The organism is Aeromonas sp. R3-1 (assembly GCF_040908345.1).
Taxonomy (GTDB): Bacteria; Pseudomonadota; Gammaproteobacteria; order Enterobacterales; family Aeromonadaceae; genus Aeromonas; species Aeromonas veronii.
This window is the reverse complement of sequence record NZ_JBFODN010000104.1, coordinates 1-54,239: the sequence shown is the minus strand read 5'-3', so window position 1 is coordinate 54,239 and position 54,239 is coordinate 1. Positions and strand designations below refer to the sequence as shown.

The following is a 54,239-nucleotide window of genomic DNA, read 5'->3' as shown; positions in this document are numbered from 1 at the left end:
GGGGCGACCCTCTGTTGTTTGCGGTGCTGTTTGCGGTTGCCGTCAGGCAGGGATTACAGTCGGCCCTGCTCCCGCAGCCCGGCGAGCCCTTGCATGCCGCCAGTGTGGATAAAGACGATTCTGCTGCCGGGGGCGATACGGCCCGCCGCCAGTTCGCGAAACAGACCCCACATCGCCTTGCCGCTGTAGATAGGCTCAAGGGGCAGATCGGTCGTGGCGCTGAAATTCTGCACCCACTGCCAGAGGTCCGGGCTGAACTTGGCATAGCCACCATCGTGGTGATCGAGCGCGATGCGCCAGCCGGGGATATTGGCAGCCGCAGGATGGAGGCGACACACCTCGTCAGCGATAAAGCCGCCACCTTTCAGTACCGCAATGGCGAGGATCTGCTCCCGATCCCGTTTGCCGGCGATCAGGCCCGCCAGAGTGCCGCCGCTGGCGCAGGGCAGTACCCAGAGATCCGGCGAGAAGAGCACTTCGCCGACCAGTTCCGCCACCCCGGGGATGGCCAGCGGGCTGCTACCCCCTTCCGGCACGATCAGGGTATCGGGGGCATCGAATTGGGCCAGCCAGCCGGGATCCTGCCGTCGCCGGTAACTCTGGCGGTCGACAAAAACGAGATCCATGCCCCAGTGCCGGGCATCCCGCAGGGTAGAGTTACTGACTGCGTCATATTCGCCCCGTATGATACCGGTAGTACGAAGACCAGATTGGCACCCCGCTGCCGCCAGCGCGTGGATATGATTGGAGTAGGCGCCGCCAAACGAGAGCAGATGCCGTTTGCCGTGCTCTTTGGCATGCAGCAGGTGGTACTTGAGCTTGCGCCACTTGTTGCCGGAGATGGCCGGATGGATCAGGTCATCCCGCTTGCACCACAGCTCGACGCCATAGCGGGTCAGCAACGGATGGTGGAGGCGTTGCAGGGGGGAAGGGAGGATGGCTTGACCCTCTGACTCGGCGGAAAGGTTGGCTTGCAATGGTGAGTCCGTCTTTTAATCTGGAGGCTAATCTGCTGTTTATGTTAATATTTCATACATTTAATCACTATTGATGGGCGGGCTTACATGAAACAACTGTTCAGACGGTCGACGCCAAGCCGCCAGGTCGGGCTCTTGCTGGCCAATGACAGGATCATGCTGGCTGCGGTGGGGAATCCCCCCGTCTTCGCGACGCGCACCATCAACGGCCCACAGGAGTGGGCAGTGGCCATGAACGAGCTGTTCAGCCGTCATGGGCTGGCCAAGTCTACGGTGCGGGTGGCCCTCGCCGCCAGCCTTTATCAACAGATCCAGATCGACAAGCCTGCCGTGCCTGACGCCGAGATGGCGGGGGCGCTCCCCTGGGCCATCAAGGATTATGTCAGCGAACCCGTGCTGCAACTGGCGATGGATTATGTGGACTTGCCCACCCCGCCTGCCGGTCGCCCTCGCATCAATGTGATTTGCTTGCCCAAGAGCCGGGTTCAACAGCTGGCCGATGCCATCAATGGCATCGCTACCCTGCAATCCATCATCAGCGACGAATTGGCGCTCACCTCTCTCTATGACGCGGATGACACGGTGCGCATGCTGCTGTGGCAGCCCAAGGGGCAGGATCTGCAACTGCTGGTCTTCCATCAGGGCGGGCTCTGCTTTTCTCGCCAGCTGCGCGGTTTTACCAGCCTGACTGGCGAACATGAACCGGACAGTATGTTGCTCGATTCGCTGGCGCTGGAGATCCAGCGCTCCCTCGACTATCTGGCGGGCCAGCTGAAGTTGCCCGAGCTGGGGCAGATGCAGTTTGCCGTCGCCTCGCCCTTTATCGGTACCCTGGTGCGCCACATGGAGCAGACCTTCGGCTTTGCCGTCTCGGCCATGGCCAACAAGGGGGTGCTGGCTGGCGTCGAATACCTCTCGGCCTATGCCGCCGCCATCGGGGAGGATGCGTGATGAAACGTCAGATAAACCTCTATGGCGCCGAGTTTCGTCCCAAACGGCAGTGGGCCAGCCTCAATCAGATGGCGCTGGTATGGGGCTTTGCGCTGCTGCTGATCCTGTTGACGGGGGTCGGTTACAGCTGGCAGCAGCAGCAGGTCAGCCGGGCGCTGGCGCAGCGCTCTGCCGAGCTGGAACTCAAACGCAGTGAGGCGCAGCGGCTCGATGCCGAGCTGGCGCGCCATCAGGCTGATCCCCGGTTGCAACAGCAACTGGTCAACAAGCAGGATGAGCTGACGGCCAAGCAGGGGCTGATGCGCCAATTGGGCAGCCTGACCCTGCAAAAATCCCAGGGCTACGCCAGCGTGATGGCGGATCTCTCCCGCATTCGCAACAGCAACCTCTCGTTGCAGCGCATCGAGATCAACGAAGGGCGGATCAACCTCTCCGGCTTTGCCGGACGCAGTCAGGATGTGCCGGCTTGGGTCAACCGCTTCAAGCAGACCCCGAGTCTGGTAGGCAAGGAGTTTGGTGAACTGACCCTCGGCCGTGACAAGGAGGGTCGCCTGACCTTCCAGTTGAGCGGCATTGCGCGGGAGAAACCCTGATGAACCTGAAAACACAATGGCAGGCATGGGGCCAGCGTATCGCCGTGTTGAGCCAGCGAGAGCGGGTGTTGATCCTGCTGACTGGTCTGGTGCTGCTGGGCGCGGCCGGACTCTACGGCTGGCTCGATGGCGCCGATACTCGCCTGCAGCAGGATCGCATGGCCCTGAGCGCCGCCGAGCGCGACCTCGAGATCATGGAGCTGGAAAACCTCGGCAAACAGGCCCGGCTCAAGCGGGATCCCAATCAGGGAGTTCGCGACCAGCTGGTGCAGGTCGAGGCGGATCTGGCCCGGATCGACGATGAGCTCAAGGCCCAGACCGTCGATCTGATCCCGGCGCACGAGATGCCGCTGGTGCTGGAGGCGCTGCTCTCCCGCTCCGCCAACCTTCACATGCTGGCCCTCAGTTCGCTGGAGCCGACCCCGCTGATGGCGGGGGAGCAGAAGGTCAATCTCTACAAGCATGGTATCCGGCTTCAGCTTGAAGGCGGCTATTTCGATGTGTATCAATATCTTAAAGCGCTGGAAGCCTTGCCGCGTCACTTCTACTGGAAGCAGTTCGACTATCAGGTCAAAGCCTATCCCGGCGCGGTGGTGGAGATGGAGATCTACACCCTGAGTACCAGCAAGGAGTTTATCCGTGGCTAGAGTGTTTGCGTTGTGCTGTTGCCTGTTCAGCTTGCTGGTACAGGCGGAGCAGGTCGAAGTATTGCAGGATCCCACCGCGCCGCTGGTGGATGTGGCGGTTGGCGCCCGTGCGACCGGCGAGAGCAGCGCCGGTTTGCCGAAGCTGCAGAGTGTGGTGCTGGGCAATGGCCCGGCACTGGCGGTACTCAATGGCAAGAGTTATCGGGTCGGACAACAGGTGGACGGCTATACGCTGGTGGCCATCAATGCCGATGCCGTGGTGCTGGAAAAGGCGGGAAAACGCCATGCGGTAACACTGTTTGCCAGCAAGATCCGGGTTTGAGTCGTGCTTGCCTCTCGAGAGGTGAATCGGCTTTATCGAGTTTAATTGCAAGTCAGGGTGCCCTAATTACATGAAAAAACACCGTCTCTGTCTGATCACCGTGGCCATGATGGCTGCAGGCTGTACCACGTATCAGCACCCCGAGCCGACCCAGGCGAAGGATGCTCTCAAACAGGCCATGAACGAACAGCAGAAACAGGCTGCCCCTCTGACCGCGTTGCCCAAATCGGTGCAAAGTGAATTGCTGCAGCTGAACCGGCCGCAGATGCCGGTCGGCATGCCGGAGAAGCGGCTGCGTATCGCGGCTCACGATGTGGAGGCGGTGGAGTTTTTCGGTTCCCTGTTCAAGGGCTCCCGCTACAGCGTGGCGGTTCACCCCGGGGTGGCCGGGCTGGTCTCCGTCGAGCTCAAGGATGTGACTCTGCCAGAGGTGCTGGCGGTGGTGGGCGACATGTACGGCTTCGACGTGCAGCGCAAGGGCAATGTCTTCCATATCTATCCGGCGGGTCTGCGTACCGAAACCATCCCGGTCAACTACCTGATGATGTCCCGTCGTGGCCTCTCCCGCACCTCGGTCAGCACCGGCGGGGTGACGGCCAATGACAGCAATAACAGCAGCGACAGCAGTTTTGACAGTGCATCGAACAACAACAGCACCAATAACTCCTCCGGCAACAACTCGAACGGCGACAGCAGCAATGGCACCCGTATCGAGACCGATACCAACAGCGACTACTGGACCGATCTGCGCGACTCCCTGCAGACCCTGATTGGCACGGGTGATGGTCGTGCGGTGATCACCAGCCCGCAGGCGGGTCTGGTCACCATTCGCGCCTACCCGAAAGAGCTCAAGGCTGTGCGTGAATTCCTGAATCAATCCGATAGTCACCTCAAGCGGCAGGTGGTGCTGGAGGCGCGGATCATTGAAGTTGCCCTCAACGAAGGGTATGAGCAAGGAGTGGACTGGAGCGGTCTCTCCGCCAGCTGGGATGGCAACAAGGGGATTACCGGTGGCGGTTCACTGGCCAATACCCAGTTACCCACCACCCCTAATCAGATCTTCACTGCACTGGGTGGCGGCGCCGGTTTCAAGGTCTCTGACGGCAACTTCAATGTAGCGGTCAACCTGCTCAAGACTCAGGGCGATGTGAATACCCTCTCCAGCCCCCGTGTCACCGCGACCAACAACCAGAAGGCGGTGATCAAGGTGGGGACGGACGAATATTTCGTCACCAATGCATCGACAACAACCGTGAGCACGACGAGCGGTGATCGAACAACTCCCAATGTAGAGTTGACCCCTTTCTTCTCAGGTATTTCTTTGGATGTAACACCACAGATCGATGAAGAGGGGAAGGTGCTGCTGCATATCCATCCCTCCGTTATCGATACTGAAGAGCAAACCAAGACCATAAAGGTGACAGACAGCGATACGCTGGTGTTGCCGTTGGCGAAAAGCTCCATTCGAGAGTCCGATACCGTGGTGCAGGCCAATAACGGTGACATTATCGTTATCGGCGGCCTGATGAAGACCGACAAGCAGGAGATCGTCAGCAAGGTGCCGCTGCTGGGGGATATTCCCTGGGTGGGTGAAGCCTTTACCAACCGCCGCGAGAGCACCAAGAAGGTGGAGCTGGTGATCATGCTCAAACCGACCGTGGTGGAGAAAGATACCTGGCAAAACGAGCTGCAACGCTCCTCCGAGCTGCTCGACAAGTGGTATCCGGCCAAGGGCTGACCCATGACACCAGATACGGTCACCCTTATCCCGAACGGCCTGTGCTGCCTTGCCAGCACAGGCTGCTTGCTCGCTGTGGCAGGCGAGGTCTCATGTACCTGACCCACTTCGGCCTGCAGGAGGCACCGTTCAGCCTCACTCCCAATACCGGCTTCTACTACGGCCTGCCGCCTCACGAAGAGGCGCTGCAGGTGCTGAACTGGGCGCTGGCGCAGGGGGAGGGCTTTATCAAGGTGACCGGCGAGGTGGGTACCGGCAAAACACTGCTCTGCCGCAAGTTGCTCAGCGAGCTGGGTTCGGAAGCGCGTCCGGTGCGGCTTGCCTGGTTGCCCAATCCCCACCTCACTCCGGCCGAACTGCGCATCGCACTGGCGCTGGAGCTGGGGTTGGCGGTACGGGATCAGAGCGAGCTGGATCTGACCGATCGCATCCATCGTCACCTGATCAGTCTGCACCAGCAGGGCAGTCGGGTGGTGGTGCTGATCGACGAGGCGCAAGCGCTGCCGGACGAGACCCTGGAGGCGATCCGCCTGTTCGGCAATCTCGAGACCGAATCGAGCAAGCTACTTCAGATCGTGCTGTTCGGCCAGCCGGAGCTGGATGCCAGACTGGCCAAGCCGCATCTGCGCCAACTGCGCCAGCGGATTGGCTTCTCCTACTGCCTGCGGCCGCTGCGTTTTGACGAGACCCGCGCCTATCTGGAGCACAGATTGCAGGTCTCCGGGTATCGCGGGGCACCGCTGTTCGCAGGTCGAGCCATGCGTCTGTTGTGGCGAGCATCGCGAGGGATCCCGAGACTTATCAATATCCTGGCGCAGAAGTGTCTGATGCTGGCCTATGGTCAGGGTGGGCGCCAGATCGATAGCCGTCTGGTCCGGCTCGCCATTCGCGATACCGATGATGCCAGCCGCTTTGCACCACGGCGCTGGTGGCCCCTGTTACTGTTGCTGGGGTGCGCCCTGGCTTATGGAGTCTGGCCATGAGTGTTATCAACCAGATGCTGAAAGATCTGGATCGGCGCCAGCAAGGATCCGAAGGTGCTGCCGTCTATATTGCCCCTGCGCGCCAGCAGGGATGGTGGATGTTGCTGCTGACCCTGATCTGCGGTCTGGCACTGGGGATCCTCGGCTGGCGAACCTGGATCTACTGGCAGCAGACCCATACCGTGACGGCTGCCAGTGAAGTGATCGCCCCCGATGCGGTGACTCCCGATGTGGTGGCAAGGGCCGCCGCGCCAGTCAGCCCGCCCGAGCCGGTCGAGGTGGCGGCCGCGCTGCCGTTGCCAAGTCAGGATGAGGTGAATGATGAGGCAGGCGAGAGTGACTCGAATAGCATAGCCGACGGTGCGCCCTTTGATGCCTCCAGCGATGTTGACGAGACGGAGCCGACCGATGAAGAGCTGCAGCCCGAGCTTTACGCCGAACTGGCGGCAGAGCAGCAGGCAGTCGCCAGCGCGCCGCGCAAACCGAGCGTATTGAAGATCGAGACGGTGGAGCTGTCGGCCAAGGAGCTGGCGGCACTGGCGGAGCGCAAGGCGACTACCGCCATGGCCAAGGGAAGCCTGCGGGATGCGCAGGACAACTACTATCAGGTGCTGGCCCACGATCCCTACAATCAGGGGGCGCGCGAGCAGCTGGCGGGGCTGCTCTACGGCGAGGGCCGTCTGACCGAGGCGCGTCAGCTGCTGGAAGAGGGGATCCGGCTCGATCCCCAACAGGCCGATTTTCGTCTGCTGTTGGCCCGCCTTGCCATCAGCGAGGGGCAACAGCAGCAGGCGCTTGGCTGGCTGTCCGGCTATCAGCCGGATCTCGCCAGCAACATGGACTATTACGCGACCTGGGCCGGGCTGACTCAGGAGCTGGGCCAGAATGCCGATGCGGCGGCGCTCTATGTGAAGCTGCTGCGTCAGCAGCCGGATCAGGGCCGCTGGTGGCTTGGTCTCGGCGTGGCCGAGGATGGTCAGGGTCACAGCCAGCGGGCGCTCGATGCCTATCGCAACGCTTTGTTGCACGGCAACCTCGGCGAGGCGTCGACCAACTGGCTGGAACAACGAATTGGCCAACTAACCCCCTGATAAACAGCAGGTTCGATTAGCAAAGCCTAATCGGATGCGGCAACGGGTGTGAAGTAACAGAGATCGGAGCAAACATGGCACAACCCAGACTGAAAATGCGCCTCGGCGACCTGCTGGTACAAGAGCAGATCATCTCTGATGATCAGCTGCAGCTTGCCCTGCAGCAGCAGCGTCAGACCGGCCGCAAGCTGGGCACCACTCTCATCGACCTCGGCTTTATCAGCGAGGTGCAGCTGTTGCAGTTTCTCGCCCGCCAGCTGGATGTGCCCTTCTTCGATCTCAACAACCTCACCATCGACGCCGCCGCGGTGCCGCTGCTGCCCGAAGTGCAGGCGCGCCGTTATCGGGCGCTGGCGGTCAACCTTACCGACGACAAGGTGACGGTGGCCATGTCGGATCCGGCGGATCTGAGCGCACTGGATGCCATCGCCGCCCTGCTCAGCCCGCGCATCATGGTGCTGGCGGTGGCGAGGGAAGGGCAGCTGCTGGAGTATTTCGACCGCCTCTATCGCCGTACCCGCGAGATTGAGAGTTTCGCCGAACAACTGCAGGAGGAGTATCAGGACTCCGGCTTCGAGCTGGGCTCCAGTAACCTAGGGGCTAACGATGAGGGGGAGGCGACGGTGGCCAAGCTGCTGCGCTCCCTGTTCGAGGATGCGGTGCAGGTGGGGGCGTCGGATATCCACATCGAACCGGACGAGAAGGTGCTGCGCATTCGCCAGCGGATCGACGGCATCCTCCACGAGAACATCCTCAACGAGGTGCGCATCGCCCAGGCGTTGGTGCTACGCCTCAAGCTGGTGGCGGGGCTCGATATCTCCGAGAAGCGCTTGCCGCAGGATGGTCGCTTCAACATGAAGGTGCGCGGCCGCGATGTGGATGTGCGGATGTCCACCATGCCGGTGCAGTATGGTGAATCAGTGGTGATGCGTCTGCTGGATCAATCCTCCGGTATCCTGTCGCTGACCGAGACCGGCATGCCGCCTGAGATCCTGACCCGTTTCCGTCGCCAGCTCAAACGGCCACACGGGATGATCCTGGTGACCGGCCCCACCGGTAGCGGCAAGACCACCACCCTCTATGGCGCGCTCTCCGAGCTCAACCAGTCCAGCAACAAGATCATCACGGTAGAAGACCCGGTGGAGTATCGTCTCTCCCGTGTCAATCAGGTGCAGGTCAACCCCAAGATCGGCCTCACCTTCTCCAACGTGCTGCGCTCCACCCTGCGTCAGGATCCTGACATCCTGCTGGTGGGGGAGATGCGGGACAACGAGACGGTAGAGATCGGTCTGCGTGGCGCAATCACAGGTCACCTGGTGCTGACCACCCTGCACACCAACGATGCGGTGACCAGTGCCTTGCGCCTTATCGACATGGGGGCGCCCGGCTATCTGGTGGCGAGCGCCCTGCGGGCGGTGGTCGCCCAGCGGCTGGTTCGGCGGGTATGTGAGCACTGCGTTGAGGAGAAGGCGCCCGACGAAGGGCAGGCCACCTGGCTCACTGTACTCTCCGGCGAGGCGCTTGGCCAATACACCTATCACAAGGGCCGGGGTTGCCAGAGCTGCAACTTTACCGGTTATTCCGGCCGGATCGGGGTCTACGAGCTGCTGGAGCTGGATCAGCCGATGATGGATGCCCTGCGCCGCAACGATGCGGAAGGGTTCGCCAAGGCGGCCCGTCAACACGAACACTATCGGCCGCTGGCCCTCACAGCCCTCGATTATGCCCGTCAGGGGATCACCTCGGTGGACGAGGTGCTGCGACTGGCCGAGGATTTGGGGTAAGCGATGGCTAACTTTGCCTACAAGGGGCGTGACAGCCAGGGCAACGCCACCAGTGGCGTGGTAGAAGCGGCCAACGAGATGGCGGCCGCCGAGCAGCTGATGCGCCGTGGCGTGATGCCCACCGAGCTCAAACCGGGCAAGGCCAAGTCCGCCGCCATCGACTGGTCACTGTTGCTGGAAGGGGGCGTCAAGCTGGACGAGCTGGTGATCTTCAGCCGCCAGATGTATGCCCTGACCCGGGCCGGGATCCCGATCCTGCGTGCCATTGCCGGGCTGGAGGAGAGCACTCACAGCAAGCCGCTCAAGCGGGCGCTGCACTCGCTGGGGGAAGATCTTGGCAACGGTCGCCCGCTCTCCAGCTCGATGCAAGCGCACCCCAAGGTATTCAGCAGCCTGTTTGTAGCCATCATCCATGTGGGTGAGAACACAGGTCAGCTGGAAGAGGCCTTCTTGCAGCTCGCCAACTATTTCGAGCTGGAGCTGGAGACCCGCAAGCGGATCAAGACCGCCATGCGCTACCCCAGCTTCGTGATGATCGCCATCGGTATCGCCATGGTGATCCTCAATATCATGGTGATCCCGGTGTTTGCCGGCATGTTCGCCAAGTTCGGGGTGGAGTTGCCGCTGGCGACCCGCATTCTGCTCGCCACCTCGCACTTTTTTGTCAACTACTGGTGGCTGCTGCTCGCCATTCTGGCGGGGATGGTGTTCGGTTGGCGCCGCTGGGTTGCCACCACCAAGGGCAAGCTGACCTGGCACCGTTGGCAGCTCAAGTTGCCGATCGTCGGCACCATCATAGAGCGCTCCCTGCTGGCCCGTTTTGCCCGCAGTTTTTCCATGATGCTCAAGGCAGGGGTGCCGCTGAACACCGCGCTGACCCTGGTGGCCGATGCGGTGGATAACGCCTATATGGCGGGGCGAGTGCGGGATATGCGCGCCGGTATCGAGCGGGGCGAGAGCCTGCTGCGCACCGCCAGCAGCAGCGGCCTGTTCACCCCGCTGGTGATGCAGATGATCGCCGTGGGTGAGGAGACAGGTCAGGTCGATGACCTGCTGCACGAAGCGGCCGAGTATTACGAGCGGGAGGTGGATTATGACCTCAAGAGTCTCACCGCTCGGATCGAGCCGATCCTGATCGGGATCGTGGCGGTGATGGTGCTGATCCTGGCGCTGGGTATCTTCACTCCGATGTGGGACATGATGCGCGCTGTTCGTGGCAAGTAATCTTGCTGGAACTTGATATCTTCACGCCTAGGTGGTGGGACATGATGCGAGCCGTAAGAGGCAAGTGATCGGTGGAGTCGAGGGCTGGATGAGCAGACAGACGCAGCAGGATGATCGCTGGCTGACCGGATATCGGCGGATCGCCGTGATCATCCTGTTGATGGTGATTGTTGCTACGTTGGTGCGTAGCTATCAGGGGCACCGGGAAGAGGCGCAGCAGCTCACCCTCACCCTGCTGGGGGAGCAATTTGCCGAGCGGGCACAGCGTTTGCACGGCATTTGGCTCGATGAGCGGCGCCCGCAGACACTGCATGTCGCTGGCAAGGGGTGGCAGTTTGATGCCCGAGGGTGGCCCCTGGGGCTGGTGCCGCTGCAATCCCCTTCGGAAAATTGCCGCCAGTTGTGGCTGGCACTGATGGGTGAGACGAAGGGGGGCATGCCTCCCCTTCAGGTTCTGGCCCGCCCCGATGGCAGTGGTTGCGAGATGGGGTGGGATGGTTATTGGCTGGTTTATCAGTTTTCTGACGGGCGGGTGATGAAAAAGCCTTGAATGAAACTAATCATATGACCCAACTACATGATTTTTTTGGGCCTGCATGAAATAATGCGGGGCATTACGGAGGGAGCATGACAATGAAACCAATGGCACCATCAATGCCGGAAAACGGGATGAGGAGACGGTCTGCCGGCTTTTCCCTCATTGAGCTGGTGATCGTTATCGTGATCCTGGGGATCCTGGCGGTGACTGCACTGCCGCGCTTTCTCGATGTGACTGACGAAGCGAAAAAGGCCAGCGTGGAAGGGGTCTCTGGCGGTTTTGCTACCGGCGTTTCACTGGTGCGGGCGCAATGGGAGGCGGAAGGTCGCGCCAAACAGGACAGCCTCAATACTGTGCTCTATGACGGTAGTCGCTTCTATCTGACCACTCCGACCGATACCCAGATCAGCAACGGCGAGCTGTCGCCCGGCTATCCGATGGATACCGTTGCCAGCGGTAATCCCGATGTGGATCCGGCTAATCTGACCGCCGAACGTTGTCTCAATATTTGGGAGGGGTTACTGCAAAACCCGCCCAAGGCTACGGCCAGCTTCAATGAAGTGCGCGGTAGCGGCAATGACCTGAAATACTATGCAACAGTGAGCAGCAATGGACTGGATTCGGTCTGCCGTTACTATTTGGTCAATAGTTTGAGTAAGGGCAGTGATGGCAAGTATCAGGATCCGCAAGGCAAGACTGATGCATTTATGAGTTTCAGTTACCGTCCGGCGTCCGGTCAGGTGACCACAAATATTAATTAACAGAGGAAAGTGAAATGAAAAAACAGGCGGGTTTTACCCTGATCGAACTGGTTATCGTGATCATCATTCTGGGTATTCTGGCGGTCACCGCTGCACCCAAGTTCCTGAATCTGCAGGATGATGCAAAAACGGCAGCGGCAAGCGGAGTACTGGCTGCAGTACAGAGCTCTTCTCAACTGGTATACAGCAAAGCTGCGTTGGAAGGGTTGGAAACTGCGTCTTCTGGTGCTGTATCGAGCTCTGATGGCACAACTATTCAAGTTGTGTATGGTTATCCCAAGGCATCTGCAGACGGTATTGAACAAGCTGTGACTATTGATGGTTCCTGGAAAGGCGTGTCAGCTTCTTCTTCCACATTCCGTTTTGCACCAAACGATGCGAAAGAAAAGTCTGATTGTGTTCTTTACACTCAAGCCACCTCTACTACACCCGCTAAAGCGGAATTGGGTAAATTCGACGCAACCAATGCATGTGTTGTAACCCCATAATCCATAATGTTAAAGCGAGGCTTGGGCCTCGCTTTCTTCTTTCCACCTATGAGAAAAACCATGCCTGCAACCAAGGGCTTTACCCTGATTGAACTGGTACTGGTGATCCTGTTACTCGGGATTCTGGCCGCCTTTGCCGTGCCCAAATGGCTGGGCAAAGGCGGCTTTGAAATTCAAACCGTGCGTGACGAGCTGCTGACCCGCCTACGGTTGGTACAGACCGTCAATATGCATGAGCCAGCCAACCGTTGTACCCAGCTGGTGGTTGCCTCTCCCCGTTTTGCCCACCGTACTTATGCGGCGTGTCCCGCCAGCGATGACCTGGATACCAGTAGTGGCTGGACTCCCCCGTTGGAGACCCGTGGTCGACTGGTTACGCCCTCTGCCGGTATCTCCATCTCCCTTGATAACAACAACCGCTTCGTGCTGCGTTTCGATCAGATGGGCAGACCGCTAGGCAGCTGCGCCACCGGTTGTACCTTGCTGGTGAGTGATGGTCGCGAAACCAGCCGTATCCAGATTGAGTCAGAGGGATATATCCATGAGATCCCTTAAGCGTGGTTTCACCCTGATTGAGCTGATCGTTGGCATAGTGCTCCTGGCGGTGGCTTTGACCGGCATTTTGGGGTTGCTTATCAATCAGGCGCCGCAGGCGGTAGACCCGGTGCAGCAGGTACGCGCCGCCCAGCTGGCCCAGCGCCTCTCCGGCGAGATCTTGCAAAAGTCGTTTGATGAACATTCGGATCATAACGGTGGTCGTTATCGTTGTGGCGAGCAGGTGGCAGGGGTGACCATCTCTTCCTGCTCCACCAGTTATGGCCCGGATGGCGAGCCCGCATCCTATGCCTATAACGATGTGGATGATTTCGATACCGCAGGTAACTGGGTGGATGCCAACACCCTGACCCAGACTGCGGCGGGAGTCAGCAGCGAGGAGTATCGCAACTATCAGGTGAAAATTGCGGTGAGCGGTTCCGATTTCAGCGATGGCACCTTCAGGAGTTGTGCCGCGCCCTGCTCTGTGGGCAAGCGTATTGATCTGCAGATCAAGCTACCGGATCAGAGCGTGCTCGACTTCTCCTTCTACCGGGGGAACTACTGATGGATCGCTCCGCTGTCGAGTGTTGCCTGTCTGCCAGAATATCAGCGCCCCTAGCCAACTCCGGCGCCAGATTACGCCTGGCGGCCAATCGAACCTACCGCAAACCTCGGGGTAACCGTGGCTTTACCCTGGTCGAGCTGGTGATGGTCATCCTGCTGCTCGGGATAATGGCGACCTTTACCAGCCAGTTTATCGGTATCGGTACTCAGATTTATGGCGATGCCAGCAGCCGTGAGCAGCTGATGAGCGATGCCCGCTTCGCCATGGAGCGGCTTAACCGCGAACTGCGCGATGCGGTGCCGGGATCGGAGCGGATCGAGACGACTGGCGGGGCATGGGTCGACTCCGGTGCCTGTCTGCGGTTTTGGCCCATCAGCACCTCCAGCCGCTATCTGGCGCTTAACCGTGCTATGTCGGGGAGCACGGCCACCCTTGAGCTGGTGATGGCGACCCCGGCTTCTGCTGCCAACCCACTGGATGTGGATGCCACCGCCGTCAAAAAAAATGATCAGCTGATCGTCTTCCCTGTGCCGGACAAAAATGCCGGTTCGCTCACGGCTGGCTGCGATTATGGCCGCTGCGTAGCCAGGGTCACGGATGTGCTGACGCCCGTATCCGGAGCGCAAACCATCCGCTATACCAGTGCCGAGAGCCTGGCTGGTCTCTCTCCGGGCAGCCGGGTCTACTTTGCCAACCAGCAGGTACGTTACTGTGTGGAAGGAAACACGCTGATCCGTGCCACTGCCCCCATTGGAGCATCCTTACCTGCACAAGGCGTATTGATGGCCGATTCCCTTCGTATTGGAACCTTCTATCGGGAAACCTCGGCGTTTAACGCCGAAGGGGAGTTTGGCATGCGCTTTGTCTTCGAGCGCAAGGGGGAGTCGGTCACCTTCAACCACAAGATAGAGGTGTTCAATGTGCCCTGATCCACAGGCTTTCGGACGGATGCGAGGCAGTGCCTTGATGATCGCCCTGTTTGTGATTGTGGTGATGGCACTGCTGGCGGCTGCCATGGGCCGTTTTCTGGTCGATAGCGGTGAGAAAAATACCGTGGAGGTGCGCAGCGTGCGGGCCCTGCTGGCCGCCCAGAGCGGGCTGGAAGTGGCGCTTTATCGGTTGTTCCCCAAGCGCACGCTTGCCCAACCGACCCCCCCAGCGGTCTGCCTGGCAAGCAGCCCACTGAGCTTTGCCAGCAATCCAGGGCTGACCAACTGTCAGGCTGTGGTTCGTTGCGCCACGGTGCCGGTGACCTACAACGGATCTGTGACCAATGGCTATCGTCTCGAGAGTGTCGGAACCTGTGGCAGCTCGGACCTTAACAGTGCCAACCCTGATTTTGCCGTGAGCCGAACCCTGATGGTCGAAGCTTATGATGGAGGAACTCCCTGATGCGCAATTTATTTCTGATCATTTGCTTATACATCATGGTTTCACCAGTTTGGGCTGCAATTGATTGCAACAGCATTTTCCCCGGACCAATTCAAAGCTATTCGAATACCGGTGAGCTTTATATGCAAAACAATGCAAAGGTCGAAAATTATAACAGTCTTGATGTGTGCTTTAAATCGGTAAAAGGATATGAGTGGGAAATGAATCCTCAGGCCTGTGGTGCTGGTAAATGTGAAATAACAAAAAAACCAAGTTTATCAAGAACACAGCCGACTTTGCTTGTAAGCTCTGATGCAAAAAATTATAAGATAGCTCCTGAAACTGTGCCTGATGTAGTACTTGGAAATACTGTCGGTTATGGAAAGTCGGCAGGGGCAGGTAGGTGGGATCTAGGTAGTGTCACTCTTAATAAAGGTTCCATGAGTGTTTCAGATACATATTCAACCTATGTTATTAAAGGTATGATTTTATATGAGAACTCAACGGTAACATTAAAAGCTGGAAAGTCATACATTATAGACGGTGACCTCTATATAAATTCTGGCTCGGTTTTTATCGCGGGTGTAGAGGCAACTACGTTATACATTAATGGTCGTTTGACTATTGAAAACGCATCAATGTTGTCTGGGTTAACCTCTCTTGATGTATATGTAAAAGAAAATATTATATTGAAAGGAGATGCCCAAGCACAAGGAAGCTATTATGTCGCAGGAGATGCGGTGTTGCAGGAGCAAGTTGTATTAACTGGGCGTCTTAGTGCAAAAAATGTTACAATGCAAAGTAGTAGTAAAGTTATATATGATGATGGTCAGCCAAAACTGCAATGCTTCAATGATAATTTTGATTCATCATCACTCAAACCAGAATGGGTGGTAAAAACCAGTAAAGGGTCATTTTCCCCCTCAATTAAAGAGGGGCGTTTGCGTTTAACTGAAAATAAGAATGACCAAGCTACCTCATTGACTTACCTTAAGTTATTTCCTGCTGCTAATAACTTGGTGACGGTAGAGTTCGATCATTCCGCTTATGGTGGCACTGGTGCAGATGGTATTGCCATGGTGTTGTCAGACGCCAAGATAACCCCTCAACCGGGGGCATTTGGTGGACCGCTGGGGTATGGCCATAAAGGCAGTGCTGCACCCGGATTCGCAGGTGGCTGGTTGGGTGTCGGCATTGACGAATTTGGTAACTTTTCTGCAGAAGGCGGTAGTAATAATCAACCTCGCCGAAATAATTCAATTGCTATTCGAGGTTCTGGCTCTGCTACAACTGGATATCGCTATCTTTATGGTTCACCGACCTTGAACCCGTCGATCCACAATGGCAATAATTACCCTAATCCCCCCCATCGCTACCGTTTGACTGTAGATTCCCGTTCGGGAAATAAAACCATGGTGTCAATAGATCGAAATACTGGTGCTGGTTATGCAGCAGTGCCTGGGATACCTACATTTGATGCTACCGCTAATGGTTTAGGTCAGTCACCTATACCAGAAAACTTTTACCTTTCGTTCACCGGCTCAACAGGTGGCTCAAACAATATACATGATATTGATAACGTAAAAATATGTGCATTGAAAGTGAATCCGGTTGGGGTTCAAGTACATCATTTCGAATTCGCTCATTCAGGGCAGGCAATCACCTGCCAGCCTGAAGAGATCACAATTAAAGCTTGTGCCAATGAGGATTGTTCACAACTAATGTCGGGTACTGTTACGGCAGCGCTCACTCCTAACCCCTTTACGAATGGTGGTTGGTCGTCAGGTAGTGGTTTAAATAACGTGAGTAATGGTGTTGTCACTATAACTGGCGGCACCACTAAGGTGATGCTAAGTAATTATTCGGCCAGTTCCATCACTATGGGCGTGTCCAGCTCGACTCCGCCACTGCGGCCGCAGAGTGATACCTTATGTCGGTCCGGTTCATTGGGGCCTGCTAAACAATATTGCACGCTCCCGTTTGCCGATGCTGCACTGCGTTTCAATGTCCCCACCTTCTATGCCGGTACCTCGGGAGTCACCTCGATCCGCGCCATCAAATCAAACGATGTGGGGGCGACCAAGGTATGCGTGCCCTTACTGACTGGTGATCAGACTCTCCAATTTACCTCGAGCAAGGTCGTCTCTGAGAGCAGCACTGCCGTGCCGACGGTCAATAGCACCACGCTCGCGCCATCAGGAAACGTTAAGGTCGCGTTTAACAGTGATGGGGTGGGTCAACTGACCGTACAGTACCCGGATGCGGGTGTGTTGCGACTGGATGCTACTTTCCAGAAGAATGATGTCACCGGCACCCTCAAGCTGACCGGTAGTGATACGGTTGCTGTGATTCCTAAAGCGATCGCACTCCAGGCACAAGGACAAAGTGGCTGCTCGGGCAGTAACGACAACACATATGCAGCATGCCCTGTCTATCGTAAAGCGGGCGAGTCCTTTACTCTGCAAGCGCGAGCCCTGAATGAGCAGGATCAGCTAACCCCTGGCTTTGCGACCAGTAATAAGGCGATCTCTTGGGCGCTGTTAGCACCGGCAGCTGGCGGCACCGGAACATTTTCGCCGACAGCGATCACGTTGGCGAGCGGGGTAGCAAACGTGACGGCGAATTGGTCTGAGGTCGGGGTGATCCGGTTAGGCGTCAGCAACTTTGTGCCTTATCCCACTTATCAGGATGAATCTCCCCAACTTGAGACAATGCAACGTTTGAGCTCGCCCATCGGTCGTTTTGTCCCTTGGGATTACAGTTTGAGTAATGGCTTTATCACGCCTGCCTGCAATGCCTTTACATATATGAGCCAGCCCTTTGCCAGCGGTTTTGTCCTCACTGCACGCAATCTGCAGAAAGGGACGACAGAAAACTATAAGGGGGCGTTCGCTAAAGGGGTTGCTGAGATGGTGGCTGCCAATGCTCTGGATGGGGTTGCGCGTGACAAGCGTATTACACTATCTCCCTCGCTCAGCTGGGCAAGTGGTATTGCGAGCGTTAATCAGCAGTCACCTTTGGGGCTGAATACCCGCTTTGATCGTGCAGCGAGTCCAGAAGCACCTTTCGCCACGTTGAGCTTTGGTCTCAAAGTCGATGATAAGGATGGCGGCAATACACTGTTGGCTAATCCAAATATGAATACTGCTGTCGCTGGGACATGTTCCGGATCGGGGTGTAATGCGGTGCTGCTGGGTACTCAAAAGCTGTTGTACGGCCGCCTGCAGGCGGGCACGGCGGCGGGTCTTGCCTCGGCGCCGCTGGCCATTCCACTGCAGATGCAATATTACGAAGCGGGCAACTGGCTGCAAAACAAGGAAGATCAATGTACCCAGCTCTCTTTGGCCAATCAGGGGTTCACTTTCCTCAATCCGAGCCACACCTTTGATGCGGCGACTCGCGAGCTGAATCTGGGGGCGGGTCGCAAGATAAAGTTGGGGTTGGGCAGTTCTGCACCAGGTGGGGATGCTGCACTGGCGAAAGACGGGGAGATCCTGTTCCACTTTGCCAAGCCGGACATCTCGGTGCGCATCCCCTACAAGGTCGAATTGGCAAAACAGCCGTCGCAGCCCCTCTGGTTGTCTGACCCAACGAGTGCCAATGACGGCAACCTGCAAGGTGAGGCCATTTTCGGCTCCAGCCGGGGTAATGACAGAATTATTTATCGGCGCGAAGTATTGCATTGAATGAAGTGAAAGGGGGGTTGGCTCAACAGCATCCCCCTAAATCCTTGTTTATTAGTGTTTGCAAGCGTGTGCGAGTGAGTGATGACTCGCATTTTTGTCGCGCCTGATTGATTGGCGACAGTTTGAGCGCTTGCCCATTGGGGTGGGCATTGGTAAAGTTAGCCGGTTTTCTGCACCTCCAAATTCTTAGGATTTCCCGTAGCCATGTTCAAAAAGCTCAGAGGCGTCTTTTCCAACGATCTGTCGATCGATTTGGGAACTGCCAACACCCTGATCTATGTAAAAGATCAAGGGATCGTCCTTAACGAACCCTCAGTTGTCGCCATTCGCCAAGAGCGCGGGAACGCCAAATCGGTCGCTGCTGTCGGTCATGCCGCCAAGCAGATGCTGGGCCGTACCCCGGGCAACATTTCCGCAATCCGCCCGATGAAAGACGGCGTGATCGCCGATTTCTACGTGACCGAGAAGATGCTGCAGCACTTCATCAAACAGGTTCACGACAACAACTATTTCCGCCCCAGCCCGCGTGTGCTGGTGTGTGTACCGTGCGGTTCAACTCAGGTTGAGCGTCGCGCCATCAAGGAGTCCGCACTGGGCGCCGGTGCCCGCGAGGTCTACCTGATCGACGAGCCTATGGCTGCTGCCATCGGTGCCGGCCTGCCGGTGTCCGAAGCGACCGGTTCCATGGTGGTCGATATCGGTGGTGGTACCACTGAAGTGGCCATCATCTCCCTGAACGGTGTGGTCTACTCCCAGTCCGTCCGTATCGGTGGCGACAAGTTTGACGAGGCGATCATCAGCTACGTCCGTCGCAACTACGGCAGCCTGATCGGTGAAGCGACTGCCGAGCGCATCAAGCACGAGATCGGCTCCGCCTATCCGGGCGAAGAGGTGCGCGAGATTGAAGTCCGTGGTCGCAACCTGGCCGAAGGTGTACCGCGCAGCTTCACCCTCAACTCCAACGAAATCCTGGAAGCGCTGCAAGAGCCGTTGTCCGGTATCGTGGCTGCCGTCATGGTGGCGTTGGAGCAGTCTCCGCCGGAACTGGCTTCCGACATCTCCGAGCGCGGCATGGTGCTGACCGGTGGTGGCGCACTGCTGAAAGATATCGACCGTCTGCTGATGGAAGAGACCGGCATTCCTGTCGTCGTGGCCGAAGATCCCCTCACCTGTGTGGCCCGTGGCGGCGGCAAGGCGCTGGAGTTGATCGATATGCACGGTGGCGATCTGTTCCACTACGAATAAGACCCAAAGCCGGCCAGCGTGCCGGCTCTTTTTTGACGACCCATGAAACCCATTTTTGGTAGAGGCCCTTCGCTTCAGTTACGGTTGTTTCTCGCCGTCATCATCTCCATCGCTGCCATCGTCGCGGATTCCCGCTTCGGTGTGTTTACCCATGTCCGCGTCTACCTCAGTTCGTTAGTCAGTCCCCTGCAATACATGGCCAATGCGCCGGGTACCCTGCTCGACACCATGTCGACCCAGGTGCAGACCCGCGCCGATCTCATCGAGCAGACCAAACAGCAGGAGCAGCAACTGTTCACTCTGCGGGCCCGTCTGCTCAAAATGGATCAGCTGGAACACGAGAACCAGCGGCTGCGTGAGCTGCTGGGTTCGCCGGTGCACAAGGAGTCCCGCAAGATGGTGGCCGAGCTGCTGTCAGTGGATTCCGACCCCTTCAGCCATCAGGTGCTGATCAACAAGGGGGCGCTGGATGGCGTCTACAACGGTCAGGCGGTGATCAACGATCAGGGCGTGATTGGTCAGGTGCTCCATGTGGGCTCCACCACCAGTCGCGTGCTGCTGATCACCGACTCCAGTCATGGTATTCCGGTGCGGGTGCTGCGCAACGACTTGCGCGCCATTGCCTCCGGCAGTGGCGAGCTCGACAAGCTTGAGCTGCGCAACCTGCCGCGCAATACCGATATTCAGGTGGGTGATCTGCTGGTTACCTCGGGTCTGGGTGGCCGCTTCCCGGAAGGTTATCCGGTGGCGACTGTGACCCGCTCCGAGTATGTGGAGGGCAAGCCCTTCGCTCAGGTCGAGGCCAAGCCGCTGGTGGAGCTGGACAGACTGCGCTATCTGCTGTTGCTGTGGACCGACAAGAAGCCTGAAGTACATGATGAGGATGGCGAACGGGCGGCTCCCGCTGCGTCCGCCGCAGGAGCCACCCGCTGATGCTAGAACCCGCCAGCGGCAGGATCTGGATCTGGATCTCGATCCTGCTGGCCTTGAGCCTGTCGATCCTGCCGCTTCCTTTCGAATTTGACCCCTTCCGCCCGGACTGGCTGGCCATGGTGCTCATCTACTGGGCGCTGGCCTTGCCGCACCGGACCAACGTCGGCACCGCCTGGGTGGCGGGCCTGCTGCTGGATGTGCTGCTTGGCAGCACCCTCGGCGTGCGGGCGATGGCGATGGCCATTACCACCTATCTGGCGGCCTTCCAGTTCCAGAAGATCCGCAACTTCTCCCTCTGGCAGCAGGCACTGATCATCGGTGGCCTCTCGCTGGTGGGTAAAATGACGGTATTCTGGGCCGAGCATCTGTTCAGCCAGGCCAGCCTCAACTTCTCCTACTTTTGGTCGACGTTGACGACGATGCTAATATGGCCCTGGGTGTTTCTGGTGCTGCGCAAGGTGCGGCGCCGCTTCAATATCAGGTAAATATGAACAAAAACAACGAACCACAACTCTATCTCGCCTCGGCTTCTCCCCGTCGCCGTGAACTGCTGACCCAGATTGGCTACCGCTTCGAGGTGCTGAAACTGGATGTGCCCGAGCAGCGGGAAGAGGGTGAAAAGGCGCAGGATTATGTCTGCCGCCTCGCCCGTGACAAGGCGATGGCGGGCGTGGCGTGTGCGCCGACGGCGTTGCCGGTGCTGGGTGCCGACACCATAGTGGTGCTGGGCGACCGGGTACTGGAGAAACCGTCCGATCTGCTGGATGCCAAAGATATGCTGGAGTCCCTCTCCGGCAAGGTGCATCAGGTGATGACGGCGGTGGCGCTGGCCAGCAAGGATCGTTGTGACGTGCGTCTGGTCACCACCAACGTGGCGTTTCGCAAGCTGGACGAGGCCGAGATCGAGGCCTACTGGCAGACCGGTGAGCCCTGTGACAAGGCCGGGGCTTATGGCATTCAGGGTATTGCCGGCAAGTTTGTCAGCCGCATAGAAGGGAGCTATAGCGCCGTGGTCGGCCTGCCCCTGCTGGAGACAGACCTGCTGATCAAGCATCATCTGGAACAGCTCAAATAATTTCCCGTCAGCTGTGCTCTGCTGCGTTTCTTCCTTGCGCGCGTTGTACCGGATTGGCTCTATAGAATTCAAAACTGGAACAGGCAAGGTTACTTATGTCGGTAGAACTGCTGGTTAACGTTACCCCCTCCGAAACCCGGGTCGCTCTGGTCGAAAACGGTCTGCTGCAGGAAGTGCATGTAGAGCGTCAGGCCAAGCGCGGCATTGTCGGCAATATCTACAAAGGCAAGATCAGTCGGGTACTCCCGGGTATGCAGGCGGCCTTCGTCGATATCGGCATGGACAAGGCAGCTTTTTTGCACGCCTCTGATATCGTCCCTCACACCGAGTGTGTGGCGGTGAAGGAGAAGGAGCAGTTTCAGGTCGGCAACATCGCCGAGTTGGTGCGTCAGGGGCAGGACATCATGGTGCAGGTGGTGAAAGATCCACTGGGTACCAAGGGTGCCCGTCTCACTACCGATATCACCCTGCCATCCCGCTATCTGGTCTTTATGCCGGGCAGCGCCCACGTCGGTGTCTCCCAACGTATCGAGTCCGAAGCGGAACGGGAGCGCCTCAAGCGCACCGTAGCTGGCTATGTGGACGAGCTGGGTGGCTACATCATCCGCACCGCCGCCGAAGGGGTGGGGGAGCAGGAGCTGGAGCAGGATGCAGCCTTCCTGAAACGCCTGTGGCGCAAGATCCTCGAGCGCAAGCAGAAGTATCCACCCTGCAAGATCCTCTACGAGGATCCCAGTCTGGCATTTCGAGTGGTGCGCGACTTTGTCGGTGCCGAGCTCGACAAGATCCGCGTTGACTCGCGCCAGAGCTTCGATCAGCTCAAGCGCTTCACCGAAGAGTACGTGCCTGAGCTGGCCAGCAAGCTGGAGTATTACCCCGGCGAGTCGCCTATCTTCGATCTCTACGACGTGGAGAACGAGATCCAGCGGGCGCTGGAACGCAAGGTAGAGCTGAAATCCGGCGGCTACCTCATCATCGACCAGACCGAAGCCATGACCACGGTGGATATCAACACCGGCGCCTTTGTCGGCCATCGCAATCTGGAAGAGACCATCTTCAACACCAACGTCGAGGCGACGGCGGCCATTGCCCGTCATCTGCGACTGCGCAATCTCGGCGGCATCATCATCATCGACTTCATCGACATGCAGTCCGAGGATCACCGCCGTCGGGTGCTGCACAGTCTGGAGCAGGCGCTGTCAAAGGATCGCGCCAAGACCAACGTCAACGGCTTCTCCCAGCTCGGTCTGGTGGAGATGACCCGCAAGCGCACCCGCGAGAGCCTGGAGCACGTGCTCTGCTCCGAGTGCCCCGAGTGCAAGGGGCGCGGCCGGGTCAAGACGGTGGAGTCGGTCTGCTTCGAGATCCTGCGGGAGATCATCCGGGTCAATCGCGCCTACGATGCGGATCAGTTCACCGTCTACGCGGCCCCGGCCGTGGCCGACTACCTCCATGGCGAGGAGTCCCACAGTCTGGCGGAGCTGGAAGTGTTCATCGGCAAGCAGGTGCGGGTAGTGAGCGAACCCCTCTGTGGTCAGGAGCAGTTCGACGTGGTGATGATGTAATTGGTCTATCGCTGGCTGAGTCGGGGCTGGTTGGCCCTGGGGGTCCTGTTCGTACTGATGGCCATGCTGGTCACTTTGGTACGGGTCGGGGGCCCTTTGCTGAATCAATACCGGGAGAGTCTGATCCACACTCTGCTGGGTGATTCGCAGCTCAAGGTCAGCGTGGAGCAAGTGGGGCTGGACTGGACACAATCCGGCCCGGCCCTCGAACTGCAGCAACTCGCCATCGCCCCGGATTCGGGGCGTTTTGCCGTACAGCTCGGCAAAGCCTGGGTGCATCTCGACTTCTGGCGCACCATTAACGAGCTCAAGCCGGTGTTTGGCGAGCTGATCCTGAGCGATGGCGATATCACCATCGACTTGCGCCAACCGGCTGACGACAGCCCCTCCGGCGATCCCCAGCAGGGCGCCCTGCTGCGCTTTCTGCTGACCCAGCTCTCTACCTTCGATGTGCACAACACCCGCCTCAGCGTCACCACCTCCCTCGGTGATCTGCGCGCCCTCGACATCGCCCAACTGCGCTGGCAGAACCGTGGCAAGCGCCATCACGGGGTCGGCAAGGCTTACCTCATCAACGGGGTGGGCGAGAGCACCCTCGATCTTATTCTGGATGTGGACGCCCCGACGGCCCAGCTCGATCGCCTCAAGGGGCAACTCTATCTGGGGGCCCGCCAGCTCGATATCACCCCGACCCTGGCCAAAATCCATGCGGGCGAACCCAAGGTTGCCGGTCAGCTCGACTTCCAGCTCTGGAGCGAGTTTGACAGCGGCAAGCTGGGCAATACCCTGCTGGCGTTTGGCAACAACTACCTGATCTGGAAGGATCCCAAGAAAGGGGATATGCACCATTTCGGCCTCGATGGTGGCAAGATCCAGCTGCGCCGTGAGGGTACCGACTGGCAGCTGGCCAGCCACAACGTCACCTTCAAGCTGGATGGCAAACCCTGGTTGCAGAGCCGCTTGCAACTGGAACGGATCGGGGATCGGGTGCAGGGCTATCTGCCCAGTATTGAGTTCGACAAGATCACCCAGATCAGTCAGCTGGTCTCGGCGCTCTACCCCACACTCTGCGAGACCCTGCGCCAGACCAATCCGCAGGGTTCGTTGCAGGATCTGACGCTGCTGGCCAACGCCGACTGGCAGGGTCTCTCCCTCAGTGGCCGCTTCAGCAAGGTGCGCCTCAAGGCGTGGCAGGATATACCCGGGATGCAGGATTTCAACGGCGAGTTCTGGCTTACCCCGACCGGCGGTAGCGCCAGATTGGCGCTGGCGAACGACAAGGTGGATCCCGCCCGTCACTTCAAGATGCCGATCCCGGTCGACAACTTCTCGGCCCGCCTCGACTGGTGGCACGAGGAACAGGGCTGGGTGCTCTACGGGCAGGATATCGCGCTGGATAACCCGGATCTGACCCTGGCCAGCCGTTTCCGCCTCGATCTGTTCGAGCACCCTTTCCTGGCCCTGACCGGCCGCATCGATGTGAAGAATGCGGGCCATGCGGATCGCTACTTCCCGCTGCAGGCGATGGACAAGGGGCTGGTGGATTACCTGAGCGGCGCCATCAAGGGGGGCAAGGCCAAGGGGGCTGACCTGCTCTGGTATGGGGAGTTTCGGGATTTCCCCTACGACAACGGCAAGGGCATCTTCCAGGTGGCGGTGCCGCTGGAGCAGGCCACCTACGAGTTCTTCCCCGGTTGGCAACCGCTTACCGACCTGCAGATCGACCTGTTGTTCCAGAATGCTGGTCTCGATATGCGCAGCCGCTCCACCAAACTCGGCAAGGTGAGCTCCGACTCGGTGCATGCCTGGATCCCGGATCTCTCCCCCGGCGCCCACCTCTATGTGGATGCCAAGGTGCAGGGGGAGGGCCAGGCCATCAGCGACTACCTGCAGGACTCCCCGCTGGGCAGTTCGGTGGGACAGGCGCTGCGGGAGATCGAGATCCGTGGCCCGATGGCCGGTTCGGTCAAGCTCGATATTCCTCTCGATGGCGAGAGCGAGGTCAAGGCGAGTGGCGATGCCACCTTCAGCAACAACAAGGTGCGGGTCGCCAGTCTGGATCTGCCGCTGGAGAAGGTGCAGGGGCGCCTTGAATATGACAACCAGCAGACCCGTTTCAACAACCTCAAGGCGAGCCTGTGGAACCAGCCGCTGACCCTCGACTATCAGGGGCGCCAGCATCCGGATCACTATCAGGTCGACCTCGATTTCAAGGGGCAGTGGGATAGCCGCCGCCAACCCGCCGCCATCTCTTCATACGGCATTCTCAACGGTCGCAGTAACTGGGGCGGCAAGCTCGGGTTGACCTTGCCCGAGAGCAAGCCGTTCAGCTTCCAGCTGGCGCTCGACTCCAACCTGCAGGGGATGGGGCTGGATCTGCCGCTGCCACTGGCCAAGAGCAGTGCCAGCCGGCTGCCGCTCAAGGTGATCGCTCGTGGCCGGGATGGCAGCGCCGACATTCGTGCCGTGCTGGGGGCTGATGTGGATATGCAGACCCGACTGGTCTACGGCGAAGGGGTGCCTTATCTCAGTCGGGTGCGGGTCGATGTGGGTCAGCCGGGCGCCCGGGTAATGCGCGATGCCCCCATGCTGCTTGCCATCAACCAGCAGGAGGCCGATGTGGGTGGCTGGCTGGCGCGACTCAAGCAGTGGCTGCCAGCGCAGAACCAGACTGGCAATGCGGTGGTTGGCCCGGCCTTCCTGCCGCAGGAGTGGTGGGTGGATGGACAGCTGGCTCGCGCCTATATCGGCAGTGCCACCCTCAAGGCGGCGCGTTTCACCGTGGGGCCGACCAATCAGGCTACCGAAGTGATGATCGACAGCCCCGATGTGATGGGGGTGATCCGCCTGCCTGCAGTAGCCAATCGTCCGGTGGATGCCAAGTTTGCCCGCATCTACTGGTCTGGCAAGAGTTCGGATCTCAGCCCGGATCCCGATGCCAAGCAGGACAACGCCATCATGGCATCCATCCCCTGGTTGAAAGTGAGCTGCGTCGATTGCCGCTTTGGCGAGCTACCTCTTGGTGAAGTGAAAGGGGAGCTGGTGCCCGGCGCCAACAAGGTGACACTCAAGGGGCTGGATGTGCGGCTGGCGGGGAGTCAGCTCACCGGCAGCGTCGACTGGCTGGCCGATGGCAACCGGATGCAGACCCGCGCCCGTGGCAAGCTGATCAGCAACAACAGCGAGCTGCTGCTCAAGCGGCTCGGCTACACCTCCCCCATCGGCGATGCCCCCGGCTCCCTCGCTTTTGATCTGAACTGGCAGGATGTGCCCTATCGCCCGAGCCTGCCGACTCTGGGGGGCAGTGCCAACTATCAGCTGGAGGGCGGCACCCTGCGCGAGGTCAACGACAAGGGGGCGCGGCTGCTCTCTCTGCTCAGTCTCGACTCCCTGCTGCGCAAGCTGCGGCTCGATTTTCGCGATGTGTTCGACAAGGGCTTCTACTTCGAATCCATGTCCGCCTCTGCCACCATCAAGCAGGGGCAGGTAAGCAACGATGATTTCTATATGAAGGGGGCGGCAGGCAACCTGCGCGGCGAGGGGATCGCCGATCTGGTGGGCTGGCAGCTCGACTACGAGCTGAGCTTCTCCCCCAATCTGGGGGGCACCCTGCCGGTGGTGGCGGCCTTCTCCATCACGCCGGTCACGGGTCTCTATGTGCTGGCCCTCTCCAAACTGCTGGAGCCGGTGGTGGATGTGGTGACCCGCATCGATTTTCGCATCTCGGGCCCGCTAGACGCACCCAAGCTGATCGAGGCGGGGCGAGATCGCGCGCGCATCAAGCTCAACCAGCAGCAGAAAGAGGCGGTTGACGCCGTTGCCCCCGGCCTGCCGACCCAAGAGGTGACCCCTTTCCTGCTGAGCCCCAAACACGCGGGGCCTGCTCAGCGCTGAACGAGCGGCCCGGCACCATCACAAGGAGTGAGCCATGATCCGACATATCCTGCTGATCGCCTTCAAGCCGGACACCCAGCCTGCCCGGATAGATGCGGTGCGTACCGCCTTTCTCGCCATTCCCCATCAGGTCAGCGGCGTGACCGCCGTGGAGTGGGGTCGGGATGACAGCCCGGAGGGGCGGGCCGATGGGTTTACCCACAGCGTACTGATGACCTTCGCCGACGAAGCGGCCCGCCAGCGCTATCTGCCCCATCCTGATCACGATGCCCTCAAGGCCATCTTTCGCCCAGTGCTGGCGCGAATCATTGTACTGGATTACACCCTGCAGGCGGGGGATGCTGTCACCGTCTGATGGCCCAAGCGACAAGGAGAACGTCATGTGGTTAGCCGCAATACAGCTGGTATCTGGCCGTCACTGGCAGGATAACCGGGAGCAGATCGCCGCCGAGCTGGCGGCCTTGCCCAAAGAGCGGCCGCTGCTGGTGCTGCTGCCGGAGAACTTCGCCCTGTTTGGCGAACGACAGGGCTATCTGGATGGTGCCGAGGCCATAGGTGAGGGCCCGATCCAGCAGCAACTGGCTGAATGGGCCCGCGATTACGGCATCTGGCTGGTGGCCGGGGCTATGCCGACAAGAATGCCGACCACCATCGCCGATTCCGACCATATTCACACCAGCTCGCTGGTGTTTGACCCAAGCGGTGAGCTCAGGGGCTACTACCACAAGATCCACCTGTTCGACGTGGATGTGGCGGACAATCACGGTCGCTACCGTGAGTCGGAGACCTTCAGCCCGGGGGAGGCGCCTGTGTTGGTGGACTCCCCCTTTGGTCCCCTCGGCCTCTCGATCTGTTATGATCTGCGCTTTCCCGAGCTCTACCGCCAGTTGGCCCGTGCCGGTGCCCGCGTACTGCTGGTGCCTGCCGCCTTTACCGCCGTGACCGGCGAGGCGCACTGGGAGCCGCTGCTGCGGGCCCGCGCCATCGAAAACCAGTGTTACGTAGTCGCTGCCAATCAGGGCGGCACTCACGAGATAGGGCGCCAGACCTGGGGCCACAGCATGGTGATCGACCCCTGGGGTCGGGTGCTGGCGAGCAAAGAGTCCGGGCGCGGCACAGTGCTGGCGAAGATGGAACCCGGGCTTATCGATGAATTGAAACGCACCATGCCAGTGCTGCAACACGCCCGTTTGCTCTGATGGTGTGGTGAAAAATTGAAACGCAGCCGTTTGCCCGTGCTGGAGCATGCCCGTTTGTTGTGATGGTGTGGCTTGTTGCCAACCCGTCGGCAAGACGATTTAAAACAGCTCGTTACGAGAGTGGAGAAGAAGATTGAGTCTATTGAGCCAGGTTAGTGCCTCCCTGTTGGCCCCGAACGATCTCGACGAAGGGCGCCTGCAGCAGTTGCTCGGCAGCCTGATGAGCCATCAGGTCGAGTTCGGCGATCTCTATTTCCAGCGCAGCTGGCACGAGTCCTGGATGCTGGAAGATGGCATCGTCAAGGATGGCAGCTACAACATCGATCAGGGGGTCGGGGTGCGCGCCGTCAGCGGCGAGAAGACCGGCTTCGCCTACTCGGACGAGCTGAGCCTGCTGGCGCTGCAACAGTCGGTGACTGCCGCTCGCGGCATCGCCGCAGCAGGTGCTCACGGCAAGGTGAAGGCGTGGGCCCGCACCGAAGCGAACCTGCTCTATCCGGCCATGGATCCGCTGCAGACCCTCGACAAGCATCAGAAGATCGCCCTGCTGGAGCAGATGGACAAGTTCGCCAGAAGTCTGGATCCCGCCATCAATCAGGTGATGGCCTCCATCAGCGGCGTCTACGAAGAGGTGCTGGTGGCCGCCACCGACGGCACCCTGGCCGCGGATGTGCGTCCGCTGGTGCGTCTGTCGGTGACCGTGATTGCCGAGAAGGGCGATCGCCGCGAGCGTGGCAGTGCCGGTGGCGGTGGTCGCTTTGGTTACGACTGGTTCCTCGAACTGGACGGGCTGGAGAGCCGCGCCTTTGGCTATGTGCGCGAGGCGGTGCGTCAGGCACTGGTCAATCTGGAAGCCATCGACGCGCCAGCCGGCACCATGCCGGTGGTACTGGGCTCCGGCTGGCCCGGCGTGCTGCTGCACGAGGCGGTGGGCCACGGTCTGGAGGGGGATTTCAACCGCAAGGGATCTTCCGCATTTGCTGGCCGCATCGGCGAGCAGGTGGCCTCCAAGCACTGTACCATCGTCGATGATGGCACCCTGCCGGGTCGGCGCGGCTCCGTCTCCATCGATGACGAGGGGACACCGGGTGGCTACAACGTGCTGATCGAGAACGGCATCCTCAAGGGTTACCTGCAGGACAAGCAGAACGCCCGTCTGATGGGCGTGCCACTCACCGGCAACGGGCGCCGCGAATCCTACGCCGCCATGCCGATGCCGCGCATGACTAACACCTACATGCTGGCGGGCCAGTATGATCCGGCGGAGATCATCGCTTCGGTGAAGAAGGGCATTTATGCCCCCAACTTCGGTGGCGGTCAGGTGGACATCACCTCCGGCAAGTTTGTCTTCTCCGCCTCCGAGGCCTACCTCATCGAGGATGGCAAGATCACCGCTCCCATCAAGGGGGCGACCCTGATCGGCAACGGCCCCGAAGCGATGAGCCAGGTCTCCATGGTGGGTAGCGATCTTGCGCTGGATCGCGGGGTTGGCATCTGCGGCAAGGAGGGGCAGAGCGTGCCGGTCGGTGTCGGCCAACCCACCCTCAAACTGGATCAGCTCACCGTGGGTGGCACTTCGTAGGTTTGGGTTAGCCGCGCAGCGGCGTAACCCGATGAATTCAAACCCTGGCTCTTGCCGGGGTTTTGCTATTCAGGGAACCACAGGCAACAAAAAGCCCCGGTCGTTGGACCGGGGCTGGCGGGTTATTCGGTATCAGTTGACGGATATGGCGCGGGCGTCGATGAAATAGCGAGCGTTACCCTGTTTGTCGATCTGGATTTTGGCTACCAGCTGCTCTTGATCTTTATATTCCCAGCGTTGCTCAATCTTGGCGAGGGATGGGCTCGCAATCCCAACCACGTTCAGGTACTCGTGAAACAGGCTATGGCTCCCTATTTCGGTCAGCATCTTGTCCATCTGCATACTCTCCTGAAGTTGAGTGGGTATTCATCAACAAACCTATCAGCGTCCATCTGAATAAAGTCTGTATGAAAAACAAACTAACTCATTTGTGTGTCAATAACATGATCAGGAACAAGATCAGTGCAGATCGTCAGGGACTTTTTGATACCGTTTTCAATCAGAGCCGGTGGGCTTCTGCGGCAACTGATCAAACGTGCCGGAAGCCTGCGGTAGTGTCGGCGCGGTTTGCACGGTCTGGCCGCCGTGGAAGACCGGATCCTGTGCCACTTCCTTGATGCCGTTGATGCAAAACTGCATACCCATGCAGACCAGCAGGAAGCCCATGATACGGGTCATGGCATCGATGCCGGTGGCGCCCAGGATCTTGCAGACCGGATCCGCCAGCTTCAATACTCCCCAGCTGATCAGGCTCATCAGGGCAAACGCCGTTACCACACCGGCGTAGATGGTGAGGCGGTTGTACTCGTCAGGCAGTTCGGCAATCTGGGCGGCACCGCTTATTACCAGCGCCATGGTGCCCGGCCCGCACATGCTGGGCATGGTGAGCGGTACGAAGGCAATGCTCTGGTTTATATCGACCCCGCTCTGCTGGCTGGGGGCGGGGAACAGCATGCGAAAGCCGATAAAGCCGATGATGAGGCCACCGGCCAGGCGCAAGCCCGGAATGGAGATCCCGAACAGATCCAGGATCGAGGATCCGATAAAGAAGGTGATGCAGAGGGTGCAGAACAGATAGATGGCAGCCAGATTGACCTGACGGCGCACGTGTTCGCGCGACATCCCCTTGCTCAGTCCCAGCAGCAGGGTGGCCGTGGTGGGCGGGTTGACCATGGGCAGCAGCGCCAGCAAGGTGAGTAATACGACCTGAAAGAACATCTTGAGCCTCGGATAAAGAGTTGGGAGCCATGGGGCGATGCGGGTGGCAGGCCCCAGAGGGAGGCTATCTTATGCTGGCGAAACTGAACATAAGCAGTACAAAAAAGCCCCGGCAGATGCCGAGGCTTGTTGTTCGGGTCAGGCCGCTTGCGGTGCTTGCTGTTGCCGGATGGCCCGTTGCTGGAACCAGAGCCAGAGACCGATGGCGAAACCCAGCACCGACAGGCTCACCACATAGTGGGAGGGGGCCAGCATGTCGCTCTTCATCCAGAGGGTCACCGCCATCGGGGTGAGGCCGCCGAAGATGGCGTAGGCCACGTTGTAGGAGAATGACAGGCCCGAGAAGCGCACCACCGGCGGGAAGGCGTTGACCATCACGTAAGGCACGGCGCCGACAATCCCGACCGCAAAGCCTGCCAGCATGTAGAGCGGCACCAGCTGGCTCGTACCGGCCGCCAGACCGTGATAGAAGGCGTAGCTGGAGCCCGCCAGCAGCAGGGAGCCGAACATGAAGGTGAGACCGCTGCCCAGCAGGTCGATCAGTCGACCATAGACGATGCAGCCGAGGGTCAGGGCCACGATGGCCAGCGAGTTGGCGGTCAGGGCGTCAGCCGGGCTGATGCCATAGACCTTCTGCAGATAGGTGGGGGTCATCAGGATCACCACCACGATACCGGCGGAGAGCAGCCAGGTGAGCAGCATGGAGACTACCACGCTGCTCTTGTGGTTGCGCAGCACCGATTTGAGAGGAAGCTCGTCAGCCAGGGTCTTGTTGGCTTTCATCTCGGCGAAGACCGGGGTTTCGTGCAACCAGCGACGCAGGTACATGGCGACGATGCCGAAGATACCGCCGAGCAGGAAGGGCACTCGCCAGCCCCAGTCACTCACTTCGGCCGGGGTCAGGCTCTTGTTGACCGCAGTGGCGATCAGGGAGCCAAGCAGTATGCCGGCCGTCAATCCCGCCGTGAGCGTGCCGCAGGCGACCCCGACCCGACGGGCAGGGACGTGCTCGGCGACAAATACCCAGGCGCCGGGCACTTCACCGCCGATGGCGGCGCCTTGCAGGAGCCGCAGTCCCAGCAGGGCGATGGGGGCGCCGATGCCGAGCACCGCATAAGTCGGCAGCAGACCGATCAACAGGGTCGGCAGCGCCATCATGATGATGCTGAGGGTGAACATCCGCTTGCGACCGATGAGATCGCCAAAGTGGGCCATGATGATGCCGCCCAGCGGGCGGGCCAGATAACCGGCGGCGAAGATGCCGAAGGTCTGGAACTGGCGCAGCCACTCGGGAATGTCGGCCGGGAAGAACAGCTCGCCGATGACCACGGCGAAGAAGACGAAGATGATGAAGTCGTAAAACTCCAGCGCACCGCCGAGGGCAGCCAGACTCAGGGTTTTGTAATCCTGTCGATTGAGGGGGCGGGCGTGATAGTGTTGTTGTGTGGTCGTGGTCATATCCGTATGTTTCCCATCGGTTTTTTTAGTTATTGTCACCCCGTGCAAGGGGCATATACAGGTGATCGAGAGTATGCTGCCTGCCTCTTGTGTGTAAATCGCGCAATTCGCAACACTGTCTTGCATCTTTTTGGGGCAATCCGAGTGCCCCGCTGGCGGAGGAATGATGGAAAAGAAACGGGTACTGCTCTCCTGGAGCAGCGGCAAGGATTGCGCATGGGCACTGCATCAGTTGCGGCAAGATCCCGCCATCGAGGTGGTGGGGCTGTTTACCACCCTCAATCAGGCATTCGAGCGGGTGGCGATGCACGGGGTGCGCAAGCAGCTGTTGACCGAGCAGGCCGCCTGCGTCGGGCTGCCCCTCATCACCATCGATCTGCCCTGGCCCTGCAGCAACGAGGATTACGCCCGCATCATGACCGGCTTTATCGCCGATGTGGTGGCACAGGGGATCCGCCATATGGCCTTTGGCGACTTGTTCCTCGAGGATGTGCGCGCCTACCGTGAAAAGCAGCTGGCAGGTACCGGCATCGAACCACTGTTCCCGCTGTGGGGCAGCAATACCCGTGAACTGGCGCTGCAGATGGTGGCCGCTGGATTGAAGGCGCGGATCAGTGCTCTCGACCCGAACAAGCTGGATGCCAGCCTGGGGGGCCATGAGTTTGACGAGGCACTGCTGGCGGCGCTGCCGGAGGGGGTCGATCCGTGCGGTGAGAACGGCGAGTTTCACACCCTGGCCTATGATGGCCCCATGTTCTCCCGCCCGCTTGGCATTCGGGTCGGCGAGACAGTGCTGCGCGACGGCTTTGTTTTTACCGATCTGCTGCCAATCGAGGATTAATTATCGGGCGTCAAATGCTCCCTTTTGCAGGAGCATTCACAGATTTGCGAGGCGGGATGGGGGCACTATTGGCCCCCTCTTTTGATTCAAGATGACAACCTGCCTTATGAAACACGTCTCTCGTCCGGCGCTGCTTGCCTCCTTGCTGGCTGTCGCCCTCTCTCTGCCTGCCGTCGCGGGTCAAGCCGCTACCCTTCAGCCGATCCCTGCCGGTGTCACCACCGTCACTCTGGCCCAGCAGGCGCCAATCCACTGGGTATCGGTGGAGCAGATTGCCAAGAGTCTGGATGGCCTGCCCCCGATGGCCGTCGGGTTTGATATCGACGATACCCTGCTCTTCTCCAGCCCGGGTTTTTATCGCGGCAAGCAGGAGTTCTCGCCCAACGACGAGAGCTATCTGAAGAACCCCGCCTTCTGGGAGAAGATGAACAACGGTTGGGATGCGTTCAGCATGCCGAAAGAGGTGGGCAAGGCGCTCATCGCCATGCACCTCAAGCGCGGTGACCACATCTATTTCGTCACCGGTCGCTCGGCCACCAAGACCGAAACCGTGAGCCAGACCTTGCAGCAGACCATGAATATTCCGGCCGACCAGCTCAATCCGGTGATCTTCGCCGGTGATCAGCCAGGCCAGAATACCAAGGTGCAGTGGCTCAAGGATAAGCAGATGAAGCTCTTCTATGGCGATGCCGATGGCGACATCAAGGCGGCGCAGGAGATCGGCATTCGCGGCATTCGTCTGCTGCGCGCCGCCAACTCCAGCTATCGGCCACTGCCGTTGGCAGGGGCGCTGGGGGAAGAGGTGATCATCAACTCCCAGTTCTGATCCGGAGCGGATCCATGCAAAAGGGCGGGGCCATTGGCACCCGCCCTTTTTGCATCCGTTATCCAGCTCGGGTCAGTCGTCGGCCCACGGCATCTCGGGCAGGCTGTCGAGGAACTCGCCGTAACGGGTCAGATTGAAGGGGCCCTGATCTGCCTCCATCGCCATCAGCTCGGCCCCGAGGGCGCAGGCGATATATTGCAGCGCCTCTTCCCGCGGGGTGCCCTTCATCACCAACCGCATCAGGGTCGCCTTCACATGGGGCGGGTGACCATCGTTGAGCTGGTTCTCCACCATCTCCAGCAGCGTCTCTTCGTCAAAAAATTCCTGAGTGTCGTTCATGGGATATCCGCAACAGTGAATGTGGCGGCCAGTATAGCCTGAATGGGGCTAACACCTTGAACGGCCTGCGAATAAACAATCCGATGGGGAGGCCATTTGTTACCCATAATTAACGGGAGTTTGCCGCGGCAAACAGGTTGGAACACAGATAACATGGATGGACACGCCTATGCCCACGATAGATTCCCTGCTGGCTGAGCCCAAGCTACTGCCCCAGATCCCGGAAGTGATGCGCGATTTGATCCAGACCTTCAATGAAAAGGATCCGGATCTGCTCAAGATCAGCAAGCTGATCAACAAGGACCCTGTCATCTCCGCCAAGCTGCTGCGTCTGGCCAACTCGGCCAAATTCGGCAGCAGTCGTCAGATTGGCACCGTCAATGAGGCCGCGGTGCGGTTGGGGTTGGCGATGGTGCGCAACATGGTGCTGGCCTGCGGGCTCACCGAATCGGTCACTTCGGTGCCCGGCATTGATCTCAAACATTTCTGGGGCTGCGTGTTCAACGTGGCGGAGCTGGCGCGTCGTCTGGCGGTGAAGAAGGGGATGAAGGGGGATGAGGTCTTTACCTGCGCCCTGCTCTACGATCTCGGTCGCTTGGTGATGCATGTGGGCCTGCCGGAAAACACCGTCCACCACATTCACGATCTGGAGTTGCACAAGGGGCGGGCCAAGGCGGAAGAGCTGGTGGTCGGCTTCAACTATGCCCAGGTCGGGGCTGCCATGGCACGCTACTGGAAGTTCCCCGAGACCATCAGCAATGCGGTGGAGTATCACTACAACCCCATGCTGGCCAAGGAGTTCTCCGCCGAGGCCGGGTTGATCCATCTGGCGATCGTGCTGGCTGCGCAATCCGATGTGGGGGAAGAGGCGCCACCCGAGTGGCCCCACAAGGTGGCAGATGCGCTGGGGCTGAGCTGGGCCGATTGCGCCGCCCAGTTCACTGCGCTGCGCGAGCAGGGTAATGGCTACGCCGGATTGCTGGCTGCCTGAGCCCGTTTATCCCATCTCATCAGGGGCCAACATGGCCCCTTTTTCATGGCTGATGGCGCCACAGGCTTGCCAGCCCGGGAGTGACGGGGCACTCTTTGCCCTTCACTTTCCGTTTGAGAGCCCTTGCCATGATTGCCTCCTCCCGCCTGATCCTGCGCGAAATGATCGCCACCGATGCCCCCTTCATCCTTGAGCTGCTCAATGACTGCGACTTTTATCGTTACATCGGTGATCGGGGCATTCGCACCCTCGAACAGGCGCAGGAGTATATCCAGCAGGGGCCGGCGGTCAGCTATGCCCGCTATGGTCACGGACTCTATCTGGTGGAGCGCAAGGAGGACGGTGCCAGCCTCGGTATCTGCGGTTTGATCAAGCGCGATACCCTGGAGCAGGTCGATATCGGTTACGCCTTCCTGCCGCAATATCGTGGGCATGGCTACGCTATTGAAGCGGCGCAGGCCGCTCTTGCCGATGGCAAAAGCCGATTGGGGATCGGGCAGGTGGTCGCCATCGTCACCCCGGGCAACGAGCGATCCATCGGCCTGCTGGCCAAGCTGGGGCTGGTGCGCAGTCGACTGGTCAAGTTGAGCGAAGATGCCGATGAGTGCCTGCTGTTGGAGCAGTGATCAAGGTCAGAGAGCAGGAAAGCGAATGGCGAGGTAGCTGTCAGGCTGAGTGACAAGCAAGAGGCCGGGTCTGGTTAAAGGCGTGAGAGAAGCAAAGAGGCCGCCGTGAGTTGCGGCCTGTCTGCATCGGGCGCTGCCGGAGGGCAGGCAGGATCAGTTGAGGTCTTCGATGGAGAACTCGCCAGCGATACCATCACAGGAGATGGCGAAACCGCCGCTGAAGCGGGTGCTGAACTGGATCAGAAACGCATCATTGTCGTGCTCTTGCACAGGCAGGTTGATGGGTTTGCTGCGACGCAGGGGCTTGTGTGTTTGTACTGCTTTCATCATGGTATTTCTCTATATAAATTAGGTGTTTGCTCCTTGTATTGGCAAATGTCAGGTCAATGGGCGCGGTCGATTGGGTGAACGACAAGCGCGCAGGAATACCCAGCCCGGTTAAGGGGCGTCTGCACTTTCAAGGAATATGCTGATGCATAAATCAAATTGGGTGGGCAGATCGGGTCTGCACCGTGAGAGCCGGGCAACGCAGGCAGACAGCCTGACGGTTCTCAAGGCGAGTAAATCAGAAGAAGGTTATGCGGGTACTGGCAGGATTCATCGTGAGGTGAAGCATTGCAGGGCAAACATAAACAGGCTGATTAACTAGCCGACGCGCATTCTCTCCTCGAAATGAATAAAAAGCAAACAATAATTTGCCGATGTTGAAGTCAGTACGCTTTTCCTCTGTGTAATCAAGGTGCTATCAGCAGCAAATATCCGCAGCTATCCGCCATAAAAAGAGGGCTCCCGACGGGAGCCCTCTCTCATTCTGCAATCAGCACAGTGGGCCGACTCAGTAGTCGCCACAGGCCTTCTTGGCTGCCGTGATCATCGGGGTGATGGTCATGCCTTGCACCACGATGGAGAACATCACCACCGAGTAGGTCATCACCAGGATGACCTGACGCAGGTCGACGCCATGTTCCGGGATCATCATGACGCCGGAGGGGAGTGCCAGTGCCATCGCCATCGCCAGACCACCGCGCAGGCCACCCCAGGTGAGGATCCGCACCGAGAAGGTGTTGTAATTGCGGAATCGGCGGAAAGCCACATAGGGTAGCGACACGCTGATAAAGCGGGCGCCCAGGCAGAGCGGCACCGCAATGACCAGCAGGATCCAGTCACGCCAGGCGAGATCCAGCAGTACCAGCGCCAGACCGATCAGCAGGAACAGCAGGGCGTTGAGGAACTGGTCCATCAACTCCCAGAAGTGATCCAGGTGATGGCTGCTCTGCTCGGAGAAGCCGGAGTGACGGGTCCAGTTGCCGATCATGATGCCGGTGACCACCATGGCCAGTGCGCCGGAGACGCCGATCATGTTGGCAAAGGCAAAACCGGCGGTCGGGATACAGAGAGTCAGCAGCAGCTCCAATGAACCGTCATCGGTGGCGCTGATCATCACGTGGGCGATGAGACCCAGCACGGCGCCGAACAGGATGCCGCCGAGGGCTTCGTGCAGGAACAGACCGGCCACGCTACCGAAGGTGGGCTCGACACCGCCAAAGGCGACGGCAAACACGGTAGCGAAGATGACGAGGCCAACACCGTCGTTGAACAGGGATTCCCCTTCGATCTGGATGGCGATCTGGGGTGGCGCTTTCATCTTCTTGACGATGGCCAGTACGGCAATCGGGTCAGTGGGGGAGATCAGCGCGCCGAACAGCATGCAGTAGACCAGCGGCAACTCCCAGCCCAGCAGCTTGGCGATAAACCAGAAGCCGTAGCCGATGAGGAAGGTGGAGAGCAGGGTGGCAATGATGGCCAGAATGGTGATCTCCCACTTCTGGCTACGCAGCGCCTTGAGGTTGATGCCAAGGCCACCGGCGAACAGCAGGAAGCCCAGAATCCCCTTCAGCAGGAAGTTCTGGAAGTCGATGCTCTCCATGGTCTTGACGGCAAGAGGTTCCAGATTGAACCAACCCAGTTTGCCAAACAGCACCAGCAGTGCGGAGATCAGCATGGAGCCCGCAGTAATGGCGATGGTGGTCTGGATCTTCACAACATACTGGTTGGCAAAGGCGATAAAAATCGCCAACGCTGCCAGAAAACAGAGTGTGTAGTAGACGCTCATAGTTATTTTTTTCTCGTTGGTAGACAGCAAGCACGTATCCCTATGCAGGACGGGCATAGGTTACTCTCGGGCCCTATGTTACTCATTACCCATAAATGAGTATATGGTGGCGCATTTGGACTGATAGACGGCTAGATTTCCATTTTATTTGTTTGCTGTTAGGATGCTATTTACGCAGTTGCATGGATGTAAGAGGAACACGCGGTGTCGAACGTAATGTCGAGCAGAGAGCCGAGCAAGCAGTCGGACGTAACAAAGAAGCTGGAAGCCTGCCTCAGGGAGCGGATCCTGATCATCGACGGGGCCATGGGCACCATGATCCAGGGCTACAAGCTGGGGGAGGCGGATTATCGGGGTGAGCGGTTTGCCGACTGGCATACCGACATCAAGGGCAACAACGATCTGCTGGTGCTGACCCGTCCGGCGGTGATCCGCGAGATCCACGAGCAGTATTGCGCTGCCGGGGCCGACATTCTCGAGACCAACACCTTCAACGCCACTCGCATCGCCATGGCCGATTACGAGATGGAAGAATTCTCGGCCGAGATCAACCGGGAAGCCGCCCGTCTGGCCCGCGCCGTGGCCGACGAGTGGACGGCAAAAGATCCCGCCAAGCCGCGTTTCGTCGCAGGGGTGTTGGGCCCCACCAACCGCACTGCCTCCATCTCGCCGGATGTGAACGATCCCGGCAAGCGCAACGTCACCTATGACCAGCTGGTGGCGGCCTACACCGAATCGACCCACGCCCTGATTGAGGGCGGCGCTGACATCATTCTGATCGAGACCATCTTTGATACCCTCAACGCCAAGGCCGCCGCCTTCGCGGTGGAAGGGGTGTTCGAGGCGCTGGGCTACAGCCTGCCGGTGATGATCTCCGGCACCATTACCGATGCCTCCGGCCGAACCCTCTCCGGCCAGACCACCGAAGCCTTCTACCACTCGCTGCGCCACGTCAAACCGGTGTCGTTCGGTCTCAACTGTGCGTTGGGGCCGGACGAGCTGCGCCAGTATGTGGAGGAGTTGTCTCGCATCAGCGAATCCTGCGTCAGTGCCCACCCCAACGCCGGTCTGCCCAATGCGTTTGGCGAGTACGATCTCGATGCGGGTGAGATGGCTGAGCATATCCGCGAGTGGGCCCAAAGCGGCTTCCTCAACATGGTCGGCGGTTGCTGCGGCACCACCCCGACTCACATTCGCGCCATGGCCGATGCCGTGGCGGGTATCAAGCCGCGCGTGCTGCCCGAGCTGCCGGTGGCCTGCCGCCTGTCGGGCCTCGAGCCGCTGATCATTACCCCTGAATCCATGTTCGTGAACGTAGGGGAGCGCACCAACGTTACCGGTTCGGCCAAGTTCAAGCGGCTGATCAAGGAGGGGCTCTACGACGAGGCGCTCGATGTTGCCAAACAGCAGGTGGAGAACGGCGCCCAGATCATCGATATCAACATGGACGAGGGGATGCTGGACGCCGAAGCGGCCATGGTGCGCTTCCTGAACCTCATCGCCGGTGAGCCGGATATCGCCCGGGTGCCTGTGATGATCGACTCCTCCAAGTGGGAGGTGCTGGAAGCGGGCCTCAAGTGCGTGCAGGGCAAGCCGGTGGTCAACTCCATCTCCATGAAAGAGGGGGAGGAGAAGTTCATTCAGCAGGCGAAACTGCTGCGCCGCTACGGCGCAGCCGTCATCGTGATGGCGTTCGATGAAGCGGGTCAGGCCGATACCCGCGCCCGCAAGTTCGAGATCTGCCAGCGTGCCTACCGGATCCTGGTGGATCAGGTCGGTTTCCCGCCGGAAGACATCATCTTCGACCCCAACATCTTCGCGGTGGCGACCGGCATCGATGAGCACAACAACTACGCGGTGGACTTCATCGAGGCGGTGAAGGACATCAAGACGCACCTGCCCCACGCCATGATCTCCGGCGGCGTCTCCAACGTCTCGTTTTCGTTTCGCGGCAACGAGCCGGTGCGCGAAGCCATTCACGCCGTCTTCCTCTACCACGCCATCAAGAACGGCATGGACATGGGGATCGTCAATGCCGGTCAGCTCGCCATCTATGAAGACATTCCGGCGGAGCTGAAAGAGAAGGTCGAGGCGGTGGTGCTCAACCTCAATGACAACGCCACCGAGGCGCTGCTGGCCATCGCCGAGAAGTATCGCGGTGCCGGCGCTCAGGCTGAGGATCCGCGGGATCAGGAGTGGCGTAGCTGGCTTGTGGGCAAGCGGCTGGAGCACGCGCTGGTCAAGGGGATCACCGACTTTATCGAAGAGGATACCGAAGAGGCACGCGCTGGCGCCGAGAAGCCGCTGCACGTCATCGAAGGGCCGTTGATGGATGGCATGAACGTGGTCGGCGATCTGTTCGGCGCCGGCAAGATGTTCCTGCCGCAGGTGGTGAAATCGGCGCGGGTGATGAAGCGGGCGGTGGCCTATCTGCAGCCCTATATCGAGGCGGAAAAATCGGGCGGCTCCAGCAACGGCAAAATCGTGCTGGCGACCGTGAAAGGGGATGTGCACGACATCGGCAAGAACATCGTCGGGGTGGTGCTGCAGTGCAACAACTTCGAGATTGTCGACCTCGGGGTCATGGTCTCCTGCGAGACGATTCTCAAGACGGCGCGTGAGGTCGGCGCCGATATCATCGGGTTGTCGGGTCTCATCACCCCGTCGCTGGACGAGATGGTGCACGTGGCCAAGGAGATGGAGCGTCAGGGCTTCAAGCTGCCGCTGTTGATCGGCGGTGCCACCACCTCCAAGGCCCACACTGCGGTGAAGATCGAGCAGAACTACTCGGAGCCTGTGGTCTATGTCTCCAACGCCTCCCGCGCGGTGGGGGTGGCCCAGAGCCTGCTCAGCCCGGATCTGAAGGAGGCGTTTGTCGCCCGCATCGACAAGGAGTACGAGATCGCCCGGGATCAGCATGCCCGCAAGCAGCCGCGCTCCCGTCCGGTCAGTCTGGCTCATGCCCGCGCCAACCGGCACCAGCTGGACTGGGTTGGCTACCAGCCGCCGAAGCCCCGCGAGCTCGGGGTGCAGAAATTCGAAAATGTGGCCATTTCGGTGCTGCGCCCCTACATCGACTGGACGCCGTTCTTCCTCAGCTGGGAGCTGGCGGGCAAATTCCCGCGCATCCTCGAGGACGAGATCATCGGCGAGGAGGCGACCAAGCTGTTTGCCGACGCCAACGCCATGCTGGACCAGCTGGAAAAGGATCAGAGCGTGCGCTGCGCCGGGGTGATCGGCCTGTTCCCGGCCAACGCGGTAGGGGACAGCATCGAGGTCTACAGCGACGAGTCGCGCACCGAGGTCATCAAGGTGCTGCACCACCTGCGCCAGCAGAGCGAGAAGCAGGGCTTCCCCAACTACTGTCTGGCGGACTATGTGGCGCCGAAAGAGAGCGGCAAGCCCGACTGGATCGGCGCCTTCGCGGTGACCGGCGGCATCGGTGAGGAGGCCATCGCCAAGGCCTACAAGGCGCAGCACGATGACTACAACGCCATCCTCATTCAGGCGGTGTGCGACCGTCTAGCCGAAGCCTTTGCCGAGTATCTGCACGAGCAGGTGCGCAAGGTTCATTGGGGTTATGCTCCCGACGAGGCCCTCAGCAACGAGGAGTTGATCCGCGAGAACTATCAGGGTATCCGCCCGGCCCCCGGTTATCCGGCCTGCCCGGAGCACACCGAGAAGGGGAGCATCTGGGAGTTGCTGGATGTCGAGCAGGCCATTGGCATGCAGCTCACCGAATCCTACGCCATGTGGCCGGGGGCTGCCGTGTCCGGCTGGTACTTCTCTCATCCCGAGAGCAAATACTTCGCAGTGGCGCAGATCCAGCACGATCAGGTGGAAGATTACGCTGTTCGCAAGGGGATGACGCTGGCAGAGGCCGAGCGCTGGTTGGGGCCAAACCTGAACTGATTTCCGCGTGACATCGGTTGATCTTTAACGAGAAACGGCGGCATCCTTGCACGGGTTGAACAACCTGCGCAGAGCCGCCGTTTAACCTGTTGGTCACAGTGACAGGGTAGAGTGCGGTTTGGCGTGGTTTGTCTTGTTGTCAGGATAAACAATTGGCGTTGTCTTGGCGCTGTGGCACCTTATACTCTCCCGCCCCATCCTGCCCAGGCACAGCCTTCTAGCGGAATTGTCATGAAGATCGCCATTTTATCCCGTGAGCCGAAAAACTACTCCACCCGCCGTCTGGTCGAGGTGGCACAGGCGCGCGGTCATCAGGTAGAGGTGCTCGACACCCTGCGCTGCTATATGAATATCGCTTCCCACAACCCCTCCATTCACTACGAGGGTGGGGAGCTGGGAAGTTATGACGCCGTGATCCCGCGGATCGGGGCCAGCATTACCGCTTACGGCACAGCCGTGCTGCGCCAGTTCGAGATGATGAACACCATGGCCCTCAACAGCTCGGTGGCCATCAGCCGTTCCCGCGACAAGCTGCGGGCGATGCAACTGCTCTCCCGCCACGGCATCGGCCTGCCCATCACCGGCTATGCCCACAGCACCCACGACGTGCCCGACCTCATCACCATGGTGGGCGGGGCGCCGCTGGTGGTGAAGCTGCTGGAGGGAACTCAGGGGATTGGCGTTGTGCTCTGCGAGACCCAGAAAGCCGCCGAGAGTGTGATCGAGGCCTTTATCCAGACCAACAACAACATTCTGGTGCAGGAGTATATCCGCGAGGCCAATGGCGCCGATATCCGCTGTCTGGTGGTCAACGGTAAGGTAGTTGCCGCCATGCGCCGTCAGGCCCAGCCGGGAGAGTTTCGCTCCAACCTGCACCGTGGCGGTACCGCCGAGGCGATCAAGATCACTCCGGAAGAGCGCGCGACCGCGGTACAGGCCGCCAAGATCATGGGGCTGGATGTGGCGGGGGTGGATATCCTGCGTAGCGCCCGTGGCCCGCTGGTGCTGGAGGTCAACTCCTCTCCCGGCCTGCAAGGGGTGGAAGCCGCCTCCGGCAAGGATGTGGCCGGCAAGATCATCGAGTTCCTCGAACTCAAGGCGAGCCGCAAGAACAAACCGGCGGAGTGAGCCTCAGGCTTGCATCTGTCAGATAGAAACAGGGCGCCCTCGGGCGCCTTGTTGCTATCTGGCTGGTGGGTAGCGGTCTTGCCGGGGAGTGTCTGTTGTCTCCTTTCTCCCACTATATTTGAATAGACGGGGGGAAGGGCCAGGGATGAGGGGGCTATGTCTTCGTGGGTTCGCTGGTGATCATCGCCAGCCGGGCGCTAAATACGCCATCCTTCAGCCGGGTATCGATCTTCCAACCGAGTTTCTCGCAGATGCGCTGAATGATGGTGAGGCCACAGCCGTAGCCGAGGATCTGATCCGGCGCCGCTGCCGTCGGATTGCTGATGGTGAGCACCGGGCCACACAGCTCGATGTCGATATGTCCCTCGGCATAGCTCAGGGCATTTTTCAGCAGGTTGCCGAGGGCGATGGCGAGCAGGGAGAGGGGGGCGTTTACTTCGCTGCTCTCGTCCAGATTAAGCCGGATATCGAGGGCCTCCCGCTGCAGCAGCGGGGCGAGGCGGGCCAGCTCCTGACGGATCAGCGGGGTCACCTGTTGCAGCGGTCGCTCCACTGCCTCCTTGCGGCCCAGCAGCAGGAAGGTCTCGGTGAGCAGCGCCATCTCGTCGGCGGCGGCACGGATGCGGGTGGTGGCGCGGGCGGCCGGTGCGGGCAAGTCCGTCACCTTGCCAAGCAGGGCCGCCGAGCCCTGGATCACCATGTTGGGGGTGCGCAGTTCGTGGCTGGCGAAGCGGCTGAACTCCTGCTCGCGAGCGAACACTGCGCTCACCTCCTGCTTGCCGGCCAGCAGCGCCAGCTCGATATCCCGCAGCTCCTGCCAGGGGGCGTCGGGTTCGAAATCCGCCTGATCCGGGGTGAGGTGGGCAACCCTCTGTTGCAGCCGTTGCAGCGGCCCTGTGATATGGCGTACCAGCCAGATACCGAAGCCGAGGCAGCCCAGCAGTAGGGTCACCCCGATCAGCCGGGTCGCCAGATGCAGCTTGTCCTCGTAGGGGTCGAGGTAGTCGTCGGCGTCGTCGTTGAACACCAGATAGAGCAGTCCCTCGCCGGAGGGGTGACGGGCCACCAGAAAGTGTTTGTCCTCCTTGCCCAGCTGGTGCTCGAAAAAGCCGGGGGTCTGGTAGGGCTTCAGCCATTTCGGCAAGCGGCCCGCCTCGGTCCAGTAGCTGGAGAACTGTCTGGGGCTCGGAGCCGCCGCCGCCGGGCCGAGTCGCAGCCAGTCATCGCTGTAGCGGGTCACTTCGGCTTCCAGCCAGTGGCGCAGGCTCAGCTCCTCCATCTTGTCCTCGGCCACCAGCATCAGGCCGGAGAGCAGGATCAGCAGCACCACCCCGGCGCCGCCGAGCGCCATGATCAGGCGGCGGCGCAGGCTCGGCAGGCTCATGCGCTCACCAGTCGATAGCCCTGACCGTGCAGGGTCTCCAGCATGGGAGTGGGGAAGGGCTTGTCGAGCGCGTTGCGCAGGGCGTAGATATGGCTGCGCAGGGCATCGGAGTCGGGCTCCTCATCCCCCCAGACGGTGTCGAGCACCTCCTGACGGCTGACGATGGCGGGGGCGCGGCGGGCCAGCAGGGCGAGGATTTGGAACGGGATCTTGCCGAGTTTGAGGGGCTCACCGGCGCGGGTGGCGCGGCCGCTGGCGACATCGACCGTCAGATCGCCAAAGCTGATGGCCCCCACATCGCCGCGCGGACCGCGCAGGCTCAGGGCTTGCAGCCGTACCTCCAGCTCCTCCATGGCGAACGGCTTGACCAGATAGTCGTCGCCACCGGCCTTGAAGCCCGCCAGCTTGTCCTCCAGGCTGTCGCGGGCGGTGAGAAACAGCACGGGAGTGGCAATCCCCTGCTCGCGCAGGCGCGCCACCGTGCTGAGACCATCGAGGCGCGGCATCATCACATCCATGATGATGACGTCGAAACGCTGCTCCTCCAGCAGTTGCAGCGCCGCCTGACCGTGATAGGCACAATCGAGGCGGTGACCGGCCAGCTCCAGATAATCCATGATGGTTTCCGCCACCTGAGGATTGTCTTCCACTACCAAAATCTTCATGCTTTGCTCTCCTGGTTGGTGAGCGTTTCACGCTCTTTTCACACCGGATTCGGCATCCTGTTTGCCAGTGTAACCCCGAGGATCCCTGATGAAGAAGTCTCTCTGCGCCCTCCTGTTGCTGATCTTGTTGCCACTTGGCACCGCACAGGCGACCGAATTCAAACTGACCGGCCGCACCACCTGGCAGCTTGGCCAGTTGATGGTCAACGGCATGCCGTTCGTGATCGACGACCAGACCCGCTTCAAGGATTGGCTCAACGAGGATGATCTCGGCGGTACCTGGGTCGAGATGAAGGGGGTGGTGGAGAACGGCGTGCGCTATGTGCGCAAGGTCGAAGCCCTCGACGAAGATGACAAGGACGAGATGGATCTGGAGGGGCCGGTCGAAGGGGGGCGGATCTGGGGCTACACCACCTCTGACAACAGTCTGGCGCCGTTCGAAGGGCGCTGGCTCGAGCTGGAGTGCAAGTTTGACGGCATGCGCCTGAGCCGCTGCCGCGAGGATGACTGATCCGATCTCTGCGTTCCGATTAGAAATGCTCCCGAATGAAGCCCATGCTTGTCCAGCATGGGCTTTTTGTTCAGGGACGAACGAAGATGGAACAATCGAGAAAGTGGTGTGCATGGATGCTGGGTGTACCGCTCTGGGCGGCGCAGGCGGGAGCCGACGAATTGTGGCTGGTGGAGCTGGAGCACAGCGACGGCATCCGCCTGCAATTTCAGGGGGCCGAGGTGGAGCAGGGCAGTGCCGCCATCTGGCGGCAGGGGGAGATTTGGCCGCAGCCACTCAAACCCGGCGACCAGCTCGCCCTGCTGGTGGCCGATGGCGTTGCCACCCGGATTGAGCTGCTGGCCGCCAGAGCCCCGCTGGCCAATCAGCCCTGGCAGCGGGCGCAAGATCGCCTGCAATCCTTCGATGACCGGCAGCTCACCCTGGCCACCCTGGGCACTGTGCCACTCAATCCGCAGGTGCGCTGGGTCAACGGTTCGGCCGCCGATCTGCATGCCGGGAGCGAGCTGGTATTGATCCGTTCGGCGGATGGAATATTGCAGGGAATTGAAGTGATCAATCCGGAAGAGTAATTCAGCATCTTCTTATTTAATATGGTTTCACCATATTGTGGCAGCCATTAAATAATGGCTGCCACAATATTTATGATTTATTCCTCAATAAAGTCATCACTCTAATTATTTTCTTATACCACCATTATTTTGTTTGTCATGGATGTTTTTTGGTGGTTTATTTTATTTGTGTCAGGTTTTGTCGGAGTCCATACCTGTCAAATGAAAAAGGATATTTCTACACAATAACAATTATCGTATGTCTGAAAGAGGGATAAATGATGAATAGAATAATTACCGCCAATCTGGCGCTTTTGGCGTCTTCATTGATGCTCGCTCAGGTGCAGGCGGCTGAACCTGTCTACCCTGATCAGGTCAAGTGGGCGGGCCTTGGCACGGGCGTCTGTGCCAGTGGTTACCGTCCTCTGACCCGCGATGAAGCCATGAGTATCAAGGGTAATCTGGTCAGCCGCATGGGGCAGTGGCAGATCACCGGGCTGGCGGATCGCTGGGTGATTATGGGGCCGGGATATAATGGCGAAATCAAACAGGGCACTGCCGGAGAAACCTGGTGTTATCCCAACTCACCGGTTTCCGGAGAAATACCAACACTCTCTGACTGGAATATTCCGGCAGGTGATGAGGTCGATGTGCAATGGCGTCTTGTCCACGACAATGATTATTTTATCAAGCCGGTCAGTTATCTCGCTCATTATTTGGGATACGCCTGGGTGGGTGGAAATCATAGCCCCTATGTCGGGGAAGATATGGATGTTACCCGGGTTGGCGATGGCTGGTTGATAAAGGGAAATAATGACGGCGGCTGCTCCGGATATCGTTGTGGGGAGAAGAGTTCCATCAAGGTAAGCAACTTCTCATATACCCTGGAACCCGACTCCTTCAGCCATGGTCAGGTCACCGAGAGCGGAAAGCAGCTGGTCAAGACCATCACGGCCAATGCGACCAACTACACCGACCTGCCCCAGCAGGTGGTGGTGACCCTGAAGTACGACAAGGCCACCAACTGGTCGAAGACCGACACCTACAGCCTGAGCGAGAAGGTGACCACCAAGAACAAGTTTCAGTGGCCGTTGGTGGGGGAAACCGAACTGGCCATCGAGATCGCTGCGAGCCAGAGCTGGGCCTCCCAGAAAGGGGGCTCGACGACCGAGACCGTCTCGGTTGAAGCACGCCCCACGGTGCCGCCTCACTCCAGCCTGCCGGTGCGGGTTGCCCTATACAAGTCCAACATCTCCTACCCCTACGAGTTCAAGGCCGAGGTCAATTATGACCTGACCATGAAGGGCTTCCTGCGTTGGGGCGGCAATGCCTGGTATACCCATCCGGAGAATCGCCCCACCTGGGAGCACACCTTTGCCGTCGGCCGGTTCCGCGACAAGGCGAGCAGCATCCGCTACCAGTGGGACAAGCGTTATATCCCGGGTGAAGTGAAGTGGTGGGACTGGAACTGGACCATCAGCGAGTATGGTTTGTCGACCATGCAGAATAACCTGGGTCGTGTGCTGCGCCCGATCCGTTCGGCGGTGACCGGTGACTTCTATGCCGAGAGCCAGTTTGCCGGTGATATCGAAATCGGTCAGCCCCAGACCCGTTCCGCGAAGGCTGCCCAGCTGCGCAGTGCCTCTGCCGATGAGGTGGCGCTTACCGGTGTGGATCTGGACAGCGAGGCCCTTGCCAACGAAGGGTTTGGCAATGTATCCCTGACCATAGTGCCGGTTCAATAACCTCACTCGCAGGCCCCTTTCATAGGGGCCTGTTTCTGTTTGCCCTGCGCCCCTCGATTTTCCCTCTTTTTCTCCTCTTGTCCCTGAATGATCACAACAGGAAGCTATGGCGTGCCAAGGTGATGCCAACGCAGGTTTGACCTCTGTTTGGGGTGGCCCCGTGAGCGAGGCATTGTTCACTCATTTGTTGAAAGAGGCGTGTTGGCCAGATTGTTAACGGCTTGTGCTTTAAATTTTCCCCCTTATACTGGCGCCATCTTGTCGGAGTGCTGACCGTCGAACGACGCGAAGCTGAGACCGTTAATTCGGGATCCGTGGAACCTGATCAGGTTAAAACCTGCGAAGGGAACAAGGGTAACTTGCGGGTTACCGCGCCGGAGGAGGAACAAGCCTCTTCCGCTCATCAAAGGGCTCACCCTTGATGGGTCAGGGCGCACAGGAGGGAGTCTGTCCCGTCCGGTTGTCCAGCACGTGGGGCGCCTTGCCCACAGCATGCAGAGAGCGGGAAGCGGCAGAACAGCAGCGCGGAGATCCATCCCGCGCGCACTCCCTCCCGAGATAAACACCCCGCCGCAAGTTCATCTTCTCCTCGAACTCCAGACAAGCAAATACCCATAACTTCAACCAGTTAATGTGAGTTTTGCTATGTCTACTTCCGTATCTGATACCACCAAATCCAGCCGCCGCGAGCAGCGCTCCAGCGCTCAGGCCTTTATCGACAGCCTCAAGGGGATGGCTCATCCCAACTCCCGTCGCATTTTTATCGAAGGCTCCCGCCCCGATATTCGAGTTCCCCTGCGGGAGATCCAGCTGGCCGACACCTTCGTCGGCGGCACCAAAGAAGATCCCAAGTTCGAACCCAACGAACCGATCCCGGTCTACGACACTTCTGGCCGTTACGGGGAGGAGGGGGTCGCCATCGACGTGCGCCGCGGCCTGCCGCGCCTGCGGGAAAACTGGGTGCTGGAGCGCGATGATACCGACGAACTGCCGGGACTCAGCTCTACCTTCACTCAGGAGCGTCTGGCCGACGAAGGGCTGGATCACCTGCGCTTCGAACATCTGCCCAAGCCGCGCCGCGCCAAGCCGGGCTGCCGGGTCACCCAACTGCACTACGCCCGCGCCGGCATCGTCACTCCCGAGATGGAATTTATCGCCATTCGCGAGAACATGGGGCGCGAGCGGGTGCGCTCAGAGCTCTTGCGTACCCAGCATCCGGGCCGCGATTTTGGTGCCCGTTTGCCCCAGAACATCACCCCCGAATTTGTGCGCGATGAGGTGGCCGCCGGTCGCGCCATCATCCCCAGCAATATCAACCACCCGGAAGCGGAGCCGATGATCATCGGCCGCAATTTTCTGGTGAAGATCAACGCCAACATCGGCAACTCGGCGGTCACCTCCAGCATCGAAGAGGAGGTAGAGAAGCTGGTCTGGTCCACCCGCTGGGGCGCCGACACCGTGATGGATCTCTCCACCGGCCGCTACATCCACGAGACCCGCGAGTGGATCCTGCGCAACAGCCCGGTGCCCATCGGTACCGTGCCCATCTATCAGGCGCTGGAAAAGACCAACGGCATCGCCGAAGAGCTCACCTGGGAGCTGTTCCGCGACACCCTGCTGGAGCAGGCCGAGCAGGGGGTGGACTACTTCACCATCCACGCCGGCGTCTTGCTACGCTTCGTGCCGATGACCGCCAAGCGCCTCACCGGCATCGTCTCGCGCGGTGGCAGCATCATGGCCAAGTGGTGCCTCTCCCACCACAAGGAGAACTTCCTTTACCAGCACTTTCGCGAAATCTGCGAGATCTGCGCCGCCTATGACGTGGCCCTGTCGCTGGGCGATGGTCTGCGTCCGGGCTCCGTCTATGACGCCAATGACGAGGCCCAGTTCGCCGAGCTGCGCACCCTGGGCGAGCTCACCAAGATTGCGTGGGAGTACGACGTGCAGGTGATGATCGAGGGGCCGGGTCACGTGCCGATGCACATGATCGAGCGCAACATGACCGAGCAGCTGGAGCACTGCCACGAGGCTCCTTTCTATACGCTGGGCCCGCTCACCACCGACATCGCGCCGGGGTACGACCACTTCACCTCCGGCATCGGCGCCGCGCTCATCGGCTGGTACGGCTGCGCCATGCTCTGCTACGTCACCCCCAAGGAGCATCTGGGGCTGCCCAACAAGGAAGACGTGAAGCAGGGGCTGATTACCTACAAGATCGCCGCTCACGCCGCCGATCTGGCCAAGGGGCATCCGGGTGCCCAGATCCGCGACAACGCCATGTCCAAGGCGCGCTTCGAGTTCCGCTGGGAGGATCAGTTCAATCTGGCGCTGGATCCCGACACCGCTCGCGCCTACCACGACGAAACCCTGCCGCAGGAGTCCGGCAAGGTGGCCCACTTCTGCTCCATGTGCGGGCCCAAATTCTGCTCCATGAAGATCACTCAGGATGTGCGTGACTATGCCGCAAAGCTGGAGGCCGTTGAGATCAAGCTGGTCGGTATGGATGGCCAGCAGGAGCAGGTGGTGGCCGAGGTGGAGAGCGGCATGGCCCGCATGGCCGAAACCTTCAAGGAGACCGGTGGCGAGATCTACCATCAGGCGGCGGCGCTGAAACAGGCCGCAGGGGAGGAGGCGTGAGCAGCGCAAGCGGGGCTGTCAGCCCCGCCGACCTGCCACCTGTGACCGACTCTCGCCCTGTGGTCTGGACCATCGCCGGTTCCGACTCCGGCGGTGGCGCCGGTATTCAGGCCGACTTGCACACATTGCACGACCTCGGCGTGCACGGCTGCTCGGTCATCTCCGCCATTACCGCCCAGAACTCGGTGGCGGTGAAGATGGTCGACCCCGTGCTGATGCAGACCTTCACCGCCCAGATCGACGCCCTCGGTGTCGATCTGCCGCCCGCCGCCATCAAGATTGGCCTGCTGCCGACCCGGCTTCACGTCGAGGTGCTGGCCCGCCGACTGGCGGCCACTCCGGCCCCCTTCGTGGTCTACGACCCGGTGGCCATCGCCAGCACCGGCACCCCGATGGCGGAGCCCAATATGCTGGAGGCGGTGCGTGAGCAGCTGTTGCCACGTTTGTCGCTCATCACCCCCAACGGCCCCGAGCTGGAAGCCCTGACCGGCATTCCCGCGACCAGCCCTGTGTTGGTGCGCTTCGCCGCCCGGCAGCTGCGCGAATTCGGCGCCCGTGCCGTGCTGGTCAAGGGTGGCCATCTGGGCTGGAGCGGCGATCTCTGCCTCGACTACTACCAGGATGAGACCCGCGAATTCTGGCTGGCGGCGCCGCGCCTCGATACCCGCCACGGCCACGGCACCGGTTGCTGTTACGCCAGCGCCATCGCCGCCGTGGTGGCGCAGGATTATCCGGTGGAGGACGCCATCACCCTGGCGCGTGCCTACCTGCAACAGGGGTTGGCGGCGGCGCAGGGGGTGGGGGCAGGCCCGGGCCCCATCGCCCATCTCGGCTGGCCAGCCGATCTTGCCCACTTCCCCCGCGCCGTGTTGGCGGGATCAACCCTCGATCGCCGCTTCGGACTTTATCAGACAGGCAGCGCCCGCCTGCCGGATGGCCCCTTCGCGCCGACCGAACACAACCTCGGCCTCTATCCGGTGGTGGATTCGGTCAAGTGGCTGCGCCGCCTGCTGGGGCAGGGGGTCAAAACCATCCAGCTGCGGATCAAGAATCTGCCTGCCGCAGAGGTAGCACCGGCCATTCGTGATGCGGTAGCGCTCGGTCGCCGCCATGGGGCACGACTCTTTATCAACGACTACTGGCAGCAGGCCATCGAGGCGGGAGCCTGGGGCGTGCATCTGGGGCAGGAGGACATGGAGACCGCCGATCTCGCCGCCATTCAGGCGGCCGGGCTGCGCCTTGGCATCTCAACCCACGGCTACTTCGAGCTGATGCGGGCCCGCGAGCTGGCCCCCTCCTATATGGCGCTGGGTCATATCTTCCCGACCAACACCAAGGCGATGCCTTCGCGCCCGCAGGGGCTGGTGCGGCTGCACCGCTACCGCGCCCTGATGTGCGACTGGCCGACGGTGGCCATCGGCGGCATCAGCGAGGAGCGGGTGGCGGCGGTCAAGGGGAGTGGGGTTGGCAGTATCGCGCTGGTCTCGGCTATCACTGCCAGCGACGACTGGCAGGGGGCGACCGAGCGGCTGCTCGCTGCCGTGGGGGTGGGGGATGAGCCGCGCTCGGCGCAGCTTATGACCGACATGCAGGAGGCGGCCCATGCTCTCTGATGCTGAGTATTTGCGATACGGCCGCCAGCTGATGCTGGCGGAAGTGGGGGAGGCCGGTCAGGCACGGCTCAGGGATAAATCTGTGCTGATCGTCGGCCTCGGCGGGCTCGGCTCGCCGCTGGCCCTCTATTTGGCTGGCGCCGGTGTGGGCACCTTGTGGCTGGCCGATGGCGATACGGTGGATTCCAGCAATCTGCCGCGCCAGATCCTGTTCGATAGCGAGGCAGTCAACCACTCCAAGGCGGAGCTGGCCCGCGAGCGCTTGGCTGCCCACAACCCTCTGGTGGAGCTGATTGCCATCAACCAGCGGCTCGATGCCGCCAGCCTGCCGGAGTTTGTGGCCGAGGTAGATCTGGTGATCGACTGCTGCGACAACCTCGCCACCCGCCAGGCCATCAACGCCGCCTGCGTGGCTCAGGGCAAGCCCTGGATCTCCGCCGCCGCGGTGGGCTGGCAGGGACAGCTTATGGCACGAGTAAACAGCGATCACGCCTGCTACGCCTGCCTCTATCCGCAGGATACGAAAGTCAGTCAGAGCTGCGAGACCAGCGGCGTCACCGGCCCGCTGGTCGGGGTGATGGGCTCTTTGCAGGCGCTGGAGGCACTGAAACTGCTGCTCGGGATGCCAAGCCCGGTCGCTGGCACATTGCGCCGTTTCGATGCCCTGACCCATCAGTGGCAGACCCTCACTCTGGCCCCCGACCCCGATTGCCCGGTCTGCGGGCAGCGCCGATGCCCGACACACGATAAGGAGATCACCCCATGACCCTCACCATTCGACTCAACGATAAAGCCCAGCCGCTGGCGGCAGGGCAGAGCGTGGCCGACCTGCTGGCGGCGCAAGACGTTAATCCACAGGGCGTAGCGGTGGCCCTCAACGGCGCCGTGCTGCCCCGTGGCCGCTGGGCCGAGACCCGTCTCAATGACGGGGACGAACTTCACCTCTTCACCGCCATTGCGGGAGGCTGACCCATGATGCTCACAGTCCCATATTCGAGCGTTCTGCCTTGCGGTGGAACTTCATCTCTTCTTACCACTGTGGCGGGAGGCTGACATGCTCAAGATTGCCGATCACACCTTCTCATCGCGTCTCTTTACCGGCACCGGCAAGTTTGCCCACCCGGATCTGATGGCCGCCGCCATCGAGGCGAGCGGCTCCCAGCTGGTCACCATGGCCATCAAGCGGCTCGAACCGGGCAAGGCCCACGACGATATCCTGAGCCCGCTCCTGAAACTCGGGGTCAAGCTGCTGCCCAACACCTCCGGCGCCAAGACCGCCGCCGAGGCGGTATTTGCCGCCCATCTTGCCCGCGAGGCGCTGGGGACGAACTGGCTCAAGCTGGAGATCCACCCCGATCCCCGTTATCTCTTGCCCGATCCCATCGAGACGCTGAAAGCCGCCGAGCAGCTGGTGAAAGAGGGCTTTGTGGTACTGCCCTACTGCGGCGCCGACCCCGTGCTCTGCAAGCGGCTGGAAGAGGTGGGCTGCGCCGCCGTGATGCCGCTCGGTGCGCCCATCGGTTCCAATCAGGGGCTGGTGACCCGGGAGTTTCTCTCCATCATCGTCGAGCAGGCCAATGTGCCCGTGGTGGTGGATGCGGGGATCGGTGCGCCGAGCCACGCCGCCGCCGCCTTTGAGCTGGGTGCCGACGCCGTGCTGGTCAACACCGCCATCGCGGTGAGCGGCGACCCGGTCGCCATGGGCCGCGCCTTTGCACTCGCCTGCACTGCAGGTCGCAGCGCCTATCAAGCCGGTCTCGGCGCCCGCGCCCTGCAGGCCCAGGCCTCCAGCCCGCTTACCGATTTTCTGGGGGCGTTATGAGTCATGATGCTGGCGCGGGACAATATCCAATCGCCACGCCCTCTTTCTCGGTTTCTCACGAGGCCGATGTGTTTAGCCCCCCTCTCGGCTCTTCACAAAATAAGGGAGAG

49 protein-coding genes and 1 riboswitch are annotated in these 54,239 nt (G+C 60.2%); of the genes, 40 read left to right on the top strand and 9 right to left on the bottom strand.

The features are described from left to right. Positions 1 to 53 precede the first annotated feature (53 nt). A complete protein-coding gene (locus AB5Y85_RS06710) occupies positions 54 to 977 on the bottom strand; it encodes a 1-aminocyclopropane-1-carboxylate deaminase/D-cysteine desulfhydrase (protein ID WP_150390160.1) in 924 nt (307 codons plus the stop codon). A gap of 87 nt (positions 978 to 1,064) precedes the next feature. Between AB5Y85_RS06710 and AB5Y85_RS06705 the strand changes: the two genes are divergently transcribed. The 26 genes from AB5Y85_RS06705 to tldD all read left to right on the top strand — a co-directional run bounded on the left by AB5Y85_RS06705 (position 1,065) and on the right by tldD (position 29,749). Continuing rightward, positions 1,065 to 1,928, top strand: a complete 864-nt coding sequence (locus tag AB5Y85_RS06705) for an MSHA biogenesis protein MshI (protein ID WP_257687250.1) — start codon at positions 1,065 to 1,067, stop codon at positions 1,926 to 1,928. Continuing rightward, the gene (locus AB5Y85_RS06700; RefSeq protein WP_005348605.1) at positions 1,928 to 2,521 is read left to right on the top strand and encodes a PilN domain-containing protein; all 594 of its coding nucleotides are present in this window, start codon (positions 1,928 to 1,930) and stop codon (positions 2,519 to 2,521) included. Before AB5Y85_RS06705 ends, AB5Y85_RS06700 begins: the two co-directional genes overlap by 1 nt. Then, the gene (locus AB5Y85_RS06695; protein ID WP_204382501.1) at positions 2,521 to 3,168 is read left to right on the top strand and encodes an MSHA biogenesis protein MshJ; all 648 of its coding nucleotides are present in this window, start codon (positions 2,521 to 2,523) and stop codon (positions 3,166 to 3,168) included. Before AB5Y85_RS06700 ends, AB5Y85_RS06695 begins: the two co-directional genes overlap by 1 nt. After that, complete coding sequence (locus AB5Y85_RS06690) at positions 3,161 to 3,490, top strand: MSHA biogenesis protein MshK (RefSeq protein WP_236320268.1); 330 nt, start codon at positions 3,161 to 3,163, stop codon at positions 3,488 to 3,490. The genes AB5Y85_RS06695 and AB5Y85_RS06690 overlap by 8 nt, the downstream gene beginning before the upstream one ends. A gap of 70 nt (positions 3,491 to 3,560) precedes the next feature. Further along, positions 3,561 to 5,228 (top strand): pilus (MSHA type) biogenesis protein MshL, encoded by a 1,668-nt coding sequence (gene mshL, locus AB5Y85_RS06685; RefSeq protein WP_257687249.1) that lies wholly within the window; start codon positions 3,561 to 3,563, stop codon positions 5,226 to 5,228. Between the two features lie 92 nt (positions 5,229 to 5,320). Further along, positions 5,321 to 6,211 (top strand): MSHA fimbrial biogenesis protein MshM, encoded by an 891-nt coding sequence (gene mshM, locus AB5Y85_RS06680; protein ID WP_257687248.1) that lies wholly within the window; start codon positions 5,321 to 5,323, stop codon positions 6,209 to 6,211. Continuing rightward, entirely contained in the window at positions 6,208 to 7,302 is a 1,095-nt protein-coding gene (locus AB5Y85_RS06675; protein ID WP_257687247.1) for a tetratricopeptide repeat protein, read from the top strand. Before mshM ends, AB5Y85_RS06675 begins: the two co-directional genes overlap by 4 nt. Positions 7,303 to 7,376: 74 nt before the next feature. Beyond that, positions 7,377 to 9,086, top strand: coding sequence for an MSHA fimbrial ATPase MshE (mshE, locus tag AB5Y85_RS06670; protein ID WP_139438632.1), 1,710 nt, complete (start codon positions 7,377 to 7,379; stop codon positions 9,084 to 9,086). 3 nt (positions 9,087 to 9,089) lie between these two features. Next, a complete protein-coding gene (locus AB5Y85_RS06665; RefSeq protein WP_069528448.1) occupies positions 9,090 to 10,310 on the top strand; it encodes a type II secretion system F family protein in 1,221 nt (406 codons plus the stop codon). Between the two features lie 88 nt (positions 10,311 to 10,398). Next, positions 10,399 to 10,860, top strand: coding sequence for a hypothetical protein (locus AB5Y85_RS06660; protein WP_005340030.1), 462 nt, complete (start codon positions 10,399 to 10,401; stop codon positions 10,858 to 10,860). Positions 10,861 to 10,937: 77 nt separating this feature from the next. Beyond that, positions 10,938 to 11,609 carry a prepilin-type N-terminal cleavage/methylation domain-containing protein gene (locus tag AB5Y85_RS06655; RefSeq protein ID WP_213387933.1) on the top strand — a complete coding sequence of 224 codons (672 nt, stop codon included), beginning with the start codon at positions 10,938 to 10,940 and terminating at the stop codon, positions 11,607 to 11,609. A 14-nt stretch (positions 11,610 to 11,623) separates the two neighbouring features. Next, positions 11,624 to 12,097: a prepilin-type N-terminal cleavage/methylation domain-containing protein gene (locus AB5Y85_RS06650; RefSeq protein WP_100654690.1), complete on the top strand. Its 474-nt coding sequence runs from the start codon at positions 11,624 to 11,626 to the stop codon at positions 12,095 to 12,097. A gap of 60 nt (positions 12,098 to 12,157) precedes the next feature. Next, complete coding sequence (locus AB5Y85_RS06645) at positions 12,158 to 12,652, top strand: prepilin-type N-terminal cleavage/methylation domain-containing protein (protein WP_257687246.1); 495 nt, start codon at positions 12,158 to 12,160, stop codon at positions 12,650 to 12,652. Next, positions 12,639 to 13,199 carry a prepilin-type N-terminal cleavage/methylation domain-containing protein gene (locus AB5Y85_RS06640; RefSeq protein ID WP_257687245.1) on the top strand — a complete coding sequence of 187 codons (561 nt, stop codon included), beginning with the start codon at positions 12,639 to 12,641 and terminating at the stop codon, positions 13,197 to 13,199. The genes AB5Y85_RS06645 and AB5Y85_RS06640 overlap by 14 nt, the downstream gene beginning before the upstream one ends. Next, positions 13,199 to 14,128, top strand: coding sequence for a PilW family protein (locus AB5Y85_RS06635; protein ID WP_257687244.1), 930 nt, complete (start codon positions 13,199 to 13,201; stop codon positions 14,126 to 14,128). The genes AB5Y85_RS06640 and AB5Y85_RS06635 overlap by 1 nt, the downstream gene beginning before the upstream one ends. A gap of 37 nt (positions 14,129 to 14,165) precedes the next feature. Then, a complete protein-coding gene (locus AB5Y85_RS06630; protein ID WP_257687243.1) occupies positions 14,166 to 14,591 on the top strand; it encodes an MSHA biogenesis protein MshP in 426 nt (141 codons plus the stop codon). Beyond that, positions 14,591 to 18,256 (top strand): DUF6701 domain-containing protein, encoded by a 3,666-nt coding sequence (locus AB5Y85_RS06625; protein ID WP_257687242.1) that lies wholly within the window; start codon positions 14,591 to 14,593, stop codon positions 18,254 to 18,256. Before AB5Y85_RS06630 ends, AB5Y85_RS06625 begins: the two co-directional genes overlap by 1 nt. A gap of 204 nt (positions 18,257 to 18,460) precedes the next feature. Beyond that, a complete protein-coding gene (locus tag AB5Y85_RS06620) occupies positions 18,461 to 19,501 on the top strand; it encodes a rod shape-determining protein (protein ID WP_005340051.1) in 1,041 nt (346 codons plus the stop codon). 42 nt (positions 19,502 to 19,543) lie between these two features. After that, positions 19,544 to 20,434, top strand: coding sequence for a rod shape-determining protein MreC (mreC, locus tag AB5Y85_RS06615; protein WP_005340053.1), 891 nt, complete (start codon positions 19,544 to 19,546; stop codon positions 20,432 to 20,434). Next, on the top strand, positions 20,434 to 20,919 hold the full coding sequence (gene mreD, locus AB5Y85_RS06610; protein ID WP_005340054.1) for a rod shape-determining protein MreD: 486 nt from the start codon (positions 20,434 to 20,436) through the stop codon (positions 20,917 to 20,919). Before mreC ends, mreD begins: the two co-directional genes overlap by 1 nt. A 2-nt stretch (positions 20,920 to 20,921) precedes the next feature. Then, positions 20,922 to 21,509: a nucleoside triphosphate pyrophosphatase gene (locus AB5Y85_RS06605; protein WP_005340055.1), complete on the top strand. Its 588-nt coding sequence runs from the start codon at positions 20,922 to 20,924 to the stop codon at positions 21,507 to 21,509. A 95-nt stretch (positions 21,510 to 21,604) separates the two neighbouring features. Beyond that, positions 21,605 to 23,074 carry a ribonuclease G gene (gene rng / locus AB5Y85_RS06600; protein WP_005340056.1) on the top strand — a complete coding sequence of 490 codons (1,470 nt, stop codon included), beginning with the start codon at positions 21,605 to 21,607 and terminating at the stop codon, positions 23,072 to 23,074. Further along, entirely contained in the window at positions 23,075 to 26,968 is a 3,894-nt protein-coding gene (locus AB5Y85_RS06595; RefSeq protein WP_257687241.1) for a YhdP family protein, read from the top strand. 34 nt (positions 26,969 to 27,002) lie between these two features. Further along, entirely contained in the window at positions 27,003 to 27,323 is a 321-nt protein-coding gene (locus tag AB5Y85_RS06590) for a Dabb family protein (RefSeq protein WP_236272301.1), read from the top strand. 25 nt (positions 27,324 to 27,348) lie between these two features. Further along, a complete protein-coding gene (locus AB5Y85_RS06585; protein ID WP_236272302.1) occupies positions 27,349 to 28,167 on the top strand; it encodes a carbon-nitrogen hydrolase family protein in 819 nt (272 codons plus the stop codon). A gap of 133 nt (positions 28,168 to 28,300) precedes the next feature. After that, positions 28,301 to 29,749 carry a metalloprotease TldD gene (gene tldD / locus AB5Y85_RS06580; RefSeq protein ID WP_026035085.1) on the top strand — a complete coding sequence of 483 codons (1,449 nt, stop codon included), beginning with the start codon at positions 28,301 to 28,303 and terminating at the stop codon, positions 29,747 to 29,749. Positions 29,750 to 29,881: 132 nt separating this feature from the next. Here tldD and AB5Y85_RS06575 read toward each other — a convergent pair whose 3' ends face one another. The 3 genes from AB5Y85_RS06575 to AB5Y85_RS06565 all read right to left on the bottom strand — a co-directional run bounded on the left by AB5Y85_RS06575 (position 29,882) and on the right by AB5Y85_RS06565 (position 32,425). Next, positions 29,882 to 30,085, bottom strand: coding sequence for a hypothetical protein (locus AB5Y85_RS06575; RefSeq protein ID WP_005340062.1), 204 nt, complete (start codon positions 30,083 to 30,085; stop codon positions 29,882 to 29,884). Positions 30,086 to 30,244: 159 nt separating this feature from the next. Then, entirely contained in the window at positions 30,245 to 30,967 is a 723-nt protein-coding gene (locus AB5Y85_RS06570; protein WP_236381783.1) for a MarC family NAAT transporter, read from the bottom strand. Positions 30,968 to 31,105: 138 nt separating this feature from the next. Beyond that, a complete protein-coding gene (locus AB5Y85_RS06565; RefSeq protein WP_368221286.1) occupies positions 31,106 to 32,425 on the bottom strand; it encodes an MFS transporter in 1,320 nt (439 codons plus the stop codon). Between the two features lie 166 nt (positions 32,426 to 32,591). Between AB5Y85_RS06565 and AB5Y85_RS06560 the strand changes: the two genes are divergently transcribed. Both AB5Y85_RS06560 and aphA read left to right on the top strand, forming a co-directional pair. After that, the gene (locus AB5Y85_RS06560) at positions 32,592 to 33,266 is read left to right on the top strand and encodes an adenine nucleotide alpha hydrolase (RefSeq protein ID WP_257687266.1); all 675 of its coding nucleotides are present in this window, start codon (positions 32,592 to 32,594) and stop codon (positions 33,264 to 33,266) included. A gap of 106 nt (positions 33,267 to 33,372) precedes the next feature. After that, complete coding sequence (aphA, locus tag AB5Y85_RS06555; protein WP_257687239.1) at positions 33,373 to 34,092, top strand: acid phosphatase AphA; 720 nt, start codon at positions 33,373 to 33,375, stop codon at positions 34,090 to 34,092. A 72-nt stretch (positions 34,093 to 34,164) separates the two neighbouring features. On the opposite strand, the gene AB5Y85_RS06550 is transcribed toward aphA, so the two are convergent. After that, positions 34,165 to 34,431, bottom strand: coding sequence for a hypothetical protein (locus tag AB5Y85_RS06550; RefSeq protein WP_019446505.1), 267 nt, complete (start codon positions 34,429 to 34,431; stop codon positions 34,165 to 34,167). A gap of 169 nt (positions 34,432 to 34,600) precedes the next feature. Here AB5Y85_RS06550 and AB5Y85_RS06545 point away from each other — a divergent pair, with 169 nt between their 5' ends. After that, complete coding sequence (locus AB5Y85_RS06545) at positions 34,601 to 35,422, top strand: HDOD domain-containing protein (RefSeq protein WP_236354071.1); 822 nt, start codon at positions 34,601 to 34,603, stop codon at positions 35,420 to 35,422. 128 nt (positions 35,423 to 35,550) lie between these two features. Beyond that, positions 35,551 to 36,048, top strand: coding sequence for a GNAT family N-acetyltransferase (locus AB5Y85_RS06540; protein WP_257687238.1), 498 nt, complete (start codon positions 35,551 to 35,553; stop codon positions 36,046 to 36,048). Between the two features lie 153 nt (positions 36,049 to 36,201). On the opposite strand, the gene AB5Y85_RS06535 is transcribed toward AB5Y85_RS06540, so the two are convergent. After that, positions 36,202 to 36,378: a hypothetical protein gene (locus AB5Y85_RS06535; RefSeq protein ID WP_005340085.1), complete on the bottom strand. Its 177-nt coding sequence runs from the start codon at positions 36,376 to 36,378 to the stop codon at positions 36,202 to 36,204. A gap of 505 nt (positions 36,379 to 36,883) precedes the next feature. Further along, on the bottom strand, positions 36,884 to 38,161 hold the full coding sequence (locus AB5Y85_RS06530; protein ID WP_021231596.1) for a sodium:proton antiporter: 1,278 nt from the start codon (positions 38,159 to 38,161) through the stop codon (positions 36,884 to 36,886). Positions 38,162 to 38,377: 216 nt separating this feature from the next. Between AB5Y85_RS06530 and metH the strand changes: the two genes are divergently transcribed. Beyond that, positions 38,378 to 42,073 carry a methionine synthase gene (gene metH, locus AB5Y85_RS06525; protein ID WP_257687265.1) on the top strand — a complete coding sequence of 1,232 codons (3,696 nt, stop codon included), beginning with the start codon at positions 38,378 to 38,380 and terminating at the stop codon, positions 42,071 to 42,073. A 231-nt stretch (positions 42,074 to 42,304) separates the two neighbouring features. Then, complete coding sequence (rimK, locus tag AB5Y85_RS06520) at positions 42,305 to 43,201, top strand: 30S ribosomal protein S6--L-glutamate ligase (RefSeq protein WP_005340088.1); 897 nt, start codon at positions 42,305 to 42,307, stop codon at positions 43,199 to 43,201. 154 nt (positions 43,202 to 43,355) lie between these two features. Here rimK and AB5Y85_RS06515 read toward each other — a convergent pair whose 3' ends face one another. Both AB5Y85_RS06515 and AB5Y85_RS06510 read right to left on the bottom strand, forming a co-directional pair. Then, a complete protein-coding gene (locus AB5Y85_RS06515) occupies positions 43,356 to 44,585 on the bottom strand; it encodes a HAMP domain-containing sensor histidine kinase (protein WP_257687237.1) in 1,230 nt (409 codons plus the stop codon). Further along, the gene (locus AB5Y85_RS06510; RefSeq protein ID WP_019446511.1) at positions 44,582 to 45,250 is read right to left on the bottom strand and encodes a response regulator transcription factor; all 669 of its coding nucleotides are present in this window, start codon (positions 45,248 to 45,250) and stop codon (positions 44,582 to 44,584) included. The genes AB5Y85_RS06515 and AB5Y85_RS06510 overlap by 4 nt, the downstream gene beginning before the upstream one ends. A gap of 88 nt (positions 45,251 to 45,338) precedes the next feature. Between AB5Y85_RS06510 and AB5Y85_RS06505 the strand changes: the two genes are divergently transcribed. The 8 genes from AB5Y85_RS06505 (at position 45,339) to AB5Y85_RS06470 (ending at position 54,129) form a co-directional block, all read left to right on the top strand. Continuing rightward, entirely contained in the window at positions 45,339 to 45,761 is a 423-nt protein-coding gene (locus tag AB5Y85_RS06505; protein WP_005340092.1) for a hypothetical protein, read from the top strand. An 86-nt stretch (positions 45,762 to 45,847) separates the two neighbouring features. After that, positions 45,848 to 46,333 carry a hypothetical protein gene (locus tag AB5Y85_RS06500; protein WP_115523095.1) on the top strand — a complete coding sequence of 162 codons (486 nt, stop codon included), beginning with the start codon at positions 45,848 to 45,850 and terminating at the stop codon, positions 46,331 to 46,333. A 260-nt stretch (positions 46,334 to 46,593) separates the two neighbouring features. Then, on the top strand, positions 46,594 to 48,057 hold the full coding sequence (gene aerA / locus AB5Y85_RS06495; protein ID WP_257687264.1) for an aerolysin AerA: 1,464 nt from the start codon (positions 46,594 to 46,596) through the stop codon (positions 48,055 to 48,057). 252 nt (positions 48,058 to 48,309) lie between these two features. Continuing rightward, positions 48,310 to 48,422, top strand: a riboswitch (TPP riboswitch). Positions 48,423 to 48,702: 280 nt separating this feature from the next. Beyond that, positions 48,703 to 50,694, top strand: a complete 1,992-nt coding sequence (thiC, locus tag AB5Y85_RS06490) for a phosphomethylpyrimidine synthase ThiC (protein ID WP_307772283.1) — start codon at positions 48,703 to 48,705, stop codon at positions 50,692 to 50,694. After that, positions 50,691 to 52,307 carry a thiamine phosphate synthase gene (thiE, locus tag AB5Y85_RS06485; protein ID WP_257687236.1) on the top strand — a complete coding sequence of 539 codons (1,617 nt, stop codon included), beginning with the start codon at positions 50,691 to 50,693 and terminating at the stop codon, positions 52,305 to 52,307. The genes thiC and thiE overlap by 4 nt, the downstream gene beginning before the upstream one ends. Beyond that, positions 52,297 to 53,073 (top strand): HesA/MoeB/ThiF family protein, encoded by a 777-nt coding sequence (locus tag AB5Y85_RS06480; protein WP_257687235.1) that lies wholly within the window; start codon positions 52,297 to 52,299, stop codon positions 53,071 to 53,073. The genes thiE and AB5Y85_RS06480 overlap by 11 nt, the downstream gene beginning before the upstream one ends. Continuing rightward, positions 53,070 to 53,276 (top strand): sulfur carrier protein ThiS, encoded by a 207-nt coding sequence (gene thiS / locus AB5Y85_RS06475; RefSeq protein ID WP_005357774.1) that lies wholly within the window; start codon positions 53,070 to 53,072, stop codon positions 53,274 to 53,276. Before AB5Y85_RS06480 ends, thiS begins: the two co-directional genes overlap by 4 nt. Positions 53,277 to 53,361: 85 nt before the next feature. After that, positions 53,362 to 54,129, top strand: a complete 768-nt coding sequence (locus tag AB5Y85_RS06470; RefSeq protein WP_257687234.1) for a thiazole synthase — start codon at positions 53,362 to 53,364, stop codon at positions 54,127 to 54,129. Positions 54,130 to 54,239: the final 110 nt, after the last annotated feature.

Coding starts and splice junctions, on each gene's coding strand:
- AB5Y85_RS06705 (WP_257687250.1), top strand. CDS start 1,065: ATGAAACAACTGTTCAGACGGTCGACGCCAAGCCGCCAGGTCGGGCTC.
- AB5Y85_RS06700 (WP_005348605.1), top strand. CDS start 1,928: ATGAAACGTCAGATAAACCTCTATGGCGCCGAGTTTCGTCCCAAACGG.
- AB5Y85_RS06695 (WP_204382501.1), top strand. CDS start 2,521: ATGAACCTGAAAACACAATGGCAGGCATGGGGCCAGCGTATCGCCGTG.
- mshL (WP_257687249.1), top strand. CDS start 3,561: ATGAAAAAACACCGTCTCTGTCTGATCACCGTGGCCATGATGGCTGCA.
- mshM (WP_257687248.1), top strand. CDS start 5,321: ATGTACCTGACCCACTTCGGCCTGCAGGAGGCACCGTTCAGCCTCACT.
- AB5Y85_RS06675 (WP_257687247.1), top strand. CDS start 6,208: ATGAGTGTTATCAACCAGATGCTGAAAGATCTGGATCGGCGCCAGCAA.
- mshE (WP_139438632.1), top strand. CDS start 7,377: ATGGCACAACCCAGACTGAAAATGCGCCTCGGCGACCTGCTGGTACAA.
- AB5Y85_RS06665 (WP_069528448.1), top strand. CDS start 9,090: ATGGCTAACTTTGCCTACAAGGGGCGTGACAGCCAGGGCAACGCCACC.
- AB5Y85_RS06660 (WP_005340030.1), top strand. CDS start 10,399: ATGAGCAGACAGACGCAGCAGGATGATCGCTGGCTGACCGGATATCGG.
- AB5Y85_RS06655 (WP_213387933.1), top strand. CDS start 10,938: ATGACAATGAAACCAATGGCACCATCAATGCCGGAAAACGGGATGAGG.
- AB5Y85_RS06650 (WP_100654690.1), top strand. CDS start 11,624: ATGAAAAAACAGGCGGGTTTTACCCTGATCGAACTGGTTATCGTGATC.
- AB5Y85_RS06645 (WP_257687246.1), top strand. CDS start 12,158: ATGCCTGCAACCAAGGGCTTTACCCTGATTGAACTGGTACTGGTGATC.
- AB5Y85_RS06640 (WP_257687245.1), top strand. CDS start 12,639: ATGAGATCCCTTAAGCGTGGTTTCACCCTGATTGAGCTGATCGTTGGC.
- AB5Y85_RS06635 (WP_257687244.1), top strand. CDS start 13,199: ATGGATCGCTCCGCTGTCGAGTGTTGCCTGTCTGCCAGAATATCAGCG.
- AB5Y85_RS06630 (WP_257687243.1), top strand. CDS start 14,166: ATGATCGCCCTGTTTGTGATTGTGGTGATGGCACTGCTGGCGGCTGCC.
- AB5Y85_RS06625 (WP_257687242.1), top strand. CDS start 14,591: ATGCGCAATTTATTTCTGATCATTTGCTTATACATCATGGTTTCACCA.
- AB5Y85_RS06620 (WP_005340051.1), top strand. CDS start 18,461: ATGTTCAAAAAGCTCAGAGGCGTCTTTTCCAACGATCTGTCGATCGAT.
- mreC (WP_005340053.1), top strand. CDS start 19,544: ATGAAACCCATTTTTGGTAGAGGCCCTTCGCTTCAGTTACGGTTGTTT.
- mreD (WP_005340054.1), top strand. CDS start 20,434: ATGCTAGAACCCGCCAGCGGCAGGATCTGGATCTGGATCTCGATCCTG.
- AB5Y85_RS06605 (WP_005340055.1), top strand. CDS start 20,922: ATGAACAAAAACAACGAACCACAACTCTATCTCGCCTCGGCTTCTCCC.
- rng (WP_005340056.1), top strand. CDS start 21,605: ATGTCGGTAGAACTGCTGGTTAACGTTACCCCCTCCGAAACCCGGGTC.
- AB5Y85_RS06590 (WP_236272301.1), top strand. CDS start 27,003: ATGATCCGACATATCCTGCTGATCGCCTTCAAGCCGGACACCCAGCCT.
- AB5Y85_RS06585 (WP_236272302.1), top strand. CDS start 27,349: ATGTGGTTAGCCGCAATACAGCTGGTATCTGGCCGTCACTGGCAGGAT.
- AB5Y85_RS06575 (WP_005340062.1), bottom strand. CDS start 30,085: ATGGACAAGATGCTGACCGAAATAGGGAGCCATAGCCTGTTTCACGAG.
- AB5Y85_RS06570 (WP_236381783.1), bottom strand. CDS start 30,967: ATGTTCTTTCAGGTCGTATTACTCACCTTGCTGGCGCTGCTGCCCATG.
- AB5Y85_RS06565 (WP_368221286.1), bottom strand. CDS start 32,425: ATGACCACGACCACACAACAACACTATCACGCCCGCCCCCTCAATCGA.
- AB5Y85_RS06560 (WP_257687266.1), top strand. CDS start 32,592: ATGGAAAAGAAACGGGTACTGCTCTCCTGGAGCAGCGGCAAGGATTGC.
- aphA (WP_257687239.1), top strand. CDS start 33,373: ATGAAACACGTCTCTCGTCCGGCGCTGCTTGCCTCCTTGCTGGCTGTC.
- AB5Y85_RS06550 (WP_019446505.1), bottom strand. CDS start 34,431: ATGAACGACACTCAGGAATTTTTTGACGAAGAGACGCTGCTGGAGATG.
- AB5Y85_RS06545 (WP_236354071.1), top strand. CDS start 34,601: ATGCCCACGATAGATTCCCTGCTGGCTGAGCCCAAGCTACTGCCCCAG.
- AB5Y85_RS06540 (WP_257687238.1), top strand. CDS start 35,551: ATGATTGCCTCCTCCCGCCTGATCCTGCGCGAAATGATCGCCACCGAT.
- AB5Y85_RS06535 (WP_005340085.1), bottom strand. CDS start 36,378: ATGATGAAAGCAGTACAAACACACAAGCCCCTGCGTCGCAGCAAACCC.
- AB5Y85_RS06530 (WP_021231596.1), bottom strand. CDS start 38,161: ATGAGCGTCTACTACACACTCTGTTTTCTGGCAGCGTTGGCGATTTTT.
- metH (WP_257687265.1), top strand. CDS start 38,378: ATGTCGAGCAGAGAGCCGAGCAAGCAGTCGGACGTAACAAAGAAGCTG.
- rimK (WP_005340088.1), top strand. CDS start 42,305: ATGAAGATCGCCATTTTATCCCGTGAGCCGAAAAACTACTCCACCCGC.
- AB5Y85_RS06515 (WP_257687237.1), bottom strand. CDS start 44,585: ATGAGCCTGCCGAGCCTGCGCCGCCGCCTGATCATGGCGCTCGGCGGC.
- AB5Y85_RS06510 (WP_019446511.1), bottom strand. CDS start 45,250: ATGAAGATTTTGGTAGTGGAAGACAATCCTCAGGTGGCGGAAACCATC.
- AB5Y85_RS06505 (WP_005340092.1), top strand. CDS start 45,339: ATGAAGAAGTCTCTCTGCGCCCTCCTGTTGCTGATCTTGTTGCCACTT.
- AB5Y85_RS06500 (WP_115523095.1), top strand. CDS start 45,848: ATGGAACAATCGAGAAAGTGGTGTGCATGGATGCTGGGTGTACCGCTC.
- aerA (WP_257687264.1), top strand. CDS start 46,594: ATGAATAGAATAATTACCGCCAATCTGGCGCTTTTGGCGTCTTCATTG.
- thiC (WP_307772283.1), top strand. CDS start 48,703: ATGTCTACTTCCGTATCTGATACCACCAAATCCAGCCGCCGCGAGCAG.
- AB5Y85_RS06480 (WP_257687235.1), top strand. CDS start 52,297: ATGCTCTCTGATGCTGAGTATTTGCGATACGGCCGCCAGCTGATGCTG.
- thiS (WP_005357774.1), top strand. CDS start 53,070: ATGACCCTCACCATTCGACTCAACGATAAAGCCCAGCCGCTGGCGGCA.
- AB5Y85_RS06470 (WP_257687234.1), top strand. CDS start 53,362: ATGCTCAAGATTGCCGATCACACCTTCTCATCGCGTCTCTTTACCGGC.